Genomic DNA, 56746 nt, shown 5'->3' with positions numbered 1-56746 from the left:
CGCGAGCGGGGGTGGCGGCCCAGGCGGGGTGGGCAGTCCTGGCGAAAGCCAGGACCGGACGATGCGAGCTCCACCCCGCCTGGGCCGCCACCCCCGCGTCTTAAGAACGTAGATGACAGGTATCCACAAGGAAGATCCTGCGGAGTCACGTAGCAATCCACAAGATTGCCGACCCCACAAACACTATTCCCGCAATGATTCATAAGATCTAAATAAGCCCCAAAAACCATGTTTTTCGACACTTGAGCCGCTTGCATTCCGGGCAATAATGCATTCTCCAAAAAACACGAACCTGTCGCATGCGTACCCTGCTTTTCATCTGCCCGACGTTAATATTGCGCCCTCACCAAGGCACCGGCAAAGGGTCTCAATGAGCTCGCAGGCAGCGTTCCTGGCTCGCTTCCCGGCTCTGGCAAAACTCGGTAATTGGCCCAAATCCCTGCAGATCTGCGCGGCCGCTGCCGTCGTTGCATTGATCGTTGCGCTGCTGCTATGGAGCAGAACACCCGATTACCGCGTACTGTTTTCCAACCTGGCGGACCAGGACGGCGGCGCCATCGTGACGGCCCTGGGCCAGATGAATGTTCCGTACAAATTCTCCGATAACGGATCGGCCTTGCTGGTTCCCGCCGACAAGGTCTACCAAACCCGCCTGCAACTGGCCAGCCAGGGCTTGCCGCGCGGCGGCAAAGTCGGTTTCGAACTGCTCGACCACACACAGTTCGGGGCCAGCCAGTTTACCGAACAAATTACCTACCAGCGTGCGCTCGAAGGCGAACTGGCCAGCTCCATCGAGGCCGTCCACTCGGTCAAGCAGGCACGAGTGCACCTGGCCATTCCGCGCGAATCCCTGTTCGTGCGGGAGCGCCAGTCGCCGACCGCGTCGGTGCTGATTACGCTATACCCCGGCCGCTCGCTGAATGAATCGCAGGTAGCCGCCATTACCTGGCTGGTATCGTCGAGCGTCCCGAACCTGACCGCCGACAAAGTGTCGATCGTGGACCAGAATGGCCGCCTGCTGACCGCCCCCTCGGGCCAGGCAGGCGCCGATGGCACGCGCCGCGCCTTCACCAGCGAAGTGGAAGAGCACACAGTCCAACGGATACTCACCCTCCTGACCCCGCTCGTGGGCGCCAATAATGTACGCGCCCAGGCCAGCGCCGATATCGATTTTTCGCAGCGCGAACAGACCTCGGAAGTCTACCGCCCCAATCAGAAGCCCGGCGAAGCCGCGGTTCGCAGCGAACAGACCAGCTCGTCGGCGCGCCACGGCCTGCTTCCTCCCGAAGGTGTGCCCGGAGCCCTGACCAATCAGCCGCCCGCCAACGCCACGGCGCCCATCACAAGGCCCAACGTGCCCGCCGTACGCGCTCCGGCAACGGCCGCCGCGCCAGGAGCGGCGCCCGGGGCCGTCGCCAATGCCACAACACCTGCCACCGAGGCAAATCAGAGCAATCAGCCGGGCGACAGCCGCCACGACGCAACGGTCAACTACGAAGTGGATCGTACGATCAATCATGTCAAACACTCCGTGGGTACGATGCAGCGCCTGTCGGTAGCCGTGGTAGTCAACTACCAGCGCAATACGGCCGGCAAACTCGTACCGCTGGACCCTGGCGAAATGGCCAAGCTGAATAATCTGGTCAAGGAAGCCATGGGCTACTCCGCGGCGCGCGGCGATACGCTAAGTGTCGTTAACAGCCCCTTCAATACGGAAGATCCCGACAAGCTGGCAATCTGGGAAAATCCCACCTATCAGGCCCTGGCCCTGCGGCTTGGCCAATACCTGCTGATTGCGCTGATCATTTTCATGCTCTGGCGCAGCCTGCTCAAACCCTTGCTGGCCGGCATCACCTCCAGCGGCATGCCCCCGGCAGCCCCCATGACAAGCGCCGCCAGCGCCGCCGCCGAAAGCGAAGCAGCCGCGGCGCAACGCGATTCGGAAATCAACCGCTACGAAGAAAACCTGGCTACCGCTCGACGCATGGCCGAGAGAGACCCCCGCGCCGTGGCCATGGTATTGCGATCCTGGATGGGAAATAATGGCAGCAACTGAAAGCAACCTGGAGCGCTGTGCGATTCTGATGATGTCGCTGGGCGAAGACGCGGCGGCTGAAGTCTTCAAATACCTGTCGGCGCGCGAAGTGCAAATGGTGGGCGGCGCCATGGCCAACCTCAAGCAAATAACGCGCCAGGACGTCGATAATGTGCTGGAAGAATTCCGTCAGGAAGCCGACCAATTCATGGCCGTGACCCTGGGTTCCGACGAATACATACGCTCTGTGCTGACCAAGGCTCTGGGCAATGATCGCGCCGCCGGCCTGATCGAAGACATACTTGAAGCGGGCGACAACGCCAGCAGCGGCATCGATGCCCTGAACTGGCTGGATGCGCCCAGCGTGGCCGAGCTGATAAGCGGCGAACACCCGCAGATCATCGCCACAATTCTCGTACACCTGGAGCGCGACCGCGCCTCGAACGTACTGGCTCTGCTGTCCGAGCGCCTGCGCAATGACGTCATGCTGCGCATTGCCACGTTTGGCGGCGTCCAGCCGGCCGCTTTGCATGAGCTGACGGACGTGCTCAACAACATGCTCTCCGGCCAGGGCGCCAAACGCAGCAAAATGGGTGGTGTGCGCACCGCGGCCGAGATTCTCAATTTCATGAGCTCGGCCGACGAAGATGCCGTTGTGGCCAGCCTGCGCGAGCTGGACGCCGATCTGGCGCAGAGAATAGTCGACGAAATGTTCGTCTTCGAAAACCTGGCCGAAATCGAAGACCGTGCCATCCAGTTGATCCTGAAAGAGATCGATACGGCCGCCCTGACGATCGCGCTGAAAGGAGCCCCCGAAGAGCTGCGCGACAAGTTCTTCCGCAATATGTCGAACCGGGCCGCGCAACTGCTGCGCGAAGACCTGGAGGCACAAGGCCCCGTACGCATGTCCAAGGTCGAACAGGAGCAGAAAAACATACTCCTGGTGGCGCGCCGGCTGGCGGAGTCCGGCCAGTTCGTCCTGAGCGGCATGGGGAACGACGAGTATGTCTGACAAATGGCCGTCCGAAGCAGCATGGTCATCGCCCGATGCATGGAAGCGCTGGGAGATGGGGGCTTTCGATTTACCCAAACGCAAATCGGCATTGGCCGCGCTTGCTCCCCCTCCGCCGCCGCCGGAACTGAACGCGGAGATTGAACGAATCCGGCAGGCCGCGCGCGCCGAGGCGCGCGCCGAAGGCTACGCCGCCGGCCATGCCCAGGGACTGGCCGAGGGTATCCGGGCCGGAACAGAATCGGGACACCAGGAAGGCTATCAGGCGGGTTTTGCCGAGGGACGCGCGGCAGGAAGCGAAGTCAGCCAACAAGAGGCCGGGCAACTGGCGACACTGCTGACCACATGCGCCGACGCCCTGGAATCCGTAGAGGCCGATGTGGGCCAGAACCTGATTTCACTGGCCATCGATATCGCGCGGCAGGTACTGCGCAGCACCTTGGCCGCCGAGCCGGAAAAAATGCTGGATACCGTACGCGATATTCTTCATGACGAAAGCGACCCTCAAGACAAATTGCAATTGCGTGTCCATCCCGCCGACCTGGAGTTGATACAAACTCACCTGACCGACGATCCTGCTTTTAAAAACTGGCGGCTGATCAGCGATGACAGCATCGAACGGGGCGGCTGCATCGCCGCGACGGCGCGGGGCGATATCGACGCCACGCTTGAAACACGCTGGCGGCGAATCACAGCCGCCCTGGGCCAGGATCATCCCTGGAGAACCTCACTATGAGTCCGTCCCCGAAAATGCGCTACATCCCCATTGCCGAACGCTGGCAAGCCCAGCTGGCCGTTGGCGCGAGGCGCGTTGCCGCCACGAATTCCCTGCAAGCGACAGGCCGCGTCAGGCGCGCCACCGGGCTGGTCATCGAGGCTACGGGCTTGCGCCTTGCCGTGGGAGCGGCGTGTAAAATCGAAATTACACCCGGCCGCGATCATTGGGCCGACGCCGAAGTCGTGGGCTTCGACGGCCACACCCTCTATCTCATGCCGCAAAGCGATATTTCAGGCCTGCCGCCCGGAGCGCGGGTCCTGCCCGTGGAGCCGGCGCTGCAAAGCCCCATTTCCCTGCCTCGCGAGCATTCGAATGAAAGCCTCGCTCCGGAACGCAGCCGGCATCTGCCCGTAGGCGATGCGCTGCTCGGCCGGATACTGGACGGCGCCGGAAGACCGCTGGATGGCCTGGGCTCACTGGGCGAAGTCACCCTGGTTCCTCTTGCCGCGCCGACCATCAATCCGCTGATGCGTGCTCCCATCGACAGCGTGCTCGATGTAGGGGTGCGGGCCATCAATGGTCTCTTGACGGTAGGACGCGGCCAGCGCATGGGTCTTTTTGCCGGATCGGGCGTGGGCAAGAGCGTATTGCTGGGGATGATGGCGCGTTACACCCAGGCCGATGTGATCGTCGTAGGCCTGATCGGCGAGCGCGGCCGCGAAGTCAAGGAATTCATCGAACACAACCTGGGGCCCGACGGCCTGCGGCGCTCGGTCGTGGTGGCCGCGCCGGCCGACGTCTCTCCCCTGCTCAGGCTCCAGGGAGCGGTCTACGCCACAAAGCTGGCCGAGTATTTCCGCGATCAGGGCAAGCATGTACTGCTGATCATGGATTCACTGACACGTTATGCCATGGCCCAGCGTGAAATCGCCCTGGCCATTGGCGAACCGCCGGCGACCAAGGGCTATCCGCCCTCGGTGTTCGCCAAGCTGCCGGCCCTGGTCGAGCGCGCGGGCAATGGCGCATCGGTGGACAATCGGCCGGCCGGGTCCATAACCGCCTTCTATACCGTGTTGACCGAAGGCGACGATCAGCAAGACCCCATCGCCGACTCGGCGCGCGCCATCCTCGACGGGCACGTCGTGTTGTCGCGGCAACTGGCTGAATCGGGGCATTATCCGGCCATCGATATCGAGGCTTCGATATCGCGGGTCATGGCGGCCATCGTGCCTAAAGAACAATTCGCTGAAGTCCACCGGTTCAAGCAAATGCTGTCGCGCTATCAGCGCAATCATGATTTGATAGCCGTAGGCGCGTACACACCCGGCAATGACGCCAAGATCGACGAGGCCATTGAAAAATACCCCTGGCTTGAAGCATTTCTGCAGCAAGGCATGGAAAACCCCGTCAATTACCCGGCCGCAGCCGCCGAACTGAGCGCGGTACTAAGCCGCGGCGTCCAGCATGGCTAGCCCCTCGTCGCTGAATACGCTGATTGAGCTGGCCCAGAACAACGCGGACCAGGCGGCCAAGCAGTTGCAACAGTTGAACAGCACTCGCCGCGATGCGGAACAGCAGTTGAATACGCTGAAAACATATCGCCAGGACTACGCCGAACGCCTGCAGAAAGCCACGGAAGACGGGATTTCAGCGTCGAACTACCATAATTTCAGGCAGTTTATCGCCACTTTGGATGAGGCGATTGCGCAGCAAAATAAGGTATTGGTCCAGATAGGCGCAAAGCTCGAATCCGGACGCCAAAGCTGGTATGACGAAAAACGCAGGCTGAATTCCTATGCCACGCTCTTGTCCAGACAAGTTCAGCAGCGCACGATACGCGATAACCGCAAGGAACAGCGCGATAACGACGAGATTTCGGCCAGGCAACTGCGCCGTTCCGGAAAAGTACATTAAATTGACCACGCCATGAAGATTCCGATAGTTTCCGCGGCAACAAGTCAGACGGACAAAGTCGCGGGCTCTGCTGCCATGGTTGGCGCCAAAGACGCAAAAGAAGCCAAAGACGCCAAAACCAGTTTTTCCAGCGTGCTCGACAGCCAGCAGGCGCCACAGGCGGTACTTGTCCCAGCAGGGCACAAACCGGCGGGCAAACCCAACCAGGCTAAAGACGATGCCCCGGCGAAATCGGATGAAGAGATGCTGAGCCTGCTGGTGGCCGGACAAGGCCTGATACAGCAACCACTCGCCCTGAATGCGGCCGCCCAGGCCGGCTCGGCTGCGGAAATGCACGAGTCCCATCTCAGGAGCCAGGCGGCGCTGGCCAGCCCCGGCGGATCAGTACGCGGCGCCAACACAGATCATGTCATGCCGGACACCGGCCCGGCCAATACGCCGCCCAGCTCCGAGATATCGCCCGACGCCATCGCCCGTGTCATACAAGAGCAATTGGCCGCCACGAATACGCCCAGCGGGCCATCGTCCCGACCGGCGGCCGGGCGCGACAGCAAACCCGGCGACCCGGTAAACGATAAACTCAAAAGCCATACCGCAATCCCGCTGCCGGGAACTGCCGGCGCGACAATCGCGGCGGCGGGTCAGCAAGCTGCGCTTGCGTCCCACCCTTTTTCGAACTCCCCGCCGGCCGATCCCAAGCCTTTACACCTGGCCCAGGATGCCGCGCAAACCAGCACCCTTGCCGTCGTAAACATCAATTCACCGGGCGCGCAAGGCACGCCCGGAGCCGGATCGGGCACAGCGGCAACCGTGTCGCCGGCCGTTCTTCGAATCGACACGCCTTTGCAGAACCCGCAATGGGCCAGCGACTTCGGCCGGCAATTCGTAAGCCTGACTTCGAATCACGCCCAGAGCCAAACCGCCGAGCTGCATATCAATCCGCCCAACCTGGGGCCTCTGCACATTTCAATCAATATCAGCGACAACGTGGCCCATGCCATATTCATGTCCCCCCACGCCGCGGTGCGCGGCGCGGTGGAAAATGCCTTGCCGCAATTGCAACAGGCCCTGGCGCAAAACGGCATTTCGCTGGGCCAGGCAAACGTCAGCGACCAGCGGCCGTCCGCAGGAAGCTTCCACGAGCCCACCGGGCAAAAGCGCCGCGGCGCGGTTGGGGCCATCGCCGGAGCGGCCACAGAACAAGGTGTTGTCGGGCAAGCCCGCACACGCAGCGTCTCGCCCGACTCGCTTGTCGATACCTTCGCGTAAACGGCAGCCCAACCTCATTTCGGGTAACTCATGCAGCCGGATGGGCACAAGAGCCGCCCCTGCCCGGCCGTCTCTTGACTCCCGAGGCGGTATCTATCCATCCCTCTGCCCACATCTCTATCCATAGAGCCCCTCTCACTTGTCCCATTCAGGCCATTCCCATGCAAAGACACGAGCTGACAAGATTTAAGCCCATTATTCAAAAGGATTCGGCGTGCGTACTTGATGCAGAATGTCAGGGATAAACCAGTATGCCCATCATGCACCCAATACACTCATTGCCTCAGATGTATATTCCCAATCATCCCGCTCATTCTGAAAACACGCCGCTGTTGGCCGCCACCTGCCCTATCGGCAAAATACTGCCATGATCAAGACCATTCTCGGAGTCATTCTCATCGTGGCGGCCAGTGTCGGCGCCACTCTGTTTTATTCCATGCGCGCGGTGCCCGCGGTCAATGCCGAAACACGGCTGTCAGTACCGGCTCCGCTGCCGGGCCCCATATTCGTGCCGCTGGAACCCTTTACCGTTACGCTGCGCAATGAAAGCATCACACGGATTCTGTATGTAGCCATCACCTTGCGGGTTGCCGACGAAGAGTCGCGTCATCTGCTTGGCACCTACATGCCCGAAGTGCGCAACCGCGTACTGCTGGAACTCTCGACGCAAAGCCCCGTGGCGGTGCAGACGCCCGAAGGGCGGACTCAATTGGCGACGAACCTGACCAAGGTCCTGGAGACCCCCTACGTGCCGCAACCGCGCGGCCCAAGCATCTCAAATGTGCTGTTCACGGCCTTCGTAGTGCAATAATGTCCTATCAAAACTTTCTCTCGCAAGACGAAGTCGACGCCCTGCTTGAAGGCGTAACGGGCGAAAGCAAAAAAACAACCCGCCAGGCCGACGACCCGGGTGGAGTACGGCCCTACGACCTAAGTTCCCCCGATCGGGTCGTGCGCCACCGCATGCAAACGCTGGAGCTGATCAACGAGCGATTCGCCCGGCGCCTGCGTTCGACGTTGCTCAGTTTCATGCGCCGCAGCGCCGACATAACGGTAGGTTCGATACGCGTGCAGAAATACTCGGACTTCGAACGCAATCTTCCCGTGCCCAGCAATCTGAACATGGTCAGCATGAAGCCCTTGCGCGGCGTGTCCCTGTTCACTTTCGACCCCAACCTGGTCTTCCTGATCATCGACAGCCTGTTCGGCGGCCATGGACGCTACAGCACCCGCATCGAGGGGCGCGATTTCACCACGACCGAACAGCGCATTATCCGGCGCCTGCTCAATTTGACACTTGAAAGCTACGGGCACGCATGGGATACGGTCCATCCGATCGAATTCGACTACATACGTTCCGAAATGCACACCAAGTTTGCCAGCATCGCCGGCAATAATGAAATTGTCGTGGTCTCGTCTTTCCATATCGAATTCGGATCGACCGGAGGCAGCCTCAACATCTGCCTGCCTTATTCGATGATCGAACCGATACGCGATGTACTGACCCGGCCCTTGCAGGATGCGTCGATCGGCTCGATCGATCAGCGCTGGATGCATCAGTTGTCGCGCCAGGTACGCAGCGCCGATGTCGAACTGATAGCCGATTTTGCCCACATTTCCTCCTCCATTTCCAAGCTGCTGAAACTGCAGGTCGGAGACGTACTGCCCCTGAATATTCCGTCGTCCATCACGGCGCATGTCGGAGGCGTGCCGGTAATGGAATGTTCATACGGAACCTTCAACGGCCAGTATGCATTGCGCGTACAAAAACTGCTGGCCAACTCGGAAACCGATTTACCTAAAGCGACCCATCATGACTGAGCCAAAAGAAGAGCCTGCGCACGTCCCGGACACCTCGGCCGGTGCCGACGCCGACTGGGCGAACGCCCTTGCCGAACAGGCGAGCCAGGGCAGCAGCACCCAGGCCGCCGGCCTGAATCAAAACACGGACGACTGGGCCAGCGCACTGGCCGAGCAAACCGCCGCGACACCTGCACCGGCATCGCAGCAGGTATTCCAGCCTCTGATCGACAATCCCAGCGACGCCGGCAGCGATATCGACATGATCATGGACATCCCTGTCCAGCTCACTGTCGAGCTGGGCCGCACCCGGCTCACCATCAAGAATATCCTGCAGCTTGGCCAGGGCTCGGTGATCGAACTTGACGGACTGGCCGGCGAGCCCATGGATATTTTCGTGAACGGCTATTTGATTGCACAAGGCGAAGTCGTGGTGGTCGAGGAAAAATACGGCATTCGCCTGACCGACATCATTACCCCTTCCGATCGCCTGCAACGCCTGAACAACAGACGCTGAGCCCCATGACCGAAGCCGCGGCGCTGCGCCTGATACTCAGTCTATTCTTTGTACTGGCCCTTATTCTGGCCGGCGCATGGCTGACGCGCCGTGCCGGCTGGCTGCATCCCGGCACGAAGCGCATGATCAAGCTCATCGACACGCAAAACCTGGGATCGCGCACGTATGTGGCGCTGGTCGATGTCGAAGACACCCGGCTGGTGCTGGGCGTAACGACAAGCCATGTGTCCCTGCTGCATACACTGCCCAGGCCGGAAAACGAACCCATGCAGGCGGAACATGCCCCCGCCTTCGCTCGCACGCTGCGGCACATCATGGCGAAGCGCCGCTGAAACCGGCCTGGCCCGCACTATCTTCATGAATCATTCCATCTCCGCTCGACTCCGCGTTCCCGGACTGCGCACCCTTTCCGGGCTCGCCGTCTGGAGCCTGTTGTCGCTCGCCTTGCTGTACCCGGCTTCGGGACTGGCCCAGGCTACCTTGCCGGGGATTACCGCCGTAACCGGCTCCAACGGCAGCCAGACCTATACGCTCAGCATCCAGACTTTGCTGCTGCTGACAATGATGTCGTTCCTGCCGGCCATGCTTCTGATGATGACCGGCTTCACGCGCATCATTATCGTACTGGGCCTGTTGCGCAATGCCATGGGCACCGGCAGTTCGCCGCCCAATTCCGTGCTGATCGGCCTGGCCATGTTTTTAACCTTCTTTGCCATGTCGCCTGTTTTCGACCAGATATACAGCCAGGCTTACCAACCGCTGAGCGCCGGCACCATCTCCTTTGAAACGGCGCTGGACCGGGGTGCACAGCCGCTGAAAACCTTCATGCTGCATCAAACGCGCGAGGCCGATCTGTCGCTGTTTGCCAATATGGCCAAGATAGGACAGCTCGACAGCCCCAATGAAGTGCCTTTGCGCGTATTGGTGCCCGCGTTCGTCGCCAGCGAACTGAAAACCGCATTCCAGATCGGCTTCACGATATTCATCCCGTTCCTGATTATCGACCTGGTGATTGCCAGCGTGCTGATGGCCCTTGGAATGATGATGGTGCCGCCTGTCACCATCTCGCTGCCCTTCAAGCTCATGCTGTTCGTGCTGGCCGACGGATGGCACCTGCTGCTGGGTTCGCTGGCACGCAGCTTTTATCAATAAAGGAACCGCCATGAATTCCGAAGCCATCATGTCCATGACCTATCAGGCCATGAAAATCGCGCTGATCATGGCCGGCCCGCTGCTGCTGGTGACCCTGGTGGTGGGACTGCTCATCAGCATTTTCCAGGCCGCGACGCAGATCAATGAAATGACGCTGTCATTCATCCCGAAGCTGCTGGCGGTGGGCGCCGCACTCGTGCTGCTGGGCCCCTGGCTGATCAGCACCATGGTCGACTATATGCAGCAACTGCTTGCGCAGATACCGGGCCTGGTATCCTGACAACGACTGCGACGCCCCAGGTTCATGGTTTCCTTCCAGCTCGATCAGCTCTACGGCTGGATCACGGCATTTATCTGGCCATTTTTGCGCTTGCTGGCTTTGCTCAGCACCGCTCCGCTGCTTGGTGAATCCGCCATTCCAGCCCGGGTAAAAGTAGGCTTCGCGGCGCTGACGGCCATTGCCATTGCTCCCGCGCTCGGCCCCATGCCGCCCATCGCTCCCGCTTCGTTTGCGGGACTATGGATCGCCGCGCAGCAAGTCATGATCGGCATCGCCATGGGGCTGACCATGCGTATTGCCTTTGCCGCGGTGCAGACGGCCGGCGAGTTCGTCGGCCTGCAGATGGGCTTGTCGTTTGCATCATTCTTCGACCCCGGCACGGGGGCCAATACGGCGGTGCTCTCACGCCTGATGAATGTGGTTGCCATGCTGATTTTTCTGGCGCTGAACGGCCATTTGCTGATGCTGGCCGGCCTGGTCCGCACCTTCGAAGTGCTGCCCATAGGCGGGTCATCCCTGGATTCGGGCGGATGGGGCGTACTGCTGGACTGGAGCAGCCAGATCATGATTTCGGGAATGCTGCTTGCGCTGCCGATTATCATTGCCTTGCTCACCATCAATCTGGCTTTGGGAATTCTAAATAGAACCGCGCAGCAGCTTTCCGTATTCGCCGTTGGGTTTCCGATCAGCCTGATGGTAGGCCTGATACTGCTGACGGTAGTGTTGCCGCAGTCCACCCCGTTCCTGGCGCATCTGTTTCAATCCGGCTACGAAGCCATGGGACGCCTGGCCATGGCGCTGGCCGGCACATAGGGCCGGCCCATGCACCAGCCTGTTCTGATCGGGGCCAACAAATAGAACCGCGGGCGGGCGGCCACAAGGGCCGCCCCTGCTGCATCTATCTATACGGCCAGGGAGTGTTCAAGGGCTGGGGACCGGCCCTCGTGCGACAAGGCCCCCGAGGACCCCGCCTCGATCACCTCCCCTCCACTGAGCTTGAACACCGACACCGCCTCGCTTAACCGACCCGCCTGCTCCTGCAACGAGCCCGCCGCGGCCGCCGCCTGCTCCACCAGCGCCGCATTCTGCTGCACCGCCCCATCCATCTGCGCCACCGCCTGATTCACCTGCTCTATCCCCTCGGACTGCTCCCGCGACGCCGACGAAATCTCCCCCATGATCGTCGTCACTCCATGCACCGACCCCACCACCTCCTGCATGATCTGGCCTGCCTGCTTGGCCTGCGTCGCCCCAGCCTTGATCTTGTGCAACGACTCCTCGATCAATACCTTGATCTCCTTGGCCGCCTGCGCACTGCGCTGCGCCAGCGACCTCACCTCACCGGCCACCACCGCAAATCCCTTGCCCTGCTCCCCAGCCCGCGCCGCCTCCACCGCCGCATTCAACGCCAAGATGTTCGTCTGGAACGCTATCCCGTCTATCACCCCCACAATCTCCGCTATCTTGCCAGAGCTCGTCGTGATCTCCTCCATCGTCCCCACCACCTCCGTCACCGCCCGCCCGCCGCGCTGCGCCACCTCCGAAGCCCCCTTGGCCAGCTTGTCCGCCTGCAGCGCATTCTCCGTATTCTGCTTGACCGTGCTGGCCAACTCCTCCATGCTCGCCGCCGTCTCCTGCAACGACGCCGCCTGCTGCTCCGTGCGACTGCTCAGGTCCGTGTTCCCCATGAATATCTCGCGCGATCCCAGCGTGATCTCCTCTACCCCCTGGCGCACCGTCGTCACCGTGCGCGTCAGACTCTCCTGCATCCGCTTCAACGACTCGTACAGCACCCCTATCTCGTTGCGCGACCTCACCTCAATCCGCTGCGTCAAATCCCCTCCAGATATCCGGTCAAAATGTCCCCCTGCCTCGATCAGGCGCTTGATCACCGCCCGGCCGAAAATAATGCGCGCGGCAATCATGAGCAACAGGCCTGCCAGCACCGCGGCGCCGATCGCCATCAGGGCCTGATGGAATTTTTCTCCGGCGGCGGCAAACGCTTGCTTTTCCTGCTTGTCTATATAGGCCGAATAAGTCTGGATGGCTTTCTCGAAGGTAATACTGCGCTCGATGCCAAACTGATTATTGACAAAATAAAAAGTCGTGTAGTCCTGTATCGTCAAGGCCTGAACCATCGGGTCGATGCCATCGTCCACATAAGGCTGATACGTGCTGACCAGCCTGAGCGACAGGCGCCGCGCTTCTGGATCTTCAGGCAGGTTCTTGCGGAAATCCACGAAGCTCTTTTTGACCGCATCGAGCTTTTGAGTTGCCTGGTCGAGCATGTCCTTGGCTTTCTGTTTCAGGGCCGGATCCATGGAGGAGCTGGCCTCCTGCTGATAGCGGGCCGCGACCAGCAGGGACACGCGGGCATGCAGCATATCGTTGCTCATCAGCAGAACCTGCTGGGCTCGGCTATTTTGCTCGCCTATGGTGTGCACAGCCTGAACATTCAGATAAAGAAAGTAAGCTCCCAACCCGCCCACCGCCATGATCAGCAGCATGAACAGCGCAAGCCCGGTCATGAGCATGGAACTGACCTTTGAGCCTCCCAGCCGAAAACGGGAGCTTCGGGTGCGTTTCGATTTTTTTACTTCATTTTGTGGAAATTGCATGGTCATGGACATGATTGAATCCGATTTCGATTGCGTACCTCGCGGTACAGAAATGAAAGCTATTGGGGCGACAGGCTGTAGCTTACGGCGGGTGCATATAGTGGGGCCTGCGACATATTGCCCATCGGGCTATTGTCCGCAGGGACTGCCGCATTCTGTACGCTCGTGTGGGGTGCCGCGGCAGGCTGCAGGGATCGTGTAGGCACATTAGTGCTCTTCACGACACGGCTGAATTTACCGTCCGGCCCAAAGTCGAGCCATAGCTCACGGCGAAAATAAATCGCATCGGTCACAAGCGAGGCCTTATGGGCCCAAACAGCCAGAGCCGAGCCGTCGCCCTGCATATAGATGTTGTCCGGCTCGGCTTCGAGAATGGCGCTGGCCTGTTCCAGCGTAGTCTGCCCCACCTTTATCTGCTCGAGATCCGACGTGTGAAAAGCGCGTCCGGAAGTGCTGCATGCGGCCAGGCCCAGGGACAAACCCAGGGCCAGCAGGAAAAATCGAGACAAGACGGAAGTGGAAAACATGCTAGAACTCTTCCCAATCATCCTGGCTTATCGGCTTGTGCGCCGCCGCAGCACCAGTGGCTCCGGCATAAGCGGGCACCCGGCCTGGGAGCTGGCCCGGAATTCGGGCAGCGGCCTGCAGGGAAGCCGCGGCCAAGGCAGTCGCCGATACCGCGCCGGCGGCATTTGCCGAATTGGCGGAGGGCAATGCCCGGCCCCCCGTTGCCTGGCTGCCGGCGGCCGTGGCTGCGCGCGCCTTGCCGGCCGTGGTGGCGATGGCCGTCGCCGCGACATCGATCACCTGCTTGTCGATCGTCTTGAACACGGACACCGCATCGCTGACCTGCGCCACCTGCTCGCGCAAAGCCGCGGCAAGCGACGCCGCTTCCTGCACCAGGGTGGCGTTCTGCTGGGTCACATCGTCCATTTGCGTTACGGCGCGATTGATCTGGTCTATACCTGTCGACTGCTCGGTGGTGGCCGCCGAGATTTCACCCATGATGTCAGTGACCCGCGCCACTGATACGACAATTTCTTCCATGGTGGCGCCGGCTTGTTCAACCTGAGTCGAGCCTTCCGTAACTTTCTTGACGGAATCCTCGATCAAGCCCTTGATTTCCTTGGCCGCCTGGGCGCTGCGCTGCGCCAGCGCCCGCACCTCGGCCGCAACGACAGCGAAGCCTTTACCCTGTTCGCCGGCCCGGGCGGCCTCGACCGCCGCATTCAATGCCAGAATATTCGTTTGAAAGGCAATACTGTCGATCACGCCTACAATGTCGGAAATCTTGCGCGAACTGGCGGAAATACCCTGCATGGTCGTTACGACTTCGCCCACGGCATGCCCGCCGCGCTGCGCCACTTCGGATGCGCTGGCTGCCAATTGATTGGCCTGGCGCGCATTATCGGCATTCTGTTTGACCGTGCTGGCCAGTTGCTCCATGCTGGCCGCCGTCTGCTGCAGCGCCGCCGCCTGTTGCTCGGTACGGCTGCTCAAATCGGTATTGCCCAGCACGATCCGCTGCGACCCGGTATTGATCTGATCCATACCCTGGCGCACGGTTCCGACGATGCGGCCGAGGCTGTCCTGCATGCGCTTGAGCGAGGCATACAGCATGCCGATCTCGTTTTGCGTGGTGACTTCGATACGCTCGGTCAGGTCGCCCGAAGCTATGCGATCGAAATGGGCGCCGGCCTGCTTCAACGGCCGCAGCACCGTGCGCGACAAGGTCCGGTACGCCGCCAGTGCCAGCACAATGGCAAGAACGATCAAGCAGCCAAAAACATAAAGAGCCTGCTGATAGAGCTTCGCGGCATCCGCGGAAGTGTCGGAATATTCACCCGCAAGGTATTGATCGAAACGCTTGAAGGCGGCCTCCAGCCCCTGGGCCGCAACGGCCGGCTGCGCATACCGGGATTGCTCATACGCATTCTTGACTTCACGGCCCGCCTCGATGCTGCTGGTCGAAAGCGCATTCATCTGCTGGCGCGCCGTATACAGGCTATTCCAGCCTATACCTACCGCAACGAACGTCAATAAAGACAGGAAAAACACCATCAGCGACAGACTTGTCTTGAGTTGCAATCGTTTGAACTTCATCAAGTACTCTCTTTTACCCGGCAGGCTAGCCTGCTTGCAAAACAATCGATCGCGGCGCCATTGCACGCGGCCCGGCACGAACATCCGCCTACCATTAACCGCTGCTGCCTGTATTGAACAGGCTGGTGCCCTGGATCTGCTTGAACGCCAGCGAAGCCGCCTGAAGCGCGGACTGACGCAACTGCAACTGCGTGGTGGCGCTGTAGTAATCGACATTCTCGAGCGTGGACAGCTGGCTGGCGTAGCCCAGCCCGCGCGCCGTGCCATTCGCATTCAGGGCATCGATTTCGTTCATGCGCGAACCCACCGAGGCGCGCACGGTCAATAGATTGTCGTAGCTGGCATTGAATTTCTGTATCGCGGTGGACAGGGAGTTGCCCAGAGTCGCGCTGGCGGTATTGTCACCATTGACAGGCTTATTGAGCGCCGCGATCATGTCGTCGAGCGTGCCGAATACGTCCAGATTGCCGGCATTGCCGGGGCTGACCGTAAACGTGTCGCCCGGCTTGGGGTCGCCCGAGAACTGCACTTGCACGCCACCGGTCAAGTCCAGCACGGTGCCGCCCGCCTGATAGGGAAATGTAGCGCTGCTTGTCACGCCTGTTGTCGCATCTGTTGTATCGACCTGGTACTGAAGCGGCGATCCGGCGCTGAAGGTAATCTTGAAAGAATTCCCCACATTCGATCCCGCGGGATTGGTAATCGTGGGCGTATTGATCTGTGCCGTACCCGTGTTGGCGGGATCCCCTGTGGTTACATAAACCCTCATACCCGGCACAGCACGCGCAAAAATATCGGACCCTACATCGCTGCCCGCCATCTGCCGGGTTGGATCGATTTGAATCAAGCGTTGATTGGTATCGCCTGTATAGGTGACTTTGCCTGTGACCGGATCGGTCACATACGGCATGGTATCGCCCTTGAAACCGGAGAACATGTATTGGCCGTTGCCGTCGGTACTGTTCGCCAGACCCAGCAGGCTGGCCTTGGCCTCGGTCAGGACATTGGCCAGCGTTGCACGATCGGCATCCGACAAAGTTCCATTGCCTGCCTGGATCAGCTGGGTCTTGATATTCTGCATCAAGGTGGTCGCGGAACCCAGGACATTGTCTTCGGTTCCCAGGTTTTGCGTGGCCACGCCGCGATTATCGGCAAAGCGCTGATTAAGCGTCTGCGACTGCGCAATATTGATGGCTTGCGCCGCCCCCAGAGGATCGTCGGCCGGCGTCACCATGCGTTGCCCGCTGGCAATCTGCTGATATATATGCATCAGATCGGCCTGCTGGGCGTTAATGGAATTCAGCCCGGTCTGAAAAAATTGGCTGGAGCTAATACGCATGGCGAAATCCTGAAAGAAAATTTATGTGCAACACTGGAGCCTGCCAGGCTAGCGACCCATGGTCAGCAATGTGTCGAACAATTTCGAACTGACGTCGATCAGACGCGAGGCCGCCTGGAACTGCTGCTGATAATTATCGAGATTGACATACTCTTCATTCAGATTGACGCCGGACACCGCTTGCTGGGCCGCATAGTTCTGCTGGATCAGCGTGTTCTGCGCTTTTGCGGAGGCCGCATTTTGCTGAGTCGCCACGGCAACCTGGTTGACGATCTGCGAATAGCCCTCGTTCAAGCTCATGGTGCCGCCGCCAAAAACCTTGCTTGTCTGCAGCTGTGCCAGGGCCAGAGCGTTGACGCCGTTGGCCGAGCCGCCGTTGGTATCGGCAGCCGCAATCTTGGCGGGATCGGTGATCTCGAGTTTCAAATCATCGGCTGTCGTGCGGGTGGGCTGTACCAGCCAGGAGTCGCCGGCTTGCGGCGTACCCGATACCGTAAGCTTCAGCCCCGGAACGCCGGCGTCGGTCGGCAGGGTGTCCAGCGTGGCGCTGCTTGCACCGACCTGTTTGCCATCCGGCAGACTGAATACCGAATAGTTGGTGCCGTCGTACTTCACCGTGTAATCGAGCCCGGTCAGCGCATTGGAATCGTTCGGAACCGCAAATGAAGCGGTAATCGTGGCGGAGCTTGGGTTATTGCTGTTTGATATGACCTTGGGCGTGCCCAGCTTGAAAAATTCCGTTCCAGCCGCCCCATTCAAATCCTTGCCGTTTTCATGCACAGCGTTGACGCCCATGGCCAGGCCCGCCGCCAATCTCCCGAGCTTATTCTGGGTCGCGTCAAGCGTCTGGCTGCGATAACTCAGCAAACCGCCCAGGCTACCGCCGGTGATATCCTGCTCGGGCATTTCCACTGAGGTCATGGCACCGCCGGCGCCCGACGGCACGCTATAGGCAACCACCGTGCGCGACGGATCGGCCGCGGACTGCACCGCCGTCAAGGGGAATACTGTATCGCCGCCCAGCAAAATCTGGCCATTGCCCACCGTGAGGCTGACATTGCCGTTCTGCTGCAGAACCTTGACATCGACGAGCTGGCTCAGATCGGACACCGCCTGGTCGCGCTGATCGAGCAGATCGTTGGGCGGTTGGCCCGAACTGCCGGCCAGCGCGCTGGAAATCTGATGATTCAAATCGCGTATGCGCTCGACATAGCTGTTGACCTGAGTAACCGTGGTGGTAATTTGCGTATTGACATCGTTGCGCTGCTGATTCAGGAAGGCATTGGCGCTATTGATATTAGTGGCCAGGCTGCCCGCCTGTCCCAGCATTTCCTGGCGAGCGGCGCTATCGGCCGGCGCCGACGCCACGGCTTGCACGCTGTCGAAAAAGTGTTGGATGGCCGGCGAAATGCCTACCGTACGATCGGCAAACAGATTGTTGATCTGGGTGATCTGGTTGCCATAGGAGGCCAGTGCCGCGCCCGTGGTTTGCGAATTGACCAACTGTTTGGCCAGGAAATTGTCATAAGAGCGGGTAACGCTATCGACCTGGACACCCCAGCCTATAAAGCCGTTGCCGGTATTGGCCGCTCCGGCCGTGGATACCAGCACCGTCTGGCGGTTGTAGCCGACGGTCGCCGCATTGTCGATATTGTGGCCCGCCGTTTGCAGGCGAACCTGCGCCGCTGTCAAACCCGAGAGACCAAGATTAGCCAAATTCATGAACGAATTACACTCTTAAACAATGGGAGCAAGCTCCACGTGTGCGGGACAACCGTTTGATGTATTTACGGCCAGAAAGCGAAAATGTTTAGCGCGCCCGGCCCGGCAAGCAGGAAAACACACACTAGATCGCGCCGGCATTGAAATACCCCATGATCGAAATCAATTTCTTGGCATAATCGGGGTCGGTCGCATAGCCCGCGTCCTGGATCTTCTGCGCAGCAACTTCGGCGCTGGGAGCGCTTACAACATCCTGATAACGCTGACTATTTCCTATCAGGCGAGCGTAGTCGGCAAACGATTCCGCATACGAACCATAGGCCCGGAACGGCTGCATCACTTTCTTGGCCACCCCCCCCTCGTATTCGGTCGTCAGCACATTGACCACCTTGCCCTTCCAGCTGCCGCCGGCCTTGATGCCGAACAGGTTATAGCTCGGGCTGCCATCCGCTCCCTGAATTTCGCGCTTGCCCCAGCCTGATTCCAGTGCCGCCTGGCTCAGCATCAGCTTGAGCGGCACACCGTTCTGGCTGGCCGCCGCTTTCGCGGCGTCGGTCATGGCCGAGATGAAACTGCGAATGTGCTCAGGCGCTCCCTGGATTGCAGACAAGGCCGCGCCGGCGGCGGACTGCTTGCTCAGCATATCGATCAGGTCCGAAATGGACGACGCGACATTGGGGCGGTCCGGACCCACGCGGGACCGCAAGCCAGGTATCCGGGAGGCCGCCAGCTCGGGCGGTGTGGCCGAAGCCTGCTGTTGCGTGGCATTGCCGCCCCGTTGCGCGCTGATCTGGTTAAGCAGCGCCTGCGCCAGGCCTATCCCGGGATTGGACAGTTGCAACGCCGTTTGCTCGTCGCTCATGCTTTGCGCCATGCGCGTCTGCTCGCTGTCGAAAGGCCCGGACAAAGTGGATGCCTGGTGCGCCTGCTTGAGCAGCATCTGGATGAACATGGCCTCGAATTGCTGGGCCACCTTCTTGGTCGCATTCGCGTCGGCACCGCTCTGAACATCGCGCTTGAGCGAGTTCAACTGGCTCATGTCGAAAATCGACATATCGTTGCCGGGGCGCGGGGTGTATTGAGTAAAAGCCATAGAACCCCGCTCCTATATGATTTCCAGGTCGGCGCGCAAGGCGCCCGCGCTCTTGAGGGTCTGCAGAATCGACAACAGATCCTGCGGTGTCGCTCCCAGAGCGTTGAGTGCCTTGACGACATCGGCCAGATTGGCACTGGTGCGCACCCGCTTGATGCTGCCCTTGTCGGAGCGCATCTCGATCTGGGTGCTGGGCGTCACCACCGTCTGCCCGCCGGCAAAAGGCGTAGTGGGCTGGCTGACCTGTGCCTGCTGGCTGATCACCACCGACAGATTGCCGTAGGCAATGGCCGCTTCGTCGATGGTTACCGTCCGGTTCATCACAACCGAGCCGGTGCGCGCATTGATAATGACCTTGGCGCGAGCCGGCGGCAGATTGACCTGTACATTCTCGACCTGTGAAAGAAACACGGCCTGACTCGACGCATCGACGGGGCCTCGCAACTGCACTACCCGGCCATCGATGGCACGCGCCACACCCGGCCCAAAGGCCCGATTCAAGGCCGTAACCACGCTCTGCGTCACGCCGAAATCAGTGGTATTCATCTCGAGATTGATCTCGCCATTGCGCGCAAACGCGGTAGGCACGCTGCGCTCGACGATCGCGCCGTTGGTGATGATGCCGCCATTGAGCTGATTGACCTGGACGCTTGAGCCGCCTGCCTGCGCGCCCGCCCCGCCCACCAGCAAATTGCCCTGGGCCATGGCGTACACCTGGCCATTGGCCCCCTTCAACGGCGTCATGAGCAAAGTGCCGCCGCGCAGGCTCTTGGCATTGCCCATGGACGACACGACCACATCCACCGTCTGGCCCGGCCTGGAAAAAGCCGGCAACCGCGCCGTTACCATGACGGCGGCCACATTCTTGACCTGCATATTGGTACCCTGGGGCATGGTGACACCCAACTGCGACAGCATGTTCGTCAGGCTTTGCTGGGTAAACGGCGTCTGGCGAACCTGATCGCCGCTGCCGTCCAGGCCCACCACCAAACCGTAGCCAATCAGCTGGTTCGCACGCACCCCCTGGATCGATGCCAGATCCTTGATCCGCTCGGCATGCGCGGCGCTCAGGGACAGCAGCAGCGCGGCAGCCAGCACTGCGCACTGCTTCCAGAGGCGCAGCCCGGCGGAACAAGGGAATGTGAAGATCGGCATCATGTCAGAACGGTGAAATATTCAGGAAAAAGCGCTGCAGCCAGCCCATGGTTTGAACTTCGTCCATAGTGCCTTTGCTGCGGTATTCAATGCGCGCATCGGCCACCTGCGTTGAGGAAACTGTGTTCGATCCGGTAATCGAGCGTGGGTCCACCACACCCGAAAAACGGATGTACTCGCTGCCCCGATTGATGGCTATCTGCTTTTCGCCGGCAATCTGCAGGTTGCCGTTGGGCAGCACGCCGATGACCGTGGTCGTCAAGGTGCCCGAGAAGGTATTGTCGGCGCTGCTCGATCCCTTTCCGCTGGCCTTGTTGGCGCCCGATGCGTCCAGGTTCTGCTTGGCCCCCAATTCGCTGGGCAGGAAGCTGGGTACTACCGTCATGCCCACCGTGGCGCTGCCGGAGCGATCCGTCGACGTCGCCACATTCTTGGCCGCATTGGTTTTTTCCTGGATCACGATCGTGACGATATCGCCTACGTTGCGTGGGCGCCGGTCCTCGAACAAGGGGTAGTTGCCGTACGCGGTAGGCTGGTAGATCGAACCGTTCTCTTCCGGAATCGGCTGGGGTATTGGCGGCCGCGCCGTCAGGGGCCCTGTCACCACAGGTTCGGGCGGAATCAGGGCACAACCTGACAACACCGCCATCACGCAGCAGCACAGGCCGGAAAAAAAGCGATGTTGCATCATTAAAGTTGGGTCAGGCGCGCAAGCATTTGGTCGGAAGTCTGGACGGCCTTGCTGTTCATTTCATAAGAACGCTGGGTCGTAATCATATTGACCAGTTCTTCAGCCACATTCACATTGGACGATTCCACATATTGCTGCATGACCAGCCCGGCGCCGTTCAGCCCCGGCTGGGAGAAGTTGGCCGGACCCGAGGCGTCGGTTTCGACGTACAGATTCTCGCCCATGCTTTGCAGGCCGGTGGGATTGATAAACGTGGAAAGCTGCAATTGGCCGATCTGCACATTGGTGCCCACAGCGCCAGGCTGGGTGACCGATACCGTGCCGTCGCGCGCAATGGTCACAGTCAGCGCATTATCCGGAATATTGATGGGCGGCTGTATCGGATACCCTCCGGCCGTCACCAATTGGCCGTTCTGGTCGACCTGCAGGCTGCCGTTGCGCGTATAGGAAAAAGTGCCGTCGGGCATCTGTACCTGCAGAAACCCCTTCCCCTGGATCGCAATGTCCATGGAGTTGCCGGTGTTCTTCATATTACCTTGCGTATGAATGCGCTCGGTCGCCACCGTACGCACCCCGGTCCCGACCTGCAAGCCCGAAGGCAGCTGATTGGCCGCGCCCACCTGGGCGCCCGGCTGACGCACGGTCTGATACATCAGATCTTCGAAAATCGCACGGGTCTGCTTGAACCCATCGGTATTGACGTTGGCCAGATTATTGGAGATCACATCCATATTGGTCTGCTGTGCCTCGAGACCTGTTTTGGCGATCCATAGTGAACGTATCATGTGTATTCCTTTTTACCTTAGCCGTTGACCGACAAGATCGAATTGCCCTTGTCTTCGTTGGTGCTGGCGTCGCCGATGACTTTCATTTGCATCTCGAAGCGCCGCGCATTGCTGATCATGCCCACCATGGCTTCAGCCGGGCTGACATTGCTTTTTTCCACAAATCCCGGCACCACCCGTACATTGGGATCGGCCTGCGCGACGGGCGGCTGGCCCGCGGCCATGCGAAACAGGCCGTCCCCGCCGCGCTCCAAGCTGGCGGCAGGCGGATTGACCAGCTTCAATTGAGCGACAACCTGCAGATCCTTGGGGGTATCGCCCGCACCCAGCACGTTTACATAGCCGTCGGCGGAAAACGTCAAGGTGCCGCGATCCGGTATATTGATCGGCCCGCCTCCGGTCGACAGCACCGGCTGCCCCTGCTGGGTAACCAGTATGCCTTGCGCATTGACCGCCAGTTCGCCGTCGCGGGTGTAGGCCTCGCCAGTCGGCGTCTGCACACTGAGCCAACCGTCGCCGCTCACCGCCAGATCCAGGGGGCTGCCGGTTTCCTGCATGGTTCCCTGGCGAAAATTGCTGGACGGGGTCGAGGTGACCGTCGTCACCCGGGTCGGCAAGCCCTGTTCGCCGACCACCGGCACCGAACGGTAAACCGCCAATTGCTCGCGAAAGCCGGTCGTGCTGACGTTGGCCAGATTGTTGCTGATCACCGACTGCTGTTCGAGCACCCGGGAGGCCCCGCTCATGGCGGTATAAACGACGCGATCCATGACCGGGCGCCTTACAGCCCTGTAATCAGAGTCTGCATGATCTGATCCTGGGTTTTAATGGTTTGCGCGTTGGCCTGATAGGTGCGCTGCGCAATAATCATGTTGACGAGCTCCTTGCTCATGTCCACATTGGAGCCTTCCACCGACTGGCCCTTGATCGAGGCCAGGCCGTTGGAGCCGGGACGACCGAGTATCGCCTGGCCTGAAGCCGAGGTTTCGATCCAGGCATTGCCGCCGACTGGCTGCAGGCCCTGCAGATTATTGAAATTGGCAAGGGCCAGGGAACCCAGCGACTGTGTTTGGCCATTGGTGTAACTGGCCACAATGGAGCCATCGGTTCCGATCGACATGCTGGAATATTCACCGGAAGCGTAGCCGTTCGGCGTGAAGTTGGCGGCAAAAGCACCGCCGAACTGAGTGGTACCGGTGTAGTCGACGGCGATGGCCAAGGCCGCCGCGGGCGAGCCCGCGCCTCCCGGCGCGGCAATAGACAGATTGACCACCGGCGGCGCCGACGTCAGGCGGCCGGAATCATCGAACAACATTTTTGTCGCCCCATCGGCGGGAGAGGTAATCGTGGCACCATCCAGCCTGTAGTACACATCCCACTGGCTTTGCGCCGGCGGCCCCGCCGTCGGGGCGCGTTTGGCAAAATACTGGGTCAGCTGGTGCTGATTGCCCAGCGAGTCATAGACCGTGATCGGCAGGACATGGGTATACGAGCCCGAGACGGCGGGACTGAACGGCGTGATAGCCGGATCGATGACCGCGGCGTTGGCGTCGAGATTGGCCTGGGTGGTGGTGGTGGACGTTGCGGTGGGGGAGATATTGCCGACGGGCACCTTGATGGGCTGCAGGTCGGTCGCGCTGCCGCCGGCCGGGTATCCGGTCAGGCGCTGCCCTTGCGCATTGACAACGTAGTTATCCTTGTCGGCATGGAACTGGCCATTGCGCGAATAGAGCACCTGCCCGCTGGGATCCTGCAAGCGAAACAAGCCATTGGCCCCATCGATGGCGATATCGAACTGGTTGCCCGTACCGGTGACGGAACCAATACTAAAGTCCTGGTTGATGCCGGACACCTGCACGCCCAGCCCGACACGCGAATTGGCATAGACGTCGGCAAACGTGGCCGAGCCCGACTTGAAGCCGACCGTACCCGAGTTGGCGATATTGTTGCCGATCACATCCAAATCCTGCGCGGCGGCATTCAGTCCGCTTAAACCTTGTCCGAAACCCATGATCTACCTCGTTGAAATTTAGTGTATTCGTGTGAAATGACAGCGATGCGCGCCGCCCCTGAATTTGTTGCCACCGCTACGACATGATTTTCTTGATGTCCGATAAAGCAAAGGATCCTGTCAGCCCGAGATCCACGCGCAGGCCGGTCGAGGCGTAGGACACGCTGCCCACCGTACCGGAAGTCAGGGCGCTGACCGAAACCGGCTTGGAATCGGCATCGCTGGCAGCCACCTGGACGGTATACGCGCCATCGGGCAATGCAAGGCCGCCGTCGCCCTTGCCGTCCCATTGCAGGGACAATATGCCGGCCGGCTGCGCGCCGAGATCGATTTGCCGCACCGCCTTGCCGCCCGAATCGAGAATCGTGGCGGTCACGTGCGTTGCCGGAGAAATGACATCGATGCCGAATGGAGTCGTCTGCTTGACCGTGGGATTGGCCGGATCGCTGCCCAGCGATATTTTGGAACCCGGCACCAGCACGTTTTTACCAATCAAGCCGGCGGCCTGCATGGACTGGGACACATCCATTTGCCCCGACAAGGCCAGCAAGGTGTTGTTGAGCTGGTTGATGCCATTGACCGTCGACAGCTGCGCGATTTGCGAGGTGACCTGGGCGTTGTCCATGGGATTCAGGGGATCCTGGTTCTGCAACTGGGTGACCAGCAAGGTAAGAAACTGGCCCTGCGTATCGGCGGTCAGACTCTGGGTATTGGCATTGGCCGCGGCCAATGCCGCCGCTGTTGCATCGGTTGAATTCGTTGCTGACGTATTGGTAACGGTCATTACAAAAGACTCCGTAAAAAATTTCGCGCGGCGCAAGCGAACACGAGTTATTGTCCGATGGCAAGCGTCTTGAGCATCAGGCTTTTGGCGGTATTGATGACTTCGACATTGGCCTGGTACGAACGCGAAGCGGAGATCATATTGACGGTTTCCGCCACCACGTCGACGTTGGGCATGGTGACGTAGCCATCGGCATTGGCAAACGGGTTTTTCGGATCGTATTGCATGCGCGGCGGCGCCGAGCTTTCCACGACTCCCGCCACCTTGACGCCCCCAATGGACTGCGTGTAAGGCTGGCCAGGCTCGGGCGTCATTTGAAACACCACCTGACGCGCCTTGTACGGCTGGCCATCGGGACCCACGACGCTATCGGCGTTGGCCATATTGCTGGCCGAGACGTTCATGCGCTGCGATTGGGCCGTCAGGGCCGATCCCGCAATCTGGAAAATACTCATGGTAGACATCGGGTTTCCTTTGGCCCTTATTGCTGCAGGGCGGCCATCATGGTTTTTACGCGCTGCGAGATCAGAGTCAGGTCGCTTTGATAACGCAGGGTGTTATCGGCAAACTGCACGCGTTCGACATTCATGTCCACGGTATTGCCGTCGAGGCTGGGCTGCAGAGGCTGGCGATACAATAAGTCGGCCGGATCGGGGCTGACCGCCTTGGCGGGTATGTGCCGCGGAGACGTCAGCGTAAGCTGTGTGTCCGGCAGGCGCATCTGATCTCCCATGGCGCCCTGCAGGGCGGCCTTGAAATCGAAATCGCGCGCCTTGTAGTTGGGCGTATCGGCATTGGCGATATTCGAGGCCAGCACTTCCTGGCGCTGCTGCCGCAGATTGATGGCGGTTTGATAAAAGCTGAAATCCTGGTTAAGACGATCGATCATTGGCGGCTCGATAAGTATTTGGAATCTGCCCCGCAAGCCGCGGCTGGAGGGTCGGCTAGCATGACCCCGCGGAGCGGTATCCGGGCTTTATCACATGGCACATAGTAAGGTCGCGAGCCATGGCATAAAGTAAGAAACAAACCGCAATTTATCGCCCAATTCCAGCGATGCAGGCGGCGCATCCTCTATAAAATATCGATATGTTCAAGATTTCCGCCCTCTTCCTCGGCCTGGCCACTGTCTGTGGAGGCCTTGCACACGCCGGCCTGGCATCGGGGGGGCCGCAGGATCCCGCCGCCATCGTCGCCCAGGCCCAGGAATTCCTGCGCAAACAGGCCCTGATCTATCCCGGCACGCCGCAAATCACCATCGACGCATCGCGCCTGGAAAACCTGCCCGCCTGTTCGCAATTGCAGTTTTCCCTGCCCAGCGGCGGGCACCTGCGATCCAGATTGTCGGTAGGCGTGCACTGTCTCGCACCGGAGCCCTGGACGAGCTATGTGCAGGCTTCTATCAGCATCCAAGGCACATACTACGTACCTGCGCGCAATCTCAATCCAGGCGAAGCCCTGGGCCCTGAGAATCTCGACACTCGCCAGACCGATCTGCTGTCGCTGCCGCCCGATACGGTTATCGACCCCGCTCAGCTGCTCGGCCGTATCGCCAGGCACCGCCTGATCGCGGGCGCACCGATCAAAGGCAATGGGCTACGCGACCCTCAGTCGATATTGCGCGGCCAGACAGTGCGTCTGGAGGCGCGCGGCAATGGTTTTGTAGCCAGCAGCGAAGGCAAGGCGGTACAAGGCGGCGCACCAGGCTCCCAGATACAGGTGCGTACAGCGACCGGGCGCATTGTGACCGGCACCATCGTCGACGGCGCGACCGTCTCGGTCATGATGTAGACGCGACTCGGGAGCACGGCATGCAGGCATCACCACGACGCAATGATGGAAAACAACCGTAACCGGGCAAGAATTGCCTAAAGTTCGGCGCTGTCGCGCCGTTACCCTGTATCATGGGAGCCACAAATGAATGGTTCCGCCTCACTCCGGAGACCCGCTTGAAAATCTACCCTTCGCCTCTTAAAAACCCGCTGGCCGGCAGCATTGCGCCGACCCGTGCCGAGAGCGTGGGCGGATCCTCTGCGTCGGCACCGGGCGTTTCGTCCAGCAGCGCGGTAGACCTGAGCGCCGCCGCCCGGCAATTGTCGAATCTGCAAAACAGCGACAACGATATCAATGTCGAACGCGTGAACCAGCTTCGCGACGCCATCGCCTCGGGACAGCTGAAAATCGACCCCAGCCGCATTGCCGACGGGCTGATTGCCAGCGTCCGCGATCTGCTCAAGTAACCCTGCTTTTTTCCGCATCATGAGCGCAATACTGGAACAACTGCAAGACAGCCTGGAGCGGGAATCCACCCTGGTCGGACAATTCATTTCCGTATTGCAGACCGAGTCGGAAACGCTTATCCGAGCCAAAGAGATCAACGAACTCGAGGCAGTCACCCGGGAAAAAAGCCGTTTTGCCGGCTTGCTGACGCAAATGGACCAGGACCGCCAGGCGCAGCTTCGCAAACTCGGCTTCGAACCGAACAAGACCGGCCTGGATGCCGCAGCCCTTGCACATCCCTCTTTGCAACCGGCCTGCCAGTCGCTCCTCGATCTCGCCCGCCAGGCCAGCGACCTGAACGCGTCGAACGGCGCCATCATCGATATTTATCTGCAGCACAACCAGCAAGCCATCGATACCTTGCGCCGCCTGGTCGGCGTCGATCATCTGTACGATGCCAGCGGCCGCGCGCATTCCATGCCGGCACACAAAACAAACATCAAAGCCGGATAAACTCCCCGGCAGAGCCCGATGCCGGGATGCAGGCCTGCTGCACATCGATACCGATGGAACTTGCGGCAAATACCCCGCACAGTCAAGCGATTATTTCATGCAGGGCAAATAGCTTCACCAGGCCCTTCATCACCGCCGCGGGGCTGGATTTTCCCGCCAGACTGTCAAGCAGACTGCGAGCCGCAGCGGCGGCTGGCGTCTGCCTAAGCTGCCAGGCTGCCAGTGCCAAGCGCACGGCGAGCAAGGCCTTTTTCTGCGGCGAATCGGCCTGATCGCCGCCGGCCAGAGCACCCCAGCCGCATGCCGTATAGCGAAAGCAGGTCTTGAGTTCGGCTTGCATGATCAGCCATGAAGCCTGCAGGTCGATCCCGATCTGCTCGGACGGCAAATTGCTCAAGCCGAAATGCGTTTGAACGATTCGGCCATCGTGACGATTCACAACACGCACCGCCAACATATTCAGAGCCTGCACGCCGGCCTTTTGGCGCGCCGGCAACCCCACACGCTCCGATCCCACCCAGAATGCCAGATCGTCAATGGCGACGCCGGCCACTTGAACCAGGCTCAAGTGCTGCAATGCACTGGCCGCAAGACGATAATCCAGGGTTTTGGCCAGGGCCGTGACTATGGTCGGACCCGACTCGGTATCCAGTTTCGTGGCGCCCGGCACATGGGCAAGCCATCGCTGCGACGATAGCCGCCGCCACACGCCGGGGCCGCCCGCTTCGATCAGATGCACGCAGGGTAATAGATCAGTGGCCTGGTCCAGGCATTCGACCTGATGGAACAGCGCGTCGCCTGCGCTGGGCGCCGCCAGGGCCGACTCTCCCGCCGATGTCGACCAGCCTTCGGCCTGTGTCAACAACTGCAAGGGCGAGCCCAATGCTTCGCCACGCTCCGTCAGCAATAAGCTGGCGCGCAAATGAGTTTGGCTGTCAGAGGCCGATCGGAGCGCCACTCCGTCATGAACGGCCAATACATAGGAACCATCGCCGCAGGCAAGTTCATTGTGCATGGACGCAAGGTGCTGATCGATCGCATGCCGCAAAGAAACGGCTGGCCCGGTTCCGGCGTGCGTGCGCCATAAATCCAGTGCCGAGGCGCAGGCCAGATCGCCCTTGACGAAATCCCAGGCGGCCGTTAAATCGGTTTTCGCGAGGCTGGCAGATGCCGCGGCGCCTGCGCTCATCATCGCCATCAGCGGCGGCAGCAACAGTCGGCGCCGCGACTCCGGCACAGTACCGCCGGACTCTGCTTCAGGCGTCTTGGCCAGGGACATCAATGCCGCAAAATCCGCTTCGGTTGGCGCGTACAGAGCCTGGCCCTGCGGTTTGTGCGCCAGAGCCTGGTCGATCAGGTCGCGCGCCGACAGGAAAAAAAGATCTTCCGGTACTTTCTGGCCGTTTGATACATAATGGATGGGCAGTTGATAGCGAATCGCCGTATCGAGCGCGGCGCCCAGGCGCGAGGCTTCGTCGAGCTTGGTCACAATACAGCCCGATATCGGTTCGCCGCCATCGTTGCAATAGGAACGCGCCACTTCGTCCAGCGTATCGCCGTGGCTGGATGCATTCAGCACCAGCAGGCGCTGCACCGGACGCCCCGCGCCAGCCAGCATCGCCGCCTGCTCCGCTATATAGCGGTCGCGCTGGCTGATTCCGATATTGTCGATCAGAATCGTCTGATCCGGGCGGATTCCGCTCACAATGCGATTCAGCTCAGCCATATCCTGAACCACATGCACGGGCACGCGCATCATCTGCCCGTATATCTTCAACTGTTCGTGAGCGCCGATCCGGTAGGTATCCGTCGTCAACAGCACCACTTTTTCCGCACCCTGGCGCTTGACGCAGCGTGCCGCCAGTTTGGCAATGGTCGTCGTCTTGCCAACCCCAGTTGGCCCCACCAGCGCAAGAACCCGCCCCGATGTCCACAGATCGTCTTCCCTGGCAAGCACCGGCAAATGATCGATCAGTTCCTGGCGCGCCCACTGCAACGCGGCCTTGGGCGGCAGGTGTTCAGGAAGACGCTTGAGCATGGCGCGCAACAAAGCGGTGCTGAAACCAAAACCCAGCATGGCCTGGAACAAGGAAACCGCCTGAGGCGCCCGGCGCAACTGGCTACCCCAGAGCAACTCGTCGATGCGGGTTTCGAGCGAGCCGCGCAAATCGCCTATGGCTCCCATAACGTCGGCCTGCGGCGCAACAGTTGTCGATTGACGCGGCCGCTGCCGCTCACGCTCCTGGACAGCGCGCGGCGGCGGATCGGCCGCCGCCGTTGCCGTATTGAACTCGGGCGGAACAAAGGTCGGATCGGTAGCCAGGATTTCGACGCCGCCGTTGACACGGCGATTCGACACGATCAGGGCATCGGCTCCCAGAGCCATGCGCACCTGCCGCATGGCCTCCCGGTTCGTGCTGCCAAAAAAACGGCTTATATTCATGCCATCGCCCCGCCTATCGTGGCAGTCACGCGCAACATGCGTTCATCGGGAATTTCGGTATTCGAAAGCACCGCGATTTGCGGTATATGGTGTCGCAGAAAACGCGCAAGTGAAACGCGCAACGCGGGCGGCACCACAAGCACCGACGCATCGCCATTGGTTTCCTGCTCGCGAACCGCCCGCAGCGTGTCGTTCAGCAACGTCTCGGCCAATCCCGGCTCGAGCGCCCCGCTGGTCGACAAGGCCTGCACCAACACTCGCTCGAGCCTGGCTTCAAGCCCGATCACCCGCAGTTCGCCTTCGCCGGGAAACCATTGCTGCGTGATGGCCCGGCCCAGCGCTACCCGCGTCAAGGCCAGCAATTCGTTGGGATCCGGCCCGGTTCCGTTGGGATTGAGCGCGGCCAGCCGAGGCGCATGCTCGGCCACCGTCTCGACGATGGATCGCACATCCCGGATCGATACCTCTTCATCCAGCAGGCCGCGCAGCAATTTCTGCAGCAAGGTAAGAGAAACAGTTTTTGGAACCAGATCTTCGATGAGTTTGGGGGCTTCCTTGCCGACATGATCCAATAGCTGCTGGACTTCCTGTCGGCCCAGCAAATGGGCGCCGTGCCGATGCATCAAGTGGTTCAGGTGCGTGGCGATCACCGTGCCCGCATCCACCACGGTATAGCCGGCAACCTGGGCCTGCTCGCGCATGGCCACATCGATCCAGACCGCGGGCAGGCCAAAGGCCGGATCGGTGGTGGAATTTCCCTGAAGCTTGATATCCACGCCGCCCGGATCGATGGCCAGCCATTGCCCGGGCGTGGCTGCGCCACGCCCGATCTCCACGCCCGAGAGCAGGATACGATAATCGTTGGGCTTGAGTTCCAGATTGTCGCGAATGTGCACCACTGGAGGCAAGAACCCCACATCCTGGGCGAACTTCTTGCGCAGGCTGCGGATTCTGTGCAGCAGTTCGCCGTTCTGGGCATGATCAACCAATGAAATCAGGCGATAGCCTACTTCCAGCCCCAGCGGATCGACCAAAGCCACGTCATCCCAACTGGCTTCAGCCGCGGCCGCATCGACAGCGGCCTGCGCTTTTTGCGGCTCTGCGGCCAACTCGGCCCGTTCGCCCTGCTGGCGCTTGTACATTACCCAGCCGGAGCTGCCCAATATGGCTGCCAACAACAGAAATGCCACATGAGGCATATTCGGAATCAGCCCCATGGCCGCCAGGATACCGGCGGTAATGAACAGGACGGCCGGATTGGCAAACAGCTGGCTGACCATTTGCTGTCCCACATCCTGATCGGTCGCAACCCGCGATACCACCACCCCGGCCGCCGTCGAGATCACCAAAGCCGGTATCTGGGCCACCAGGCCATCGCCGATAGTCAGCAAGGTATAGACGCGGCCCGCATCGGAAAAACTCAGGCCGTGCTGCGCCACGCCCACAATCAGCCCGCCAAGGATATTGATGACCATGATCAGCAGACCCGCCACGGCATCGCCGCGCACGAATTTGCTCGCGCCGTCCATCGAGCCGTAGAATTCCGCCTCCTGAGCCACTTCGCTGCGCCGCCTGCGAGCCTCGTCCTCACCCACCAGGCCGGCATTCAGATCGGCATCGATGGCCATCTGCTTGCCGGGCATGGCATCCAGGGTAAAGCGCGCGCCGACTTCGGCTATACGGCCGGCCCCCTTGGTGATCACGACAAAATTGATAATCACCAGGATGACGAAAACCACAATACCGACGGCAAAATTGCCGCCCACCAGGAAATGCCCAAAGGCTTCAATAACCTGGCCGGCCGCATCGGGGCCTTTATGGCCGTGCAGCAGGACGACCCGGGTCGATGCCACATTCAGCGCCAGGCGCAGCAGGGTCGCGAACAACAGCACAGCCGGAAAGGCCGCAAAATCGAGCGGCTTTTTGGTGAACATGGCGACCAGCAGAATCATGACCGCCAGGGAGATATTGAAGGTGAACAGCAGGTCGAGGATAAAAGGCGGCAAAGGCAGGATCATCATGGCCAGAACCATGAGGATCAGTACCGGCCCGGCCATGAGGCGCGCGTGCTGCGGACCGTTGGCCTTCAAGAGTGCGATAAAGCTGTTCATGAAGCGATTGCTGCCATTGTGTCAAGATCCGGAGAATCAAGTTCCCGCGGGATCGGTAAATTGGAGGGCCTGATGGGCTCCACGCCCTGGCCCGCGTTCCAGCGGCGCAACTGATAAACCCAGGCCAGCACCTCGGCCACTGCCGTATACAATTCGGCCGGTATCTCGCGGCCTACATCGACGTTGCGATACAGGGCCCGGGCCAGTGGCGGAGCCCCCAGCATGGGCACGCTGTGCTCTTCGGCGAGCTTGCGAATGCGGGCGGCCAGCAGGTCCGAGCCTTTGGCCACTACACGCGGCGCTCCACCCTGACCATCCTGATACTTCAGCGCAACGGCAAAATGAGTGGGATTGGTCACGACCACATCGGCGCGCGGCACTTCGGCCATCATGCGGCGCCGCGCCATGGCTCTTTGCTGCTGGCGTATGCGGCCTTTGACATGCGGATCGCCGTCGCTTTCCTTGTGTTCCTGCCTGACGTCCTCACGCGACATCTTCAATTTTTTGTAGTGACTCCATAACTGCCAGGGCACATCGATGAGCACGATAAGAAGCAGCGAACCGACGATCAAAGCGCAGCACAAGGCCACCAGAGACATGCCTTCGGTCAGAGCGGCGCTGGGAGTGGACCGCATCAGTCCGATCATCCGGTCGCGATAATGCCAGATCACCATGGCCCCTACGGTTCCGATCGCAGTGGCCTTGGCAAGCGTCTTGATCAACTCCACCAGGGTTTGCGACGACAGCATGCGCTGCAGGCCTTTCGCGGGATTAAGGCGTTCGAACTTCGGCTCCAGCGGTTTGGCCGAGAACAATAGTCCGCCCAAAGCCAGCGACGACAGGATTGCAACTGCCGCCAAAACGCCAAACAACGGCAGCAAAGCCATAACGGCCTGTATGGCCGACCGCGAGGCGACCGCCAGCATCACCCCCGTATCCCGGCCCAGGCGGGCATCGAACCACAAGCCGGAATGCACGATTTCGCTCAGATTGCGGTAAAGATCGGGGCCGCCTATCCACAAACCGCCAACGCCTGCCGCCAACAGCGCGAAGGTATTGAGCTCGCGGGAACGCACGACCTGGCCTTCCTCGCGCGCCTTGTCCAGGCGCCGCGGGGAAGCCGGTTCGGTTTTTTCGAGGTCGCTTTCCTCAGCCATTCGGGGATGCGCCGCCCGCTTGTATCCCCAGGATCAAGCTAAGCCACGGCTGCCATTCAGTAAAAATTCAAGACGGGATCGTTGGCACGATTCTAAAGGAACCCCCCGCGCACGATTGGTCGAGCAAACCCGATAAACCCGCTTAATTCAAAATTCGGGCCGGCGCGATGCGACGGATGGCCACCAGGGCTACCCCCAGGAGCGCGGGCCAGGAACTTGCTGATGGCAACTACACTGCAGTGCCGCGAAAGGCGGTCTCGAACTGGCTATAGTCGAGACCGATGCGCACTGCGCCCCAGCGTCCGTGGTCAAGATCAAGGGGCAGGGACAAGTCGGTGATGATTTCGCCGGTGTCGCGCATATAGGTTTGACACAGCACTCCCAGCGAATTCGCCACTGCCGCCAGACTTACCGAGTCGTCGAAAATACGTTTGTGCCGCACATGCGCGGTGTCGTGCCCCACATCGCCGGTGGGCGCTTGGGAATAACGCGTATTGTGAGCGGGACAATAGCCGTTCTGATCGATCAGCAGCGCATATGAACAGGCAGGCACCTGGTTCAGCACATAGTCGAGTATCTGAGTCAGGGGCTGGTCTATCGCCGTATCGTACAGAGTCTGGAACCTCGGCGGATTGCTGTTGAGGATACGCCGGTACTGCCGGTCGAACACATCCACGCCTTGCTGCCGGGTTTGCTGCAGCAGCTGGCCGCAGGCTTCGCGAAACGATTCCAGCATATTGGCCACCCAGTCGAAAGCGGTATTTCCGGTGCGCAGGGACGCCAGCATTTCCTGCATGCTCTCGGTTTCATTGCGCACCCCGGTGACCTGGTCATTCATGGTCACCATGCGATTTTGCACATGCGAGCTCAGGGTGGCGATACGGGCGATTTTTCTGCCCATATCGTGATTCGTGCCGTTCACTTGCGATACCGCCTGCACCACTTCGCCCATCTCGCCTTCCATACGGTCGAAATCCTTGACGAACTGATCGAAGTTGGAGGTGAACTGCGACACCATGTGATCGGAGCTGGTCATATCGAGATGGATCTGCGTGGTTTTTTCACGCGTATCCGATACCAGATCCAGGATTTCCCCGGTATGTGTAACAATTTCGCCCGTGGCCGCGTTGACGCGCTCGGCCAGCTTGCCCACCTCGCTGGCCACCACCGCAAACCCCTTTCCGGCTTCTCCGGCCCGTGCCGCCTCGACGCCGGCATTCAGCGCCAGCAAATGGGTCTGCAAGGCAATATCCTTGATCAGGCGACTGGTACTTTCGACCGACTGGGCACGCTGGCTCAATTGTGCCACCACACCCGAAAACACTTCCATTTGCGCCGACACTCGCGAGATGCGCTGATGCAGGTCATTCAGTTGGGAAAGGGTCTGATGCGCCACCAGCAATTGCGAATTGAAGGTGGTGGCAATCTCGTTGACGCGCACTGATGTCTGCTCGGACAAGGATTCAATCTGCCCACCGCTGATAGCCAGCGCATCTGCTTCGGAAGCCTGCTCGCGCACCATATCGCGGCATGCCTGGGCCTGCGATTGCAGGCGCGCCGCATTGAGCGCAATATCGATGCTGGCCTGGCGCATGGTGATCACCCGATCGCGCAAGGAGCTCAAGAATCGCGACAACGGCCACGCAACAGGATTAAGTGTCCAGGCCCGGTCGGCCAGGGTTGCCTGGCCGTTGCTCAGGCGCCGCAACAATCGGCCCATACCCAACATGCGATTGGATTTTTTCTTCATGTTTTGTCTCCTTGTCCCTGTGCACGGTCTCTCACAAAAAAAACGTTCTACCTCGGCGCATAGGCCCAAACCTGTTGTTCCACGGATACCCCGAAGCCAACAGGGCCCAAGCCGCCGTCAGAAGCCCAGGCTCGCCAGCAAATCGTCCACCTGATCCTGGCTGGTTACCACATCAGCCTTGCCCTGCGGGCTGATCTGCGGCCCATTCAACAGGGTTGCAGCTTCGTCGCGGCGTTCCTGGGGAACATTGTCGATAAGCACTTGCACCAGTTCGGTTTCAATAGCGCCCACCACCCCAAGCATGCGCATGATGACCTGGCCCGTCAGGTCCTGGAAGTCCTGGGCCATGATGATTTCCATCAGGCTATTCTGCGAAGCCTGCGTTTTATCGGGAATGCCGCGCAGCAATGAGCGCGTGTCGTCGACCAGTTCGCGCGCCTGGTCGAGCTCGACCGGATGATCGAACCATGATTGCCAGCGCACATCGAGCGCCTGTGCTTCGCGCTGCATCTGTTCTTGCAAAGGCTGCATCTTCTCGGCGGCGTTCAACACCCGGTTGGCGGCCTGTTCGGTCATATGAGCGACATAATGCAGGCGATCGCGGGCATCGGGTATGGCCTGCGCGGCATCCTTGATGGCCTGATCCAGACCCAGTTCACGCATGCTTTCACGCAGCATGCGTGTGAGCTGCGCGATACGATGAATCAAGTCGATAGGTTCGGCCGCGCCGTTCACGGGATTTTCAGACATATTCATGCTCCCTTTTTCAGGCTCCGATTTTTTCGAATATCTTGTTCAGCTTCTCTTCCAGGGTTGCCGCCGTGAAGGGTTTCACCACGTAGCCGTTCGCTCCCGCCTGCGCTGCCGCGATAATGTTTTCCTTTTTGGCTTCCGCCGTTACCATGAGTACCGGCATTTTGGACAGGACCGCATCGGCACGGATATGCTTGAGCATGGTCAATCCATCCATATTGGGCATATTCCAGTCGGAAACCACAAAGTCGAACGTGCCGTTGCGCAGCTTCTCGAGGCCCATCGCCCCATCTTCCGCCTCATCGACATTTTCAAACCCCAAATCCTTGAGCAGGTTCTTGATAATGCGACGCATGGTCGGGAAGTCGTCAACCACTAATATTTTCATGGTTTTCTGTACCACTTGTTACTCTCCAAAAATAATAAATAGCCGCGAGCCGTCAAACACGCTCAGACTCGATGGCCATATGCACCACAACTAGTTAGAATACGTTCGCTCATGTCCTGCAAAGGGACAGCTTCGATCGCAGCGCCAATATGCAGGGCTTCTCGCGGCATGCCAAATACCACACAACTCGCTTCATCCTGCGCAAAGGTCAGCGCTCCCGCCTGCCGCATAGCCAGCAAGCCTTGCGCGCCGTCTTTGCCCATGCCCGTCAAAAGAACTCCCACCGCGTTCTTGCCCGCCACCGCAGCCGCCGAATTGAACAGCACATCGACCGACGGCCTGTGCCGATTGACCGGCTCGCCATGATCGAGGTCGATCGTGTAATTGGCCCCGGAACGGGCAAGCTTCATATGCGCCACACCGCCAGGAGCCAAATAGACATGCCCCGGCAGGACACGCTGGCCCTGTTCCGCCTCGTGCACGGTTACTGCGCAAAGGCTGTCCAGACGCTGCACGAACGAGCGGGTAAAACCGGCCGGCATATGCTGCGTGATCAGTATGGCCGGGCTATTGGCGGGCAGAGGCTCCAGAACCTGGCGTATCGCCTCGGTGCCTCCAGTCGAGGCACCGACCAGGACCAGCTTTTCAGTCGTTGAGAACAGTTGTGACAGGCGCCTTGGCGCTGCCGCGGATTGCGATCGCTGGCGCGGGCGGGAAAGCGCCGCGGCGCGAATTTTCTCGGCGATGATATCGGTGTATTCGACCAGACCATCGCGCAAACCCAGCTTGGGCTTGGTTACGAAATCAACGGCACCGAGCTCCAGGGCGCGCAGGGTCACCTCCGAATTGCGCTCGGTCAGGGACGACAGCATGACCACCGGCATGGGCCGCAGCCGCATCAGGCGCTCCAGGAAATCCAGGCCGTCCATGCGCGGCATTTCCACATCCAGGGTAAGTACGTCGGGATTATGCTGCTTGATCAACTCACGCGCGATCAGCGGGTCGGGAGCTACCGCCACGACTTCCATGTCGGGGTGGCCATTAATGATTTCCGTCATCAGGCCACGCACCAACGCCGAATCATCCACACATAAAACACGGATTTTTTTCATCGCCTCATGGCCCTTCATTCATATATATAAAAATGCCTCACGCACGCCTGCCGCCCTGGGCCTCGACATACACCGTTTGCCCCTGCAAGCGAAATGCCTTGCTCAAATAGGTAAAGTTTTCCGAATGCCCAACAAACAGCAGGCCCTCGGGCTTGAGCATTTTCGAGAATTGCCCAAGGACCTGGGTCTGGGTTTCCTTATCGAAATAAATCATCACATTGCGACAGAAAATGGCATCGAACTTCTTGTCCGATGGCCAAATGGGCGAGACCAGATTGAACGGCTCGAACTGCACCAGATTATGTATTACCGGCTTGACGCGAACCATGCCGTCTTGCGTACCTTTGCCGCGATAAAAGTATTTTTTCAACATGCCTTCCGGCACAGGCTGAACACGATCGAGAGAGTAGACTCCGAATCTGGCACGTTCGATGGCATGCGTATCGATGTCGGTTGCCCATACCGATATCTGCGAATCGGCCCCGGGCAGAGCTTCGCGCAAGGTCATTGCTATCGAATAAGGCTCCTCGCCCGTAGATGCCGCACAGCACCAGACAGACACGGGACGCTTGCGGTCGCGAACCCATTTATTCAAGATTTCGAAATGATGGGCTTCCCGGAAAAACGCGGTGTGATTGATCGTGAACGCGTTCACAAAATGCTCCCATTCCGGCAAGCCAGTGTCCTGTTCAAGATAGTTCAGGTACCCCTCAATCGTTTTCTTGCCCAGGCGCTTGGCCCGCAGCCCCAGCGTGCGCGCAGCCATTTCGCGCTTGTGGCCGCCCAGGACTATACCGGCTCGGTCGCGCAACAGGCGTACTGCCCGGTCGAAGTCGTGCTGGCTCGCCTGAGCCAGAGACTCCATCAGGAAAAGAGGTTGGCGGGCGGTCGATGTCACGAATCAGGCCTGGCCAGCGAGGGAGGGCAAGGAATGCACGAGAGCTGGAGACCGGCCCTCGTGCGACAAGGCCCCCGAGAACCCCGCCTCGATCACCTCCCCTCCACTGAACTTGAGCACCGACCCCGCCTCGCCGATCAAGGCCCCCGCGCGCTGATTCTGGGTCACCTGCGTCAAGGCACGGTTATTGCCATGCATCGAGAACACGCCCAATACCGCACCTGTAAACACCATAAACAAAAAGAAAGCCAGCACCAGTATCAGACTCGTGCGGATTTTCAGATTGGAAAGCAAGGATAGTGCGCGCATACGTTTTGCAGTCTTATAAGATGGATTCCGCGATTTCCGTGAAGCCGCGATCGGGCCTCAGGCCGCAGCACGCTCTACCAGGGCCATTTCCTCGCTCGTCATCAGCCTTTCAATGTCGACCAGTATCAGCATCCGCTCGCCCAAGGTGCCAATGCCGGTCAGGTACTCGGTCGAGAATGCCGTACCGAATTGCGGAGCCGCGCTGATTTGCGACTGCTGCAGCATAAGCACGTCGGAAACCCCGTCGACCACCACGCCCACCACCCGCGAACCCAGATTCAGTATGACTACCACCGTTTGATGGTTGTACTCGACGTTTTCAAGATTGAACTTGATGCGCATATCGACAATGGGCACGATAATCCCGCGCAAATTGGTTACCCCTTTGACGAATGCGGGGACATTGGCAATACGAGTCACGCTTTGGCTGTCGTAGCCGCGAATTTCCTGAACCTTCAGGATGTCGATGCCATACTCCTGCGCCGCGAGCGTGAAGACCAAAAACTCCTTGCCGGTATTGTCGAGCTGGCCCGAATTGAACTCAAATTTATTAATCATCATGTTCTCCGATAATTCCTCGATCCCTTACACTGCCCGCTCACGTGTCATGCGCATTAGCGCAAACACATCGACAATGAGGGCGACACTGCCGTCGCCCAAAATGGTAGCCGCCGATACGCCCGGTATTTTCCGATAATTGGATTCAAGATTTTTGACCACAACCTGGTGCTGGCCAATCAGGTGATCCACCAAAAGCGCAAAGCGCACTTCCTCGGCCTGCAAGATAACGGCGATCGAGCGCGAAATTTCGGTTTGGGCATTCTTTACCGAAAACACATCGTGCAAGGCCACCAAAGGCAAATATTCGCCGCGCACATGCAGCACATGCTCGTCTTCCGAAATATTATGTATTTGATCCATCGTGGGCTGCATGGATTCGGTCACATGGCTGAGCGGCAAGATAAAGGTTTCGTCACCCACCCGCACCGACATGCCATCGAGAATCGCCAGGGTCAGCGGCAACACAATGCGGGTCGTCGTACCTTGATTGGCACGCGACGACAACTGGATATGCCCGCCCATCCCCTGGATATTGCGCCGCACCACATCCATGCCTACGCCACGTCCCGAAATATCGGTCACCTGCTCGGCGGTGGAGAATCCGGGCGCGAAAATAAGCTGCCAGACTTCGTCGTCGGGCGCGTTCTCGTTGATGGATATGCCTTGCTGCGCGGCTTTCCTGAGTATCCGCCCCCGATCCAGACCGCCGCCGTCGTCGGAAACCTCGATCACGATTTGCCCGCCATTGTGTTGCGCGGACAAGCGGAGCCGGCCTTCCGGGCTCTTGCCGTTTGCGATGCGCTTCTCGGGCGACTCGATGCCGTGATCCAGGCTATTGCGCACCAGATGAGTGAGCGGATCGATAATGCGTTCGATCAGGCTTTTGTCCAGCTCGGTAGCCTGGCCGTAAGTTTGCAGGTTGATCTGCTTGCCCAGCTTCGACGCGCTCTCGCGCACCAACCTGGGAAAGCGGCTGAATACATAGTCCATAGGCATCATGCGTATGGACATGACCGCCTCCTGGAGATCGCGGGCATTGCGTTCCAGCTGTTCAATGCCGTTCAGCAAGCGATCGTGCACGACCGGATCAAGCGTGGATGCCGTTTGCACCAGCATGGCCTGGGTGATGACCAGTTCGCCCACCAGATTGATGATCTGATCCACCTTTTCGACTCCGACTCGAATCGTGCCGGACTCTTTGCCGCTTTTCTCTTTGCCGCCTTTATTCTGCAGCGCCTCCGACCCGGATGCCGCATGAGCCGGCTCCGCCGCCGCTTCGAGCGTAGCCTGGGCAGCCGGTGCCGAAACGGCCGCAAGCCCGAGTCCAGCGCCCGGCCCTGAGTCCGTGGAGGCCGCCTGGACGGCAATACCGGCCGCGTCCGAGGCGCTGGCGCCGGACACCCGCACCTGATCGGCATTCACAATAAAACAGCACACCGCTTCGATATCGCTGGCCGAACAGCTGGTCTGCAGCGTCAAAGACAAGACGCCATTGCCTCGGTCCTGCTGCAGCACCTCGCCCAGGATGGCCATTTCGGCGACCAGCGCATCGGCGTCCTTGGCACTGAGCTCCCGCAAATCGACACGGACATGCAGAATATCGGTCGGCGCAGCCTGCGCGGACGCGGCCGCCGCGACCGGCGCCGAAACCCGGGCGACAGGCTCGGCAACCGCGGAAGATTGCTCCAGAGCCAATTCCCGCAATTGCGCACATATGCGTTCATAAGCCTGGATATCGGGATCTTGCTCATTGCGATATGCGGCGATCTGATCGGTCAGCACGTCTTTGGTATCCAGAAAGAGGTCTATCATGTCTTTGCGCAGGGAAAGCTCATCCCGGCGCAAAAAATCCAGCAAATTCTCAAGTAAATGCGTGGTCTCGGCCAGATAGCCAAAACAGCCAAAAGTGCCTGCTCCGCCTTTTATGGAATGCGCTGCCCGAAAAATTCCATTGAGCTGATCCATGTCCGGATTGGCTACGTCCAATCCCAGCAGCAATTGCTCCATTTCGCTCAGCAGCTCGTCAGCTTCGTCGAAAAATGTTTCGAAAAACTGACTCAGATCAACACCGGCACCACTCATGATCGCTCCCTTTAACAGCGTGCCGTCAAGCAACGGCCGCCCCACGTACTGCATATGCCCCAGCGCCGCCGCACTCGTCAGTGTGTTGCCTGCCGGCCTCCGGACATCGATGTCCCGGCTTTACGTTCCGATTCGCGCGCAGCCCGAACGGGCGCCGCCTTGCCGTCCGAGGAGGCTGCACCTGCGGCGCTTGCGGGCAATGGCGGGTCGGGCAGCAAAGTGGACTCCAGCGCCTCCCGCAACTTCGCCGCGGAGGCACCCGCTGCATTCTGTTCATCGATGCGGCGCTCGGCGCGGCGATTCAATACAACAATACTGATACGGCGGTTAACGGCAGCATTGGGATTATCTTTAATCAAGCTGACCGACGAAGCCAGGCCCAGGATGCGCTTGATTTTCAGTGCTTCCATGCCGCCGGCAACCAGTTCCTGGCGCGCCGCGTTGGCCCGGTCGGCCGAAAGCTCCCAGTTGCTGTATTCGCGATCGCCGGCCGCGTACTGTTGAGCATCGGTATGGCCGGCAATACTGATGGAATTGGGCAGTTCATTGAAGACAGGCCCCAGTTCGCGCAGGATCGCACTCATATATGACTGGACCTGAGCGCTCCCTGTCGTAAACATCGGCCGATTCTGTTTGTCGATGATCTGAATGCGCAACCCATCCGGTGTCATGTCCAGCAATAACTGCGGCTGAAATTCCTTCAGAACAGGATCCGATCTGATCAGAGCGTCGAGCTTGCCTTTCAGATCCTCCAGACGACGCGTGTCCCGGCGGTCTCCTTCCGCATCGTCGCCGCCGCCCAGACCGGGCGGCAATGATTCATCGCGAATATCCCTTGGGGGCAAGGGGTTCTTGTTGGGTATGACACTGGGCGAGCCGCCTGGAATCACGTTCGAACCCCTATCCACCTTGGGCCCGCCCGTCACGGCTGTCATGAGCGGCATGCGGAAATATTCGGCGATGGTTTTGAGATCCTTGGAAGGCACGAGCGAAATCAGCCACATGACCAGAAAAAACGACATCATTGCCGTGACAAAATCGGCATAGGCAATTTTCCAGCTGCCGCCGTGGTTGGCCGCAACCACGGCACGCTTGCGCCGAATAACCACGCGATCGGAGTTCGACTGTTTCATGACCCGAACCCGTCAGGCATTCTTATTGGACTGCGATCGGGTCTGCCGCACGTGGTTTTCAAGCTCTATGAACGACGGGCGAACGCCCGAATATAAAACCTTGCGCCCAAATTCGACCGCCAATTGCGGCGGGTAGCCATTCATGCTCGCCAGCAAAGTAACCTTGATGCACTCCAGGATCTTGACCGAGCCGACGGTGCGCCTCTCGATCGTCGACGCCAGCGGAGCGACAAAGCCATAAGCCAGCAAAACCCCCAGGAATGTACCGACCATGGCCTTGGAGATCAGATCCGCCAGTATCGCGGGCGGCTGGTCGACCGAGGCCAGCGCCTTGATGACCCCCAGCACGGCCGCCACAATTCCAAATGCCGGCAAAGCATCGGCAACGGCACGCAAGGCGTGGGCGGGAATATCGCGCTCATGGTGGTAGGCTTCGATTTCCTGGTCCATGAGCGTTTCGATTTCGAACGCGCTCATATTGCCGCTGATCATGAGCCGTAAATAATCGGTAATGAACTCAATCAGCTTGGCGTCGCGCAGAATGCTCGGGTATTCGGCAAAAATAGCGCTGCTTTTCGGATCTTCGATGTCGCCTTCGATCGACATCAGGCCATCGCGCCGGGCCTTGTTCAGAATGACGTACAGCAAGGCCATCAACTCCATGTACACCGATTTGCTGTAGGGCGTTGCCCTGAGTACGCCCGGAATGGCCTGCCACAGCAGAGCGACGGATTTGCCACTGTTCGACGAAATGTACGCGCCCAGCGCCGCACCGGCGATCAGGATGAACTCGAAGGGCTGATACAAAGCGCCTAAATGCCCGCCCAGCGCCGTATAGCTGCCAAACACCGACACCAGGACGAGAAGAAACCCGAAAATAATGAACACAAGAACACCCTTGCTAAAACAGTGTGGCTATGATCACTCTTTTTGAGTAGTCCAAAAGCGGCTGTCAGAGGGGTTTTTTCATCCTAAATCAGGACTCTGAAAAATCCCCCTGCCCCTGGCGCTCAGGAATCGCAGGCAGTGGATTGCCTTGGGCGGGTTTTTCCGGCCCGCGGCGGCGGACGGCAAATGGCGCAGACAAAATCATTTTGAGGGTCGTGGGCGTGCGCCACAAATTCGCCTGTACAGCGCACACAGCGGGACTGTTGCAACATGCCGCTTTCGAAAAACCTGACCAGCATCCACGCCCGGGTAAAGCTGAGCACGGGCTCTTCGACCGAGCCACGGCTTGTGAAAGCCTGTTCAAGATAAAGACGGTAGGCTTCGATGAGAGCACGCGCCTTTTTGGCGGGGGTGAACGTATCCAGGAACTTGTATGCCCCATAGAACGTGCTGGAGTGGATATTGGGCAGCCATGTCATGAACCAGTCGACGGAAAACGGCAGCATTCCCTTGGGTGGCGAACAGCCCTTTATTTCACGATACAGCCTGGCCAGGCGATCATAGCTTAAAGACGTTTCCGATTGCAGCACCTGCAACCTTGCGCCCAACCGAATCATATCGGTCGCCAAAAGTATTTCTTCGGCCTCTTTGGCGACGCTTTTTGTTGACATTATGGATGTCCTACAACAAGTTGAGCGCTAAATGGCTTGTTCTACGGGACGCTGCGAAAGCAGGATGGTTGAATGCGCCTGCTGCAACACCCCACCCAACACATCCTGGGTCAAGGCGGACAACAAACCATGGTCGTCCAGGCGGAAACGGCAAATCAGGGAACTGGAGCCCGCCAGCTTTACCAATTGAGACGGAGACAGGCGCATCAGGGTCTCGGCAACGTCTTCGTTAAAGCCGAGACGAAACATGCCAGCCGCATAATTGTCACGCAACAAACGCTGAGCCAGCATCAGGTATGACAAATTGACTTCCCGAATATCGCTTAACGATGAATTATCAGTTCCAGACACAAGCGTCCTCCATTCTGTAGGGTAAGGCACGAAATTTCAAACAAAAAGTTACCAAATCAAGCCAATAAAGCCTGTGTTCCTAGGCGGAAGTATAACAAAGTCTTAGATTTGTATCTATTTATCTTAATATTGCCAATAATTTTAATTATCGGTATTTCAAGTTTCAATTTAATGAAAAATATGGAATTTTAAACCAGCATTTCATACCATTTATTGACGAAAGATACTATATAAGTGAAAAGTTTGGTGGCTTTTTACATTTAATACCCAACGTATGTTGAAACAGTGCAACATACGTAACAAAAAAACCACAAACATGCATCTGCATATAATGTCAAATTTCCAGCCGCAATTTCACCCTGTTTTCAGTGTGGGAAACAGCATTCCAAAGAAGGGATGATCGACAATTGCCAGCTACCGCAGGCGTAAGCCGGCGACATTACACGCTATTTTGTGTAGACGAAAATGTACCCGCACAGGGCCGGCAAGACAGAGGGGTTTAAGCGCGAACAATCGAGGCAAGGCCACGCCTGACAATGTCATCGATTCCTTCCCGGCCTGGCCAGCGCGACTCCCGGCCGATGTTTTTCAGCCCTGTTCAAGGACATGGCAACGCAGCAAGCCTTCCCCAAAGCGCTCAGGATGGCAGGCTCAGGTAATGCTCGGTCAGTTGCAAAAACATACTCAAGTGGGGATCGAGGCCTGTCTCTTGTTGTACGATCTCGGCCACCTGCGGAGCGACCTTGGCCGCCAGCCGCGCATCCAGGAACAGCAAGCGGAAACGACGGGCAAGCACGTCCTCGACGCTGCGCGCGTACTCGTAGCGCACCGCAAAACGCACCATGGCTTCGGTCAGGCCCGGGGCAACTTCCATATCGTGGCCCTCGAGACTTTGTACATAGCCGCTCTCCGAACCGTAGGCGTCGAGACCTGGTGCCTGGGTAAGCGTTGCACGAGGCGCATCCGTGTCCGCCCCCACCAGCCTGAAATCGCCCGTTCGGCTCGGCGGCAAGCTATTGAACACAGAGGCATCGACACATTTGGCGAGCACGTCTTCGGCCATGGCCCTGTAGGTCGTCCATTTCCCCCCGGTAACGGTGATCAGGCCGCTGGGGCTGGCCAGCACCGTATGCTCGCGGCTGATTTTCTTGGTGTTGTCCCCTTCGTCGTCGGGCGGACGGACCAAGGGGCGCAAACCCACCCAGATACTTTTAACATCGGCGCGCGTAGGAGCCCGCTGCAAGTAATGGGCCGACTCCCTCAAAATAAATTCGACTTCTCCGGCATAGGCATCAGGCTCGCGCGCCAGGTCGTGGCGCGGCGTATCGGTCGTGCCCAAAATGAGCTTGCCCAGCCAAGGTACCGCAAACAGCACGCGGCCGTCGCGGGTCTTGGGCACCAGCAACGCATGGTCGCCAGGCAGGAAATCGCGATCCACCACCAGATGCACTCCCTGGCTAGGCGCCACCATGGGTTTGGTGGGTCGATGCAGGGCAGCGCCGTCTTTTTGGCGAAATTCATCGACCCATACACCGGCCGCATTGATGACGCATTTGGCGCGAACCGTATATTCGGTACCGAATTCCGAATCCTGGCAACGCAGGCCCGCTACGCGGCCCTGCTCGTGGATCAGATCCGTCACCGCACAATAATTGAGCACCAAGGCTCCTTGCGACGCAGCGGTTCGGGCCAGGGCCAAGGCCAGGCGCGCATCGTCGAACTGTCCATCCCAGTACTTGACTCCGCCGCACAGCCCTTGCGTCCTGACTCCGGGCAGGCACTGTTCGGTTTTCCTGGCATTCAGGAACTCGGTGGAGCCCAGGCCGGCCTTGCCGGCCAGCGCGTCGTATATCTTTAGTCCGATGCCGTAAAACGGGATTTCCCAGCAACGGTAACTGGGCATCACAAAGGGCAGCGGCCGCGCCAGATGCGGCGCGTTGTGCAGAAGAGTGGAACGCTCGTGCAAGGCCTCGCGCACCAGGGCAACATTGCCTTGCGCCAGGTATCGCACCCCGCCATGCACCAGTTTGGTAGCCCTGGACGATGTCCCCTTGGCAAAATCGTGCGACTCCAGCAACACTACCGACAGGCCACGCAAGACCGCGTCAAGCGCCACGCCCAAGCCGGTCGCTCCGCCACCGATAATCGCCATGTCGTAGATCCTGGGCTGTGCCAGCGCAGCCAGCAATCGAGGCCGATCGGTAGATAAAGGAGTAGGAGGAATCGACATATGCAAGTCGCCATTAAACCAGACAGGTTTTAGTGTAATTCCATTTCCGCACAGGCTGCGTGCTTTGTCTGTTTGGCCGCTTGGTGTCGTTCTTTCGATTTCAAGGCCGCAATCGGCCGGAAAATGGGATAAGACAGCGAGCGAGTATGCTAAAAACGCTTTGAGTCCTCTTTCCCACAGAAAATGCCATGACCTATCTACTTGCTTTCGATCAGGGAACCTCCAGTTCGCGCAGCATCGTTTTCGATGCAAACGGAAAAATCGTCGCGCTGGCACAAAAGGAAATCACACAAATTTACCCTGAACCCGGCTGGGTCGAACACAACCCCCTGGAAATCTGGCAAACCCAATTAAGCACTGCCCAGGAAGCCTTGACCAAGGCTGGGCTTAAGGGCAACGATATCCGGGCGATCGGAATTACGAATCAGCGGGAAACCACCGTGGTGTGGAACCGCAAGACTGGGCAACCTCTCTACAATGCCATCGTCTGGCAGGACCGCCGCGCCGAGCCAGCCTGCGCCGAACTGCGCGAAAAAGGCCTGGAGCCGGTCATACTCGAGAAAACCGGCTTGCGCATCGACGCGTATTTCTCGGGGACCAAGCTCAAGTGGATCCTCGATCACGTCCCTTCAGCGCGCGCCTTGGCACGCAAGGGCGAGCTGGCTTTCGGCACTATCGACAGCTGGCTTATCTGGCAACTGACCCGCGGCGCCGTGCACGCCAGCGACGTCAGCAATGCCTCTCGCACCATGTTATTCAATGTGCATCGCAACGAGTGGGATGACGAACTGCTGCGCGCGCTGACTATCGAACCGGAGTTGATGCCCAAGGTCCTGCCGTCAAGCGCCGAATATGGCGTAGCGCATGCCGATCTCCTTGGCCACGCCATCCCCATCTGCGGCGTCGCGGGCGACCAGCAAAGTGCGTTATTTGGCCAGGCGTGCTTTCGCGAAGGCATGGCCAAGAATACTTACGGCACAGGTTGCTTCGCGCTGATGCATACCGGGGAAAAATTTCAGACGTCCGAGAACGGCTTGATTACCACCAGCGCCGCGCAAACGGCACCGCAGCCTGAATTTGCCATAGAGGGCAGCGTATTCATAGGCGGGGCGGTCGTCCAATGGCTGCGCGATGGCCTGCATGCATTCACACGCAGCAGCGAAATCGAAGCGCTGGCACACAGCGTTCCCGATTCGGGAGGAGTAGTGCTGGTGCCGGCCTTTACCGGGCTGGGCGCCCCCTACTGGCAACCCAATGCACGTGGCACCATTACCGGACTGACCCGGGGCTCGACCATGGCGCATATCGCGCGCGCCGCACTCGAAAGCATAGCCTATCAAAGCACGGCCTTGCTGCAGGCCATGAGCCGCGATGCCGTGGCGGCGGGTGCGGCGCCGCTGGCCGAAGTCCGTGTCGACGGCGGCGCTTGCGTGAACGATTTGCTGATGCAGTTCCAGGCCGATCTGCTGGGCATTCCGGTAGTGCGCCCCACCGTCATCGAAACCACCGCGCTGGGGGCCGCCTACCTGGCGGGGCTGACCAGCGGCGTATATCGCAGCAAGCAAGAGCTTTCGGAGCTATGGCAGGTCGAGCGCACATTTACCCCGCAACACGACGCCGCACATGCAAAGGCGCTGATGGACGGCTGGGAACACGCGGTACGACAGGCGTGCAGTTAGACAATGCCATTAATGCTTCTTCAATGAATGATTTTCTGCAGGAAATCCTTGGCGCGGTCCGTCTGGGGCTCGATGAAAAACGTGTCTTTCGGTGTTTCCTCGACAATGGCGCCCGCATCCATAAAGACGATTTTATCGGCCACCTTCTTGGCAAAGCCCATTTCATGCGTCACGCACAGCATGGTCATGCCTTCTTGAGCCAGCTCGATCATGACCGCCAGCACCTCATTGATCATTTCCGGATCCAGCGCCGAGGTAGGCTCATCGAACAGCATGACTTCGGGATCCATGCACAAGGCCCGCGCAATAGCCACGCGCTGCTGCTGCCCTCCCGACAACTGGCCGGGATGCTTATCGATGTGCGCCGCCAGACCGACCCGATCCAGCAAGGCACTGGCCTTCTTTACCGCCTCGCCTTCCGAGCGGCCAAGCACCCGGATTTGCGCAATGGTCAGGTTTTCGAGCACCGACAGATGCGGAAACAGCTCGAAGTGCTGAAACACCATGCCGATCCGGGTTCTGAGCCGGGTCAATTTGATATCGCCGCCGTGAATCGACTGGTTCCTGTAAAGGATATCGCCGGCCTGGAAATCTTCCAGCCCATTGATCAGCTTGATCAAGGTCGACTTTCCCGAGCCCGATGGCCCGCAAAACACGACAACCTCGCCTTGATCGACGCGGACGCTGCAATCTTTGAGCGCCTGGAATTTCCCATACCATTTAGAAACACTTTTCAGCTCAATCATGCGCAGCCCTCAACTGAATCAACTTAACCACCAGAGTCAACAATGAACAAATAATCCAATACACCACGCCGGCAAATAGCAGCATCTGCACAATGGTGCCGTCACGTTCGCCGATGCTGGTGGCACGCCGGAAAAAATCGCCCAGCGCAATCACGTACACCAGCGAAGTATCCTGGAAAATCACAATGCACTGCGTCAGGACAATAGGCAGCATGGCCTTGAAAGCTTGCGGCAGGATAATGAATCGCATCGATTGCAAGGGATTCATGCCCAGCGCTCGCGCCGCATGGAACTGCCCCTTGGGCAGACTTTGAATCCCGGCGCGCATGATTTCGCAAAAAAAGGCCGCCTCCAGCAAGGAAAAAGCCACCATGGCCGAGACCAGCCGAATATCCACACTGGGTGAAAGATCGAAAATCGCCTTCAGGAATTGCGGCACAATCAGAAAAAACCACAGCAATAGCATCACCAGCGGAATCGACCTGAACAGCGACACATACGATTGGGCAAAGACATTGAGCAATCTGTTTCTGGCAATGCTGAACATCGCCAATACGGTGCCCCAGACTAGGCCGCAGCATATCGCCACGGCCGTGATTTTCAGCGTAATCCACATGCCGGTGAACAGCAGGGCACGAGATTGAACGATGGAACTCCAATCCATTTCAAACATATCAATTCCCCAACAGGCCCGGCACTTTGGTGCGATTACGCACCCAGCCCATCAAGCGGATAATCAGGAAATTCAGCAGCACATAGCCCAGGGTCACACAGATAAACGACTCGTAGGGCTGGGCGGTGTAGTCGACCAGCTGACGCGCCTGGCCCGACAGTTCCAGCAAGCCGATGGTGGATGCCACGGCGGAGTTTTTGGAAATAATCAAGAACTCGGAGGTCAGCGGCGGAATAATGGTGCGAAACGTAACAGGCAGCAAAATATAGCGATAGGTTTGCAGTAGCGTAAAGCCCATGGCAAGCCCGGCGTAGCGCTGCCCTCGCGGCAAGGAATTGATGCCGGCGCGCACCTGTTCGCAGATGCGCGAACCGGTGTAGATGCCCAGGGAAAATACCGACACCACAAAAAACTGCGTATACGGCGGCAGGTTTTTGAGCCAGTCGCCCAAACCCCGGGGCAAGAGTTCAGGCACCACGAAGTACCAAATGAAAAACTGGACAATCAGGGGAATGTTCCTGAATATGGACACATAGACCGTCCCCAAGGCGCGCAAAGGCTTATTGGGCAGCGTACGCAAGACTCCGAACACCGAGCCGACCGCCAGCGCCAGTATCCAGGCCAGTGCCGTCAAAAGAGCCGTATTCAGAAACCCCGTGAACAGCCAACCCAAATAGGTCGAGGGTTCCCCGGTTGCGACCGGCTGCAGCAAAACCGCCCAGTTCCACTTGTAATCCATCAGGTCCTCATCTCGTACAAACAGCAGCGGCCGAAAACGTCGCCCCGGCCGCTAGCGTCCAAACATCCATCACGACACAGGCTTGTCGTTGGGATGCGCAAATAGCTTCTTCATGGCGTCCGACAGCGGAAAGTCCAGATTCAAGCCCTTGGGAGGAATCGGGTTCATAAACCACTTGTTATAAATCTTCTCGCCTTCGCCCGAGGTCTCGGCCTTGGCGATCACTTCGTTCATGAGCGACTTCAAGCCTTCATCGTTCTTGCGTACCATGCACCCGTAAACCTCGTACGACTGCGGCGTGCCGGTAATAATATAGTCGGACGGATTCTTGGTTTTGGCGCGCTCCCCGGCCAACAGGGCGTCATCCATCATCATGGCCTTGGCGCGGCCGGTCGACAGCATCAGGAACGATTCGCTGTGATCCTTGGCGCTTATGATACTCATGCCCAGTTTTTTCTCGACATTCATGCTGCGGATGATTTTTTCGGACGTCGTGCCGGCGCCGACCACCAGGGTCTTGCCGTTCAGATCGGCAAAGTCCTTGATATTGGAATTCTTGTTGGCCAGCAGGCGGGTACCGATCTCGAAGATGCTATTGCTGAAATCGACTTGCTTTGCGCGCGACTCGTTATGAGTGGTGGTGGTGCACTCGAAATCGAAAGTCCCGTTTTGCAGCAGCGAAATCCGGTTTTGCGAAGTAATGGGAATCTGCCTGACTTTCAAATTCGGCAGATTCAATTTCTTTTTAAGCTCGGCGACGATCAGGTTGGTGAAATCCATCGAATAGCCAATGGGCTTTTGATCTGCGTCGTAATACGAAAATGGAATCGACGCATCGCGATAGCCCACGACCACCACCCCTTCGTCCTTGATCTTCTTCAAGGTGCCCGACAAGGCATCGTCGGCCAATGCCGAACCGGCGCCCAGAGCCAGGGCTACCGCCGCGGCGCACTGGCTCAATAAAATGCTTTTATAAAATAGATTGTATTTACGCTTCATTGTTGCTGCTCCTTTGCATGAATGGAGAGTCGGTATTTATAAAGAAAAACTCTCTTGCTTGCCTGCTCGAACTGAAATGAATCAAACCTGAGTCCCCGGTACCCGGGATCGCCTCGCGACCATCAGACGCCAGCGCCTACGATTTCCGACACATCGATGATGTACATCTGGCGCTGCGACTCGTGCACCGAATCTATGCACACCAGGCTGCCATCGCGGCTCCAGCGAGGGTGCAGGTCGCAGCGATTCTCTTTACGCAAATCGGGATCTGTATAAAAGCTGCCCAGGTCGTGGCGCACATTGTTTTCGATATCGAACAAAAACAGGATGCGCTGATTCGTTGTGGAATCCGGATAGGTATCGCTCAATAGCCATCGCTTGTCCACAGGCGAAAATGTCATGTGGCCATTTTCGGTCAGGATATCCGGGCCTATGACCCGGACTTCGCCCTGATCGCTATCGGTATAAAGATGATAGTGGATCTCGCCGTCATGCGGCCCCCAGACGATTATCTGCGTATCGTCCTTCCATAAGGGATGCGAAATCTGGTATTCGGATTTTTCGTAATCGAACGTACCCACCGCCGCGGGATCGAAATCGTCGGCCAGTTGCGGCAGAGGATGGTCCGAGCATTCCAGCAGGCGCAGGCCGGAGCCGTCGGGATTCATCGTGATCAGGCGATGCAGGAAGCATGTCTCGTCCTTGACGCGCTCGGTCCAGCGATGCAGGAATAGAATGCGCGAGGACGCGGGGTTGATCTCGATATGGCTGACCCAATGGATTGCCTTGTCCATGGAGGCGCGCGGATGGAACTGGCGCAAATCCTCATAGCTCACCAGCAGGCGTGTTTCTCCCGAGGCCAGGTCCATATAATGAATTCCGTCTCCAGCGGGTGCCAGCGGGAAGGTGCGCGCGGGCCCATTCTCGCTATACCCTATGGTTTCGTGCGTAATGTAAAGGCGGCTGTAATCGACGCTCAGGGCATAGCGGCTATTGGGCGCGACCACATAAACCGGCAGGGGCAAAAGCCGTTCTTCTTTCGTGTCCACGTTATAAATGCACGAAGCAAAGCCGGGGTAGAACGAAGCCGCATCCATCGTGCGGACGTTGTAAATGAACTGCCGTCCCGGCATGCCATCGAGCCATTGCAATTGGCAGCCCATTTGCCAATTCCAGGCTGTGGTTTTACCCAGGCTGTGATAATTATCGTGATCCTGCAGATCGAAAAAACCGACTTCGGCCACGAGCTCCGGAGTCAGGTCCGCATCCATCACCGGCACTCGATTGGCCAGCAGGTAGCGATCACCCGCGTCCCAGGCGCTCTTGTTGTAGTAACCGAAAAAATGATGCAGCTTCCCCGCACCGACACGGCGACAAGGCGACAATGCCTTCAGAATATGTTGAGTCATGAAAAATCGAATTCCAGGATGCCACGATGGGCCGTACGCTTCCCTATGCCACAGAACACGACACCGGACGCCAGGCCCCGAACAGCAAATTATTTGCACAAACAGGACAGCGGGAAAGAGTATTCCCAGACAGCCATACGATCAAATTCTTTTTTGTTTATGATCTATTCAGATTTGATATACATTAAACGAGGCTGGTCCGAGCGCCAAAAAATGCGCCCAGGCCCTCACCCCCCCTTCTTCCTGCACGCTAAAACATGGCCAGACCCTTAAATTTCCAGCAAATCGAAGCCTTCAAGGCCGTCATCCAAATGGGCACGACCACCCGCGCGGCCCTGATGCTCAACACCACGCAGCCCTCGATCAGCCGCCGCATCGCCGAGCTGCAAAGCGCTACCGAATTGAAGCTTTTCGAGCTGCATCATGGACGGCTGCGCCCCACCAGCGAAGGCAAGCTGCTCTATAAAACAATACAGAGGCATTTCGATGGCCTGGAAAAAATCGAATCGGTCGTATCCATCATGCGCAAGTCCGGCACCGGCGCGCTCAGGATCGGATGCACCCCCACCCTGGGAATCGGACTGCTGCCCCAAGTCGTCAATCGGTTTCTGCAAAAATTCCCCAAGACCTATATCAATATACAAACGCTCAGCACGCAGCAACTGACGGACTACCTGCACCAGGACCTGTGCGACGTGGCCCTGACGACCGGCACCCTGGATCAAAAGGACTTCCAGCCCACCGTCATTAAAACTTCCCGGGCCGTCTGCGTGCTGCCGCTGGACCACCCTCTCAAGAACGCCGATACCGTGGACCTGGCGCTATTACGGGGCGATCGGGTGCTTTCCTTGAGCGACGCAGAAGAAATCACCATGAAAATCAAGGCGCTGCTTACCGAAGGCAAGGACTCGGACGAATTCGTCATCGAGACGACTTCGTCCATCACCATCTGCGCCTTGGTCGCGGCCGGCAATGGCATCGCCATCGTCAACCCTTACGTCGCCAGTACCTTCGCCGGCCAGCTATTGATCAAAAAACTGGAACCGGCCATCGACATTCCCATACAGATGGCCATTCCCACACATACCGCGCCATCCTTGCTGACCCGGCATTTCATCGACATATTGCTGGACCACGTCGAGCCCTTGTGAGCCAGCGACCTCATCCCGATACAATGAAGGCTCCGCATACACTGCCTATTTCATGACCACCACTGCCCACCCTGCTGTCCCCGCCTATGCCGTTTGGGAAGAAAACGAACAAACCCGACGCGCCTTGTGGTGCATGGAAAACCATAGTGCGCCGCCCAAGCACATCAGCATCGTGGACGATACGCTCACAGCGGATTCGGCCTTCCGCCTGGCCAATGGCGGAACCGCCATGCTGTGGCGCGGCGATTTTCAAAATGCCAGGCAACTTTTGCAAGCGCTGGCGCGGCGTGTCGATAAACGGAAAAAGCACAAGGAAGACACGCTGCCCGCGCCCGCCGACGCCTTCAATTTGCACCGGCTGGCGCAATCCCAGCGTGCCCGCCTCCTTAACAGCCTGCTTATCGAGCTGGACGCGAACTTTCGAATCGACTTGCGCCGCGCTCCGGATGTCGCGGCGGCCTGCCTCGCCGCCCTGAGCAACAAGCACGAGCCTCTGCTCTTGTCGCTGCGCGCCTTGCAAGGCATTATCGGCGCTTACGAATGGCGCAAGAAGGGCATCGCGATCGAGGGCCTGCCCCATAATATTCATGTTCACTACGGCGTCTTCTCCCCGATCCGCGGCGAATATATCGAATTGGTCGCCAAAGCACCTCTGCCCGCCACCGACCTGGCTTTCGACATCGGCACGGGCAGCGGCGTGCTGGCCGCCATTCTGGCTAGGCGCGGCGTCAAGAAAATCGTGGCAACCGACCAGGACCCACGTGCCCTGGCCTGTGCGCGCGAGAATTTCCAGCGCATGGGGCTGGAACCACGCATCGAGCTCCAGGACACCGACCTGTTTCCCGCCGGGCAAAGCCCGCTTATCGTCTGCAACCCACCCTGGCTGCCGGCGCGCCCCACGCTCCCTCTGGAACATGCCATCTACGATCCCGATAGCCGCATGCTGCTGGGGTTCCTGAACGGCCTGGCCTCGCATCTGCGCAATGACGGCGAAGGCTGGCTGATTTTGTCCGACCTGGCCGAACACCTGGGTTTGCGCAGTCGCGAATTCCTCTTGAACGCCATGGAACACGCCGGCCTGAAGGTGCTGGCCAGGCACGACGCCCGGCCCCTGCACCCGAAGGCACTGAATGCGAACGACGCCCTGCATAAGGCGCGCAAGGCTGAAGTCACGTCGCTGTGGCGGCTGGCCAGGAAGGTTCCGTAGTGTTCGCCCGGCCCGAACCACTCGCGATCGCGGCACGCCGGCGGTCGGTGTGCGCCGCGTACGCCCCCATACAGTTCTTACCAGTTCTTAACAATATGGGCCGCAATAGCCATTAAACTTGAACTCTTTACCATGGCACACAAGGCATAGCACCCTCATGCTGCAAAAAATCATCCTGGCCTGCGTTGTTTTCATCATTATCCTGATCGCCCTTACCTTTGGGGAGACGATCGCGCACGAAGTCTTTGCCTGGATCTCGTACTTGACGGGGCTGGTGATCCACAATTTTTCCGACATTTATTATGCGGCGCGCAACTACGTGCAGGCTCATGCCACCAAGGTGGTGATTGCGCTGGTGCTGACGGTACCCATCAGTTTATGGCTGATTCGCAACAAGGGCGCCGAGCTCAACCGTTCGGCGAGCCCTCGTAAAATCGCCATCATCCTGGCCATTTTCCTGGGCTGGCTTGGAGGCCACCGCTTTTACCTGGGCCAGGTCGGATGGGGAATTGTGTATCTGCTTATTTTCTATTTGTTCACGCCCCTGGTCGTCGTCATCAGCCTGATCGATGCCATACGCTATCTGTTCATGAGCGACGAAGAATTCCATCCCGGCCGGGCATGACTGCATCCACGATATGCGCCGCCGTCCAACATGCCATTCAAGCTTCTGACCTTCCCTTCCGACCCGCGCCAAGGCGCCCGATTCGACGAGTCGCTCGTGGATCTGGCGGCCTGCGATGGCCCGATCGCCAGCGTCTGGGAGGCGCAGCAGGGTCTGGTGGTTCCACGTACCTATCAACGCCATGACTCTTTTGCCAGGGTCAGCGAAGAATTCGCCGCTCAAGGATGGCCGATTGCCGTCAGGCTGTCGGGAGGCGGCGTGGTCCCGCAAGGCACCGGCATCGTCAATCTGAGCATGGCCTATACGTTCGACGGGCCGCCGCTGCGGCATTCCGATGCCGCGTATCTGTTGATCTGCTCCATGATTCGCAATGCACTGAAGGAAGACTGGGATGTTGAAACCCGGATTCAGGCTGTGGACGGGTCTTTCTGCGACGGCCGCTACAACCTGGCGTGGGGCCCGGAAAACTCAGCTCGCAAGGTGGCGGGAACGGCACAGCTCTGGCGGCGCGTCGGGCAAGATCAAACAAAGCGGCAAATCGTGCTCGTGCATGCCCTTCTTCTGGCGGCGATCGACGCGGCGTCGCTCACCGAACGCGCCAATTTGCTGGAGCGGCAACTGGGCAGCGGCAAGCGCTACGACGCGACCCGGATCGCTTCGCTGCATGACTGCCTGCCTGCGTCGCGCACTTTACCGGCCGCAGCCTTCATGCGGGGGCTGAAAGAGTCCCTGATCGGGCAAATAAAAAAGACCAGTGCGCCCACCAATTGCGTACCGGCGCATCTCGACGTGTAATCGGCATTCTATGCAAGCCATGCTTGGGGGTGGCTGTTGTGGCTGCTCATGGGGGTGGGGCTTGGGCTTGGGGCTGCCCTTAGGGCGACTGTTCGCGTTCTTGAGACGCGGGGGTGGCGGCCCAGGCGGGGTGGAGCTCGCATCGTCCGGTCCTG

The 56746-nt window shown here is 59.1% G+C and carries 56 protein-coding genes; 21 read left to right on the top strand and 35 right to left on the bottom strand.

Going from position 1 to position 56746, the window contains the following annotated elements; genetic code table 11:
* The first annotated feature begins 370 nt into the window (after positions 1-370).
* The 13 genes from fliF to fliR all read left to right on the top strand — a co-directional run bounded on the left by fliF (position 371) and on the right by fliR (position 11510).
* Positions 371-2056, top strand: a complete 1686-nt coding sequence (fliF, locus tag ACYVIS_RS16465) for a flagellar basal-body MS-ring/collar protein FliF (RefSeq protein ID WP_460874462.1) — start codon at positions 371-373, stop codon at positions 2054-2056.
* Positions 2043-3047 carry a flagellar motor switch protein FliG gene (gene fliG / locus ACYVIS_RS16460; RefSeq protein ID WP_232743641.1) on the top strand — a complete coding sequence of 335 codons (1005 nt, stop codon included), beginning with the start codon at positions 2043-2045 and terminating at the stop codon, positions 3045-3047. Before fliF ends, fliG begins: the two co-directional genes overlap by 14 nt.
* A complete protein-coding gene (gene fliH / locus ACYVIS_RS16455) occupies positions 3040-3783 on the top strand; it encodes a flagellar assembly protein FliH (protein WP_460874461.1) in 744 nt (247 codons plus the stop codon). The genes fliG and fliH overlap by 8 nt, the downstream gene beginning before the upstream one ends.
* Positions 3780-5237 (top strand): flagellar protein export ATPase FliI, encoded by a 1458-nt coding sequence (gene fliI, locus ACYVIS_RS16450; protein WP_232743643.1) that lies wholly within the window; start codon positions 3780-3782, stop codon positions 5235-5237. The genes fliH and fliI overlap by 4 nt, the downstream gene beginning before the upstream one ends.
* Positions 5230-5679: a flagellar export protein FliJ gene (gene fliJ, locus ACYVIS_RS16445; protein WP_460874460.1), complete on the top strand. Its 450-nt coding sequence runs from the start codon at positions 5230-5232 to the stop codon at positions 5677-5679. Before fliI ends, fliJ begins: the two co-directional genes overlap by 8 nt.
* Positions 5680-5691: 12 nt before the next feature.
* Positions 5692-6948 (top strand): flagellar hook-length control protein FliK, encoded by a 1257-nt coding sequence (locus ACYVIS_RS16440; protein WP_460874459.1) that lies wholly within the window; start codon positions 5692-5694, stop codon positions 6946-6948.
* 367 nt (positions 6949-7315) lie between these two features.
* The gene (gene fliL, locus ACYVIS_RS16435; RefSeq protein ID WP_460874458.1) at positions 7316-7759 is read left to right on the top strand and encodes a flagellar basal body-associated protein FliL; all 444 of its coding nucleotides are present in this window, start codon (positions 7316-7318) and stop codon (positions 7757-7759) included.
* A complete protein-coding gene (fliM, locus tag ACYVIS_RS16430; protein WP_232743647.1) occupies positions 7759-8769 on the top strand; it encodes a flagellar motor switch protein FliM in 1011 nt (336 codons plus the stop codon). The genes fliL and fliM overlap by 1 nt, the downstream gene beginning before the upstream one ends.
* Positions 8762-9265 carry a flagellar motor switch protein FliN gene (gene fliN / locus ACYVIS_RS16425; RefSeq protein ID WP_232743648.1) on the top strand — a complete coding sequence of 168 codons (504 nt, stop codon included), beginning with the start codon at positions 8762-8764 and terminating at the stop codon, positions 9263-9265. The genes fliM and fliN overlap by 8 nt, the downstream gene beginning before the upstream one ends.
* Positions 9266-9270: 5 nt before the next feature.
* A complete protein-coding gene (gene fliO, locus ACYVIS_RS16420) occupies positions 9271-9597 on the top strand; it encodes a flagellar biosynthetic protein FliO (RefSeq protein ID WP_232743649.1) in 327 nt (108 codons plus the stop codon).
* 25 nt (positions 9598-9622) lie between these two features.
* On the top strand, positions 9623-10417 hold the full coding sequence (fliP, locus tag ACYVIS_RS16415) for a flagellar type III secretion system pore protein FliP (RefSeq protein WP_460874457.1): 795 nt from the start codon (positions 9623-9625) through the stop codon (positions 10415-10417).
* Positions 10418-10427: 10 nt separating this feature from the next.
* Positions 10428-10697 (top strand): flagellar biosynthesis protein FliQ, encoded by a 270-nt coding sequence (fliQ, locus tag ACYVIS_RS16410; protein ID WP_232743651.1) that lies wholly within the window; start codon positions 10428-10430, stop codon positions 10695-10697.
* A 24-nt stretch (positions 10698-10721) separates the two neighbouring features.
* Positions 10722-11510 (top strand): flagellar biosynthetic protein FliR, encoded by a 789-nt coding sequence (gene fliR / locus ACYVIS_RS16405; RefSeq protein WP_232743652.1) that lies wholly within the window; start codon positions 10722-10724, stop codon positions 11508-11510.
* A gap of 89 nt (positions 11511-11599) precedes the next feature.
* On the opposite strand, the gene ACYVIS_RS16400 is transcribed toward fliR, so the two are convergent.
* The 14 genes from ACYVIS_RS16400 to flgB form a co-directional block, all read right to left on the bottom strand.
* Positions 11600-13321, bottom strand: coding sequence for a methyl-accepting chemotaxis protein (locus ACYVIS_RS16400; protein WP_460874580.1), 1722 nt, complete (start codon positions 13319-13321; stop codon positions 11600-11602).
* A 53-nt stretch (positions 13322-13374) separates the two neighbouring features.
* Positions 13375-13842 carry a hypothetical protein gene (locus ACYVIS_RS16395; protein ID WP_460874456.1) on the bottom strand — a complete coding sequence of 156 codons (468 nt, stop codon included), beginning with the start codon at positions 13840-13842 and terminating at the stop codon, positions 13375-13377.
* 1 nt (position 13843) lies between these two features.
* Positions 13844-15418: a methyl-accepting chemotaxis protein gene (locus tag ACYVIS_RS16390; protein WP_460874455.1), complete on the bottom strand. Its 1575-nt coding sequence runs from the start codon at positions 15416-15418 to the stop codon at positions 13844-13846.
* Between the two features lie 94 nt (positions 15419-15512).
* Positions 15513-16757, bottom strand: coding sequence for a flagellar hook-associated protein FlgL (flgL, locus tag ACYVIS_RS16385; RefSeq protein WP_460874454.1), 1245 nt, complete (start codon positions 16755-16757; stop codon positions 15513-15515).
* A 48-nt stretch (positions 16758-16805) separates the two neighbouring features.
* Positions 16806-18479: a flagellar hook-associated protein FlgK gene (gene flgK, locus ACYVIS_RS16380; RefSeq protein WP_460874453.1), complete on the bottom strand. Its 1674-nt coding sequence runs from the start codon at positions 18477-18479 to the stop codon at positions 16806-16808.
* A gap of 124 nt (positions 18480-18603) precedes the next feature.
* Positions 18604-19572, bottom strand: a complete 969-nt coding sequence (flgJ, locus tag ACYVIS_RS16375; RefSeq protein WP_460874451.1) for a flagellar assembly peptidoglycan hydrolase FlgJ — start codon at positions 19570-19572, stop codon at positions 18604-18606.
* A 12-nt stretch (positions 19573-19584) separates the two neighbouring features.
* Entirely contained in the window at positions 19585-20727 is a 1143-nt protein-coding gene (locus tag ACYVIS_RS16370; protein ID WP_460874579.1) for a flagellar basal body P-ring protein FlgI, read from the bottom strand.
* A gap of 4 nt (positions 20728-20731) precedes the next feature.
* Positions 20732-21415 carry a flagellar basal body L-ring protein FlgH gene (locus tag ACYVIS_RS16365; RefSeq protein WP_460874578.1) on the bottom strand — a complete coding sequence of 228 codons (684 nt, stop codon included), beginning with the start codon at positions 21413-21415 and terminating at the stop codon, positions 20732-20734.
* A gap of 2 nt (positions 21416-21417) precedes the next feature.
* Positions 21418-22203, bottom strand: a complete 786-nt coding sequence (gene flgG / locus ACYVIS_RS16360) for a flagellar basal-body rod protein FlgG (RefSeq protein ID WP_232743658.1) — start codon at positions 22201-22203, stop codon at positions 21418-21420.
* A 17-nt stretch (positions 22204-22220) separates the two neighbouring features.
* Positions 22221-22973 carry a flagellar basal-body rod protein FlgF gene (flgF, locus tag ACYVIS_RS16355; RefSeq protein ID WP_460874450.1) on the bottom strand — a complete coding sequence of 251 codons (753 nt, stop codon included), beginning with the start codon at positions 22971-22973 and terminating at the stop codon, positions 22221-22223.
* A gap of 11 nt (positions 22974-22984) precedes the next feature.
* Positions 22985-24214: a flagellar hook protein FlgE gene (gene flgE / locus ACYVIS_RS16350; RefSeq protein ID WP_460874449.1), complete on the bottom strand. Its 1230-nt coding sequence runs from the start codon at positions 24212-24214 to the stop codon at positions 22985-22987.
* A 76-nt stretch (positions 24215-24290) separates the two neighbouring features.
* Positions 24291-24998, bottom strand: coding sequence for a flagellar hook capping FlgD N-terminal domain-containing protein (locus tag ACYVIS_RS16345; protein WP_232743661.1), 708 nt, complete (start codon positions 24996-24998; stop codon positions 24291-24293).
* A 47-nt stretch (positions 24999-25045) separates the two neighbouring features.
* Positions 25046-25462 carry a flagellar basal body rod protein FlgC gene (gene flgC / locus ACYVIS_RS16340; RefSeq protein WP_232743662.1) on the bottom strand — a complete coding sequence of 139 codons (417 nt, stop codon included), beginning with the start codon at positions 25460-25462 and terminating at the stop codon, positions 25046-25048.
* Between the two features lie 17 nt (positions 25463-25479).
* The gene (gene flgB, locus ACYVIS_RS16335; RefSeq protein WP_232743663.1) at positions 25480-25887 is read right to left on the bottom strand and encodes a flagellar basal body rod protein FlgB; all 408 of its coding nucleotides are present in this window, start codon (positions 25885-25887) and stop codon (positions 25480-25482) included.
* A 200-nt stretch (positions 25888-26087) separates the two neighbouring features.
* Between flgB and flgA the strand changes: the two genes are divergently transcribed.
* From flgA to ACYVIS_RS16320, 3 genes are all read left to right on the top strand, one after another.
* A complete protein-coding gene (gene flgA, locus ACYVIS_RS16330; protein ID WP_460874448.1) occupies positions 26088-26789 on the top strand; it encodes a flagellar basal body P-ring formation chaperone FlgA in 702 nt (233 codons plus the stop codon).
* 158 nt (positions 26790-26947) lie between these two features.
* Positions 26948-27238, top strand: a complete 291-nt coding sequence (flgM, locus tag ACYVIS_RS16325; protein WP_232743665.1) for a flagellar biosynthesis anti-sigma factor FlgM — start codon at positions 26948-26950, stop codon at positions 27236-27238.
* Positions 27239-27257: 19 nt separating this feature from the next.
* Positions 27258-27731, top strand: coding sequence for a flagella synthesis protein FlgN (locus tag ACYVIS_RS16320; RefSeq protein ID WP_460874447.1), 474 nt, complete (start codon positions 27258-27260; stop codon positions 27729-27731).
* A gap of 82 nt (positions 27732-27813) precedes the next feature.
* Here ACYVIS_RS16320 and flhF read toward each other — a convergent pair whose 3' ends face one another.
* The 16 genes from flhF to ACYVIS_RS16240 form a co-directional block, all read right to left on the bottom strand.
* Positions 27814-30174 (bottom strand): flagellar biosynthesis protein FlhF, encoded by a 2361-nt coding sequence (gene flhF, locus ACYVIS_RS16315; RefSeq protein ID WP_460874446.1) that lies wholly within the window; start codon positions 30172-30174, stop codon positions 27814-27816.
* Positions 30171-32285, bottom strand: a complete 2115-nt coding sequence (flhA, locus tag ACYVIS_RS16310) for a flagellar biosynthesis protein FlhA (RefSeq protein WP_232743668.1) — start codon at positions 32283-32285, stop codon at positions 30171-30173. Before flhA ends, flhF begins: the two co-directional genes overlap by 4 nt.
* Entirely contained in the window at positions 32282-33442 is a 1161-nt protein-coding gene (gene flhB / locus ACYVIS_RS16305; RefSeq protein ID WP_232743669.1) for a flagellar biosynthesis protein FlhB, read from the bottom strand. The genes flhA and flhB overlap by 4 nt, the downstream gene beginning before the upstream one ends.
* 229 nt (positions 33443-33671) lie before the next feature.
* Positions 33672-35192: a methyl-accepting chemotaxis protein gene (locus ACYVIS_RS16300; protein ID WP_460874445.1), complete on the bottom strand. Its 1521-nt coding sequence runs from the start codon at positions 35190-35192 to the stop codon at positions 33672-33674.
* 117 nt (positions 35193-35309) lie between these two features.
* Positions 35310-35942 (bottom strand): protein phosphatase CheZ, encoded by a 633-nt coding sequence (cheZ, locus tag ACYVIS_RS16295; protein WP_460874444.1) that lies wholly within the window; start codon positions 35940-35942, stop codon positions 35310-35312.
* A gap of 16 nt (positions 35943-35958) precedes the next feature.
* Entirely contained in the window at positions 35959-36348 is a 390-nt protein-coding gene (cheY, locus tag ACYVIS_RS16290) for a chemotaxis response regulator CheY (protein WP_232743672.1), read from the bottom strand.
* A gap of 47 nt (positions 36349-36395) precedes the next feature.
* On the bottom strand, positions 36396-37445 hold the full coding sequence (locus tag ACYVIS_RS16285) for a protein-glutamate methylesterase/protein-glutamine glutaminase (protein WP_232743673.1): 1050 nt from the start codon (positions 37443-37445) through the stop codon (positions 36396-36398).
* Between the two features lie 37 nt (positions 37446-37482).
* Positions 37483-38343 (bottom strand): CheR family methyltransferase, encoded by an 861-nt coding sequence (locus ACYVIS_RS16280; RefSeq protein ID WP_460874443.1) that lies wholly within the window; start codon positions 38341-38343, stop codon positions 37483-37485.
* Between the two features lie 3 nt (positions 38344-38346).
* Positions 38347-38652: a Tar ligand binding domain-containing protein gene (locus ACYVIS_RS16275; RefSeq protein ID WP_460874442.1), complete on the bottom strand. Its 306-nt coding sequence runs from the start codon at positions 38650-38652 to the stop codon at positions 38347-38349.
* A 57-nt stretch (positions 38653-38709) separates the two neighbouring features.
* Positions 38710-39210 (bottom strand): chemotaxis protein CheW, encoded by a 501-nt coding sequence (locus ACYVIS_RS16270; protein ID WP_232744572.1) that lies wholly within the window; start codon positions 39208-39210, stop codon positions 38710-38712.
* A gap of 27 nt (positions 39211-39237) precedes the next feature.
* Positions 39238-41295 carry a chemotaxis protein CheA gene (gene cheA, locus ACYVIS_RS16265; RefSeq protein WP_460874441.1) on the bottom strand — a complete coding sequence of 686 codons (2058 nt, stop codon included), beginning with the start codon at positions 41293-41295 and terminating at the stop codon, positions 39238-39240.
* A 77-nt stretch (positions 41296-41372) separates the two neighbouring features.
* A complete protein-coding gene (gene motB / locus ACYVIS_RS16260; protein ID WP_232743676.1) occupies positions 41373-42428 on the bottom strand; it encodes a flagellar motor protein MotB in 1056 nt (351 codons plus the stop codon).
* Positions 42429-42440: 12 nt separating this feature from the next.
* A complete protein-coding gene (gene motA / locus ACYVIS_RS16255; RefSeq protein ID WP_460874440.1) occupies positions 42441-43316 on the bottom strand; it encodes a flagellar motor stator protein MotA in 876 nt (291 codons plus the stop codon).
* A 122-nt stretch (positions 43317-43438) separates the two neighbouring features.
* The gene (flhC, locus tag ACYVIS_RS16250; protein WP_232743678.1) at positions 43439-43987 is read right to left on the bottom strand and encodes a flagellar transcriptional regulator FlhC; all 549 of its coding nucleotides are present in this window, start codon (positions 43985-43987) and stop codon (positions 43439-43441) included.
* 27 nt (positions 43988-44014) lie between these two features.
* Positions 44015-44338, bottom strand: a complete 324-nt coding sequence (gene flhD, locus ACYVIS_RS16245) for a flagellar transcriptional regulator FlhD (RefSeq protein WP_232743679.1) — start codon at positions 44336-44338, stop codon at positions 44015-44017.
* 637 nt (positions 44339-44975) lie between these two features.
* Entirely contained in the window at positions 44976-46568 is a 1593-nt protein-coding gene (locus ACYVIS_RS16240) for a glycerol-3-phosphate dehydrogenase/oxidase (protein ID WP_460874439.1), read from the bottom strand.
* A gap of 188 nt (positions 46569-46756) precedes the next feature.
* Between ACYVIS_RS16240 and glpK the strand changes: the two genes are divergently transcribed.
* Positions 46757-48247, top strand: a complete 1491-nt coding sequence (gene glpK / locus ACYVIS_RS16235) for a glycerol kinase GlpK (protein WP_232743681.1) — start codon at positions 46757-46759, stop codon at positions 48245-48247.
* A 20-nt stretch (positions 48248-48267) separates the two neighbouring features.
* Here glpK and ACYVIS_RS16230 read toward each other — a convergent pair whose 3' ends face one another.
* The 5 genes from ACYVIS_RS16230 to ACYVIS_RS16210 form a co-directional block, all read right to left on the bottom strand.
* Positions 48268-48993: an amino acid ABC transporter ATP-binding protein gene (locus tag ACYVIS_RS16230; RefSeq protein WP_460874438.1), complete on the bottom strand. Its 726-nt coding sequence runs from the start codon at positions 48991-48993 to the stop codon at positions 48268-48270.
* Positions 48986-49666 (bottom strand): ABC transporter permease subunit, encoded by a 681-nt coding sequence (locus ACYVIS_RS16225; protein WP_232743683.1) that lies wholly within the window; start codon positions 49664-49666, stop codon positions 48986-48988. The genes ACYVIS_RS16230 and ACYVIS_RS16225 overlap by 8 nt, the downstream gene beginning before the upstream one ends.
* 1 nt (position 49667) lies before the next feature.
* Positions 49668-50405, bottom strand: coding sequence for an amino acid ABC transporter permease (locus tag ACYVIS_RS16220; RefSeq protein ID WP_460874437.1), 738 nt, complete (start codon positions 50403-50405; stop codon positions 49668-49670).
* Positions 50406-50474: 69 nt separating this feature from the next.
* Positions 50475-51404, bottom strand: a complete 930-nt coding sequence (locus ACYVIS_RS16215) for a glutamate/aspartate ABC transporter substrate-binding protein (RefSeq protein WP_460874436.1) — start codon at positions 51402-51404, stop codon at positions 50475-50477.
* A gap of 122 nt (positions 51405-51526) precedes the next feature.
* Positions 51527-52813, bottom strand: a complete 1287-nt coding sequence (locus ACYVIS_RS16210) for a hypothetical protein (RefSeq protein WP_460874435.1) — start codon at positions 52811-52813, stop codon at positions 51527-51529.
* A 257-nt stretch (positions 52814-53070) separates the two neighbouring features.
* Between ACYVIS_RS16210 and ACYVIS_RS16205 the strand changes: the two genes are divergently transcribed.
* The 4 genes from ACYVIS_RS16205 to ACYVIS_RS16190 all read left to right on the top strand — a co-directional run bounded on the left by ACYVIS_RS16205 (position 53071) and on the right by ACYVIS_RS16190 (position 56591).
* On the top strand, positions 53071-53964 hold the full coding sequence (locus ACYVIS_RS16205) for a LysR substrate-binding domain-containing protein (protein ID WP_460874434.1): 894 nt from the start codon (positions 53071-53073) through the stop codon (positions 53962-53964).
* A gap of 52 nt (positions 53965-54016) precedes the next feature.
* A complete protein-coding gene (locus ACYVIS_RS16200; RefSeq protein WP_460874433.1) occupies positions 54017-55171 on the top strand; it encodes a methyltransferase in 1155 nt (384 codons plus the stop codon).
* 157 nt (positions 55172-55328) lie between these two features.
* Positions 55329-55796, top strand: a complete 468-nt coding sequence (locus tag ACYVIS_RS16195) for a TM2 domain-containing protein (protein WP_460874432.1) — start codon at positions 55329-55331, stop codon at positions 55794-55796.
* Positions 55797-55826: 30 nt separating this feature from the next.
* Positions 55827-56591, top strand: coding sequence for a lipoyl protein ligase domain-containing protein (locus ACYVIS_RS16190; protein ID WP_460874431.1), 765 nt, complete (start codon positions 55827-55829; stop codon positions 56589-56591).
* The last annotated feature ends 155 nt before the right edge of the window (positions 56592-56746 follow it).

Source organism: Paralcaligenes ginsengisoli (assembly GCF_054781135.1).
This window is presented reverse-complemented; position numbering and strand designations above follow the sequence as displayed.

Excerpts from the sequence above, each read along its gene's own strand:
- fliN (WP_232743648.1), top strand. The coding sequence starts at position 8,762 with ATGACTGAGCCAAAAGAAGAGCCTGCGCACGTCCCGGACACCTCGGCC.
- fliP (WP_460874457.1), top strand. The coding sequence starts at position 9,623 with ATGAATCATTCCATCTCCGCTCGACTCCGCGTTCCCGGACTGCGCACC.
- ACYVIS_RS16440 (WP_460874459.1), top strand. The coding sequence starts at position 5,692 with ATGAAGATTCCGATAGTTTCCGCGGCAACAAGTCAGACGGACAAAGTC.
- flgK (WP_460874453.1), bottom strand. The coding sequence starts at position 18,479 with ATGAATTTGGCTAATCTTGGTCTCTCGGGTTTGACAGCGGCGCAGGTT.
- fliG (WP_232743641.1), top strand. The coding sequence starts at position 2,043 with ATGGCAGCAACTGAAAGCAACCTGGAGCGCTGTGCGATTCTGATGATG.
- flgE (WP_460874449.1), bottom strand. The coding sequence starts at position 24,214 with ATGGGTTTCGGACAAGGTTTAAGCGGACTGAATGCCGCCGCGCAGGAT.
- flgJ (WP_460874451.1), bottom strand. The coding sequence starts at position 19,572 with ATGGCTTTTACTCAATACACCCCGCGCCCCGGCAACGATATGTCGATT.
- glpK (WP_232743681.1), top strand. The coding sequence starts at position 46,757 with ATGACCTATCTACTTGCTTTCGATCAGGGAACCTCCAGTTCGCGCAGC.
- ACYVIS_RS16200 (WP_460874433.1), top strand. The coding sequence starts at position 54,017 with ATGACCACCACTGCCCACCCTGCTGTCCCCGCCTATGCCGTTTGGGAA.
- ACYVIS_RS16300 (WP_460874445.1), bottom strand. The coding sequence starts at position 35,192 with ATGAAGAAAAAATCCAATCGCATGTTGGGTATGGGCCGATTGTTGCGG.
- flhF (WP_460874446.1), bottom strand. The coding sequence starts at position 30,174 with ATGAATATAAGCCGTTTTTTTGGCAGCACGAACCGGGAGGCCATGCGG.
- ACYVIS_RS16210 (WP_460874435.1), bottom strand. The coding sequence starts at position 52,813 with ATGACTCAACATATTCTGAAGGCATTGTCGCCTTGTCGCCGTGTCGGT.
- flgC (WP_232743662.1), bottom strand. The coding sequence starts at position 25,462 with ATGTCTACCATGAGTATTTTCCAGATTGCGGGATCGGCCCTGACGGCC.
- flhB (WP_232743669.1), bottom strand. The coding sequence starts at position 33,442 with ATGGCTGAGGAAAGCGACCTCGAAAAAACCGAACCGGCTTCCCCGCGG.
- ACYVIS_RS16345 (WP_232743661.1), bottom strand. The coding sequence starts at position 24,998 with ATGACCGTTACCAATACGTCAGCAACGAATTCAACCGATGCAACAGCG.
- ACYVIS_RS16370 (WP_460874579.1), bottom strand. The coding sequence starts at position 20,727 with ATGCCGATCTTCACATTCCCTTGTTCCGCCGGGCTGCGCCTCTGGAAG.
- ACYVIS_RS16195 (WP_460874432.1), top strand. The coding sequence starts at position 55,329 with ATGCTGCAAAAAATCATCCTGGCCTGCGTTGTTTTCATCATTATCCTG.
- ACYVIS_RS16400 (WP_460874580.1), bottom strand. The coding sequence starts at position 13,321 with ATGACCATGCAATTTCCACAAAATGAAGTAAAAAAATCGAAACGCACC.
- ACYVIS_RS16285 (WP_232743673.1), bottom strand. The coding sequence starts at position 37,445 with ATGAAAAAAATCCGTGTTTTATGTGTGGATGATTCGGCGTTGGTGCGT.
- cheZ (WP_460874444.1), bottom strand. The coding sequence starts at position 35,942 with ATGTCTGAAAATCCCGTGAACGGCGCGGCCGAACCTATCGACTTGATT.
- ACYVIS_RS16225 (WP_232743683.1), bottom strand. The coding sequence starts at position 49,666 with ATGTTTGAAATGGATTGGAGTTCCATCGTTCAATCTCGTGCCCTGCTG.
- flhA (WP_232743668.1), bottom strand. The coding sequence starts at position 32,285 with ATGAACAGCTTTATCGCACTCTTGAAGGCCAACGGTCCGCAGCACGCG.
- fliF (WP_460874462.1), top strand. The coding sequence starts at position 371 with ATGAGCTCGCAGGCAGCGTTCCTGGCTCGCTTCCCGGCTCTGGCAAAA.
- flgL (WP_460874454.1), bottom strand. The coding sequence starts at position 16,757 with ATGCGTATTAGCTCCAGCCAATTTTTTCAGACCGGGCTGAATTCCATT.
- fliL (WP_460874458.1), top strand. The coding sequence starts at position 7,316 with ATGATCAAGACCATTCTCGGAGTCATTCTCATCGTGGCGGCCAGTGTC.
- fliJ (WP_460874460.1), top strand. The coding sequence starts at position 5,230 with ATGGCTAGCCCCTCGTCGCTGAATACGCTGATTGAGCTGGCCCAGAAC.
- motB (WP_232743676.1), bottom strand. The coding sequence starts at position 42,428 with ATGAAACAGTCGAACTCCGATCGCGTGGTTATTCGGCGCAAGCGTGCC.
- ACYVIS_RS16215 (WP_460874436.1), bottom strand. The coding sequence starts at position 51,404 with ATGAAGCGTAAATACAATCTATTTTATAAAAGCATTTTATTGAGCCAG.
- fliQ (WP_232743651.1), top strand. The coding sequence starts at position 10,428 with ATGAATTCCGAAGCCATCATGTCCATGACCTATCAGGCCATGAAAATC.
- ACYVIS_RS16220 (WP_460874437.1), bottom strand. The coding sequence starts at position 50,405 with ATGGATTACAAGTGGAACTGGGCGGTTTTGCTGCAGCCGGTCGCAACC.
- flhC (WP_232743678.1), bottom strand. The coding sequence starts at position 43,987 with ATGTCAACAAAAAGCGTCGCCAAAGAGGCCGAAGAAATACTTTTGGCG.
- fliH (WP_460874461.1), top strand. The coding sequence starts at position 3,040 with ATGTCTGACAAATGGCCGTCCGAAGCAGCATGGTCATCGCCCGATGCA.
- fliM (WP_232743647.1), top strand. The coding sequence starts at position 7,759 with ATGTCCTATCAAAACTTTCTCTCGCAAGACGAAGTCGACGCCCTGCTT.
- ACYVIS_RS16270 (WP_232744572.1), bottom strand. The coding sequence starts at position 39,210 with ATGATTAATAAATTTGAGTTCAATTCGGGCCAGCTCGACAATACCGGC.
- ACYVIS_RS16390 (WP_460874455.1), bottom strand. The coding sequence starts at position 15,418 with ATGAAGTTCAAACGATTGCAACTCAAGACAAGTCTGTCGCTGATGGTG.
- ACYVIS_RS16275 (WP_460874442.1), bottom strand. The coding sequence starts at position 38,652 with ATGCGCGCACTATCCTTGCTTTCCAATCTGAAAATCCGCACGAGTCTG.
- ACYVIS_RS16240 (WP_460874439.1), bottom strand. The coding sequence starts at position 46,568 with ATGTCGATTCCTCCTACTCCTTTATCTACCGATCGGCCTCGATTGCTG.
- fliR (WP_232743652.1), top strand. The coding sequence starts at position 10,722 with ATGGTTTCCTTCCAGCTCGATCAGCTCTACGGCTGGATCACGGCATTT.
- flgF (WP_460874450.1), bottom strand. The coding sequence starts at position 22,973 with ATGGATCGCGTCGTTTATACCGCCATGAGCGGGGCCTCCCGGGTGCTC.
- ACYVIS_RS16365 (WP_460874578.1), bottom strand. The coding sequence starts at position 21,415 with ATGCAACATCGCTTTTTTTCCGGCCTGTGCTGCTGCGTGATGGCGGTG.
- ACYVIS_RS16190 (WP_460874431.1), top strand. The coding sequence starts at position 55,827 with ATGCCATTCAAGCTTCTGACCTTCCCTTCCGACCCGCGCCAAGGCGCC.
- flgG (WP_232743658.1), bottom strand. The coding sequence starts at position 22,203 with ATGATACGTTCACTATGGATCGCCAAAACAGGTCTCGAGGCACAGCAG.
- flgA (WP_460874448.1), top strand. The coding sequence starts at position 26,088 with ATGTTCAAGATTTCCGCCCTCTTCCTCGGCCTGGCCACTGTCTGTGGA.
- ACYVIS_RS16320 (WP_460874447.1), top strand. The coding sequence starts at position 27,258 with ATGAGCGCAATACTGGAACAACTGCAAGACAGCCTGGAGCGGGAATCC.
- fliI (WP_232743643.1), top strand. The coding sequence starts at position 3,780 with ATGAGTCCGTCCCCGAAAATGCGCTACATCCCCATTGCCGAACGCTGG.
- ACYVIS_RS16205 (WP_460874434.1), top strand. The coding sequence starts at position 53,071 with ATGGCCAGACCCTTAAATTTCCAGCAAATCGAAGCCTTCAAGGCCGTC.
- fliO (WP_232743649.1), top strand. The coding sequence starts at position 9,271 with ATGACCGAAGCCGCGGCGCTGCGCCTGATACTCAGTCTATTCTTTGTA.
- ACYVIS_RS16395 (WP_460874456.1), bottom strand. The coding sequence starts at position 13,842 with ATGTTTTCCACTTCCGTCTTGTCTCGATTTTTCCTGCTGGCCCTGGGT.
- flgB (WP_232743663.1), bottom strand. The coding sequence starts at position 25,887 with ATGATCGATCGTCTTAACCAGGATTTCAGCTTTTATCAAACCGCCATC.
- ACYVIS_RS16230 (WP_460874438.1), bottom strand. The coding sequence starts at position 48,993 with ATGATTGAGCTGAAAAGTGTTTCTAAATGGTATGGGAAATTCCAGGCG.
- cheA (WP_460874441.1), bottom strand. The coding sequence starts at position 41,295 with ATGAGTGGTGCCGGTGTTGATCTGAGTCAGTTTTTCGAAACATTTTTC.